Annotated in this window: 52 protein-coding genes (2 of these 52 only partly in view); 15 read left to right on the top strand and 37 right to left on the bottom strand. The window is 44.2% G+C overall.

The genetic code is table 11. From position 1 onward, the window contains the following. Positions 1–1,293 carry the 5' portion of an MATE family efflux transporter gene (locus BLHYD_RS02745; RefSeq protein WP_005947446.1) on the bottom strand. Its footprint begins 84 nt before the window's first position, so the window shows 1,293 of its 1,377 coding nt (coding positions 1–1,293); its start codon is at positions 1,291–1,293; the stop codon falls past the left edge of the window. 277 nt (positions 1,294–1,570) lie between these two features. Here BLHYD_RS02745 and BLHYD_RS02740 point away from each other — a divergent pair, with 277 nt between their 5' ends. The 6 genes from BLHYD_RS02740 to BLHYD_RS02715 all read left to right on the top strand — a co-directional run bounded on the left by BLHYD_RS02740 (position 1,571) and on the right by BLHYD_RS02715 (position 5,004). After that, complete coding sequence (locus BLHYD_RS02740) at positions 1,571–2,218, top strand: flavin reductase family protein (RefSeq protein ID WP_005947442.1); 648 nt, start codon at positions 1,571–1,573, stop codon at positions 2,216–2,218. An 82-nt stretch (positions 2,219–2,300) separates the two neighbouring features. Next, a complete protein-coding gene (locus tag BLHYD_RS02735) occupies positions 2,301–2,978 on the top strand; it encodes a transglutaminase-like domain-containing protein (RefSeq protein WP_005947441.1) in 678 nt (225 codons plus the stop codon). A gap of 59 nt (positions 2,979–3,037) precedes the next feature. Then, positions 3,038–3,412 carry a hypothetical protein gene (locus BLHYD_RS02730; RefSeq protein WP_005947439.1) on the top strand — a complete coding sequence of 125 codons (375 nt, stop codon included), beginning with the start codon at positions 3,038–3,040 and terminating at the stop codon, positions 3,410–3,412. Between the two features lie 58 nt (positions 3,413–3,470). Continuing rightward, positions 3,471–3,845: a hypothetical protein gene (locus tag BLHYD_RS02725; protein WP_005947437.1), complete on the top strand. Its 375-nt coding sequence runs from the start codon at positions 3,471–3,473 to the stop codon at positions 3,843–3,845. A 48-nt stretch (positions 3,846–3,893) separates the two neighbouring features. Continuing rightward, entirely contained in the window at positions 3,894–4,424 is a 531-nt protein-coding gene (locus tag BLHYD_RS02720) for a GNAT family N-acetyltransferase (protein ID WP_040350449.1), read from the top strand. Between the two features lie 28 nt (positions 4,425–4,452). Further along, the gene (locus BLHYD_RS02715) at positions 4,453–5,004 is read left to right on the top strand and encodes a PadR family transcriptional regulator (protein ID WP_005947433.1); all 552 of its coding nucleotides are present in this window, start codon (positions 4,453–4,455) and stop codon (positions 5,002–5,004) included. Positions 5,005–5,032: 28 nt separating this feature from the next. Here BLHYD_RS02715 and BLHYD_RS02710 read toward each other — a convergent pair whose 3' ends face one another. The 15 genes from BLHYD_RS02710 to BLHYD_RS02640 form a co-directional block, all read right to left on the bottom strand. Beyond that, entirely contained in the window at positions 5,033–5,746 is a 714-nt protein-coding gene (locus tag BLHYD_RS02710; protein WP_040350513.1) for an alpha/beta hydrolase, read from the bottom strand. Positions 5,747–5,808: 62 nt separating this feature from the next. After that, the gene (locus tag BLHYD_RS02705) at positions 5,809–6,702 is read right to left on the bottom strand and encodes a DUF5655 domain-containing protein (RefSeq protein WP_005947429.1); all 894 of its coding nucleotides are present in this window, start codon (positions 6,700–6,702) and stop codon (positions 5,809–5,811) included. Between the two features lie 182 nt (positions 6,703–6,884). Further along, a complete protein-coding gene (locus tag BLHYD_RS02700; protein ID WP_005947428.1) occupies positions 6,885–7,286 on the bottom strand; it encodes an SdpI family protein in 402 nt (133 codons plus the stop codon). Positions 7,287–7,384: 98 nt separating this feature from the next. Beyond that, positions 7,385–7,864, bottom strand: a complete 480-nt coding sequence (locus BLHYD_RS02695) for an MGMT family protein (RefSeq protein ID WP_005947426.1) — start codon at positions 7,862–7,864, stop codon at positions 7,385–7,387. 31 nt (positions 7,865–7,895) lie between these two features. Beyond that, positions 7,896–8,321, bottom strand: coding sequence for a DUF3795 domain-containing protein (locus BLHYD_RS02690; protein ID WP_021844264.1), 426 nt, complete (start codon positions 8,319–8,321; stop codon positions 7,896–7,898). Between the two features lie 114 nt (positions 8,322–8,435). Continuing rightward, the gene (locus BLHYD_RS02685) at positions 8,436–9,044 is read right to left on the bottom strand and encodes a hypothetical protein (RefSeq protein WP_040350448.1); all 609 of its coding nucleotides are present in this window, start codon (positions 9,042–9,044) and stop codon (positions 8,436–8,438) included. 58 nt (positions 9,045–9,102) lie between these two features. Then, the gene (locus tag BLHYD_RS02680; RefSeq protein WP_005947420.1) at positions 9,103–9,687 is read right to left on the bottom strand and encodes a GNAT family N-acetyltransferase; all 585 of its coding nucleotides are present in this window, start codon (positions 9,685–9,687) and stop codon (positions 9,103–9,105) included. Positions 9,688–11,216: 1,529 nt separating this feature from the next. Further along, positions 11,217–12,257 (bottom strand): SIS domain-containing protein, encoded by a 1,041-nt coding sequence (locus BLHYD_RS02675; RefSeq protein WP_005947412.1) that lies wholly within the window; start codon positions 12,255–12,257, stop codon positions 11,217–11,219. After that, positions 12,217–14,319, bottom strand: coding sequence for a DUF5107 domain-containing protein (locus BLHYD_RS02670; RefSeq protein ID WP_005947411.1), 2,103 nt, complete (start codon positions 14,317–14,319; stop codon positions 12,217–12,219). Before BLHYD_RS02670 ends, BLHYD_RS02675 begins: the two co-directional genes overlap by 41 nt. Positions 14,320–14,330: 11 nt before the next feature. Beyond that, on the bottom strand, positions 14,331–15,035 hold the full coding sequence (locus tag BLHYD_RS02665) for an N-acetylmannosamine-6-phosphate 2-epimerase (RefSeq protein ID WP_005947409.1): 705 nt from the start codon (positions 15,033–15,035) through the stop codon (positions 14,331–14,333). Further along, positions 15,032–15,937: an ROK family protein gene (locus BLHYD_RS02660; RefSeq protein ID WP_005947407.1), complete on the bottom strand. Its 906-nt coding sequence runs from the start codon at positions 15,935–15,937 to the stop codon at positions 15,032–15,034. The genes BLHYD_RS02665 and BLHYD_RS02660 overlap by 4 nt, the downstream gene beginning before the upstream one ends. A 14-nt stretch (positions 15,938–15,951) precedes the next feature. Continuing rightward, the gene (locus BLHYD_RS02655) at positions 15,952–18,495 is read right to left on the bottom strand and encodes an ATP-binding cassette domain-containing protein (RefSeq protein ID WP_260784477.1); all 2,544 of its coding nucleotides are present in this window, start codon (positions 18,493–18,495) and stop codon (positions 15,952–15,954) included. Positions 18,496–18,566: 71 nt separating this feature from the next. Continuing rightward, entirely contained in the window at positions 18,567–19,667 is a 1,101-nt protein-coding gene (locus tag BLHYD_RS02650; RefSeq protein ID WP_005947402.1) for a sugar ABC transporter substrate-binding protein, read from the bottom strand. A 16-nt stretch (positions 19,668–19,683) separates the two neighbouring features. Then, positions 19,684–20,661 (bottom strand): ABC transporter permease, encoded by a 978-nt coding sequence (locus tag BLHYD_RS02645; protein ID WP_005947400.1) that lies wholly within the window; start codon positions 20,659–20,661, stop codon positions 19,684–19,686. A gap of 15 nt (positions 20,662–20,676) precedes the next feature. Beyond that, positions 20,677–21,693: a Gfo/Idh/MocA family protein gene (locus tag BLHYD_RS02640; RefSeq protein WP_021844271.1), complete on the bottom strand. Its 1,017-nt coding sequence runs from the start codon at positions 21,691–21,693 to the stop codon at positions 20,677–20,679. Between the two features lie 318 nt (positions 21,694–22,011). Here BLHYD_RS02640 and BLHYD_RS02635 point away from each other — a divergent pair, with 318 nt between their 5' ends. Then, the gene (locus BLHYD_RS02635) at positions 22,012–23,178 is read left to right on the top strand and encodes a helix-turn-helix domain-containing protein (RefSeq protein ID WP_005947395.1); all 1,167 of its coding nucleotides are present in this window, start codon (positions 22,012–22,014) and stop codon (positions 23,176–23,178) included. Positions 23,179–23,393: 215 nt separating this feature from the next. Here the strand turns inward: BLHYD_RS02635 and BLHYD_RS02630 are convergent, their stop codons facing one another. Beyond that, the gene (locus tag BLHYD_RS02630; protein ID WP_021844272.1) at positions 23,394–23,843 is read right to left on the bottom strand and encodes an Hsp20/alpha crystallin family protein; all 450 of its coding nucleotides are present in this window, start codon (positions 23,841–23,843) and stop codon (positions 23,394–23,396) included. Positions 23,844–24,028: 185 nt separating this feature from the next. Further along, complete coding sequence (locus BLHYD_RS02625; RefSeq protein WP_005947389.1) at positions 24,029–24,733, bottom strand: 3'-5' exonuclease; 705 nt, start codon at positions 24,731–24,733, stop codon at positions 24,029–24,031. Between the two features lie 184 nt (positions 24,734–24,917). Between BLHYD_RS02625 and BLHYD_RS02620 the strand changes: the two genes are divergently transcribed. The 3 genes from BLHYD_RS02620 to BLHYD_RS02610 all read left to right on the top strand — a co-directional run bounded on the left by BLHYD_RS02620 (position 24,918) and on the right by BLHYD_RS02610 (position 28,239). Next, positions 24,918–26,297, top strand: coding sequence for a PhoH family protein (locus BLHYD_RS02620; RefSeq protein ID WP_005947386.1), 1,380 nt, complete (start codon positions 24,918–24,920; stop codon positions 26,295–26,297). Positions 26,298–26,343: 46 nt separating this feature from the next. Further along, complete coding sequence (locus BLHYD_RS02615) at positions 26,344–27,018, top strand: HD domain-containing protein (RefSeq protein WP_005947384.1); 675 nt, start codon at positions 26,344–26,346, stop codon at positions 27,016–27,018. 195 nt (positions 27,019–27,213) lie between these two features. Further along, complete coding sequence (locus BLHYD_RS02610; RefSeq protein ID WP_005947382.1) at positions 27,214–28,239, top strand: branched-chain amino acid aminotransferase; 1,026 nt, start codon at positions 27,214–27,216, stop codon at positions 28,237–28,239. Positions 28,240–28,368: 129 nt separating this feature from the next. Here BLHYD_RS02610 and greA read toward each other — a convergent pair whose 3' ends face one another. Next, positions 28,369–28,872, bottom strand: coding sequence for a transcription elongation factor GreA (gene greA / locus BLHYD_RS02605; RefSeq protein WP_005947380.1), 504 nt, complete (start codon positions 28,870–28,872; stop codon positions 28,369–28,371). Positions 28,873–29,381: 509 nt separating this feature from the next. Here greA and BLHYD_RS02600 point away from each other — a divergent pair. Further along, entirely contained in the window at positions 29,382–29,726 is a 345-nt protein-coding gene (locus BLHYD_RS02600; protein ID WP_021844387.1) for a cupin domain-containing protein, read from the top strand. 57 nt (positions 29,727–29,783) lie between these two features. On the opposite strand, the gene BLHYD_RS02595 is transcribed toward BLHYD_RS02600, so the two are convergent. The 7 genes from BLHYD_RS02595 to BLHYD_RS02565 form a co-directional block, all read right to left on the bottom strand. After that, the gene (locus BLHYD_RS02595) at positions 29,784–30,479 is read right to left on the bottom strand and encodes a DUF1847 domain-containing protein (RefSeq protein WP_005947376.1); all 696 of its coding nucleotides are present in this window, start codon (positions 30,477–30,479) and stop codon (positions 29,784–29,786) included. A 155-nt stretch (positions 30,480–30,634) separates the two neighbouring features. Further along, positions 30,635–31,873: a D-alanyl-D-alanine carboxypeptidase family protein gene (locus BLHYD_RS02590; RefSeq protein WP_005947374.1), complete on the bottom strand. Its 1,239-nt coding sequence runs from the start codon at positions 31,871–31,873 to the stop codon at positions 30,635–30,637. Between the two features lie 185 nt (positions 31,874–32,058). Further along, positions 32,059–33,483, bottom strand: coding sequence for a sensor histidine kinase (locus tag BLHYD_RS02585; RefSeq protein ID WP_021844386.1), 1,425 nt, complete (start codon positions 33,481–33,483; stop codon positions 32,059–32,061). Position 33,484: 1 nt separating this feature from the next. Then, positions 33,485–34,156, bottom strand: coding sequence for a response regulator transcription factor (locus BLHYD_RS02580; RefSeq protein WP_005947371.1), 672 nt, complete (start codon positions 34,154–34,156; stop codon positions 33,485–33,487). 331 nt (positions 34,157–34,487) lie between these two features. Continuing rightward, positions 34,488–37,013: an FAD-dependent oxidoreductase gene (locus tag BLHYD_RS02575; protein ID WP_040350506.1), complete on the bottom strand. Its 2,526-nt coding sequence runs from the start codon at positions 37,011–37,013 to the stop codon at positions 34,488–34,490. A 386-nt stretch (positions 37,014–37,399) separates the two neighbouring features. Beyond that, entirely contained in the window at positions 37,400–38,767 is a 1,368-nt protein-coding gene (locus BLHYD_RS02570; protein ID WP_005947368.1) for an MATE family efflux transporter, read from the bottom strand. Positions 38,768–38,843: 76 nt separating this feature from the next. Then, the gene (locus BLHYD_RS02565; RefSeq protein ID WP_005947366.1) at positions 38,844–40,160 is read right to left on the bottom strand and encodes an MATE family efflux transporter; all 1,317 of its coding nucleotides are present in this window, start codon (positions 40,158–40,160) and stop codon (positions 38,844–38,846) included. A gap of 541 nt (positions 40,161–40,701) precedes the next feature. Here BLHYD_RS02565 and BLHYD_RS02560 point away from each other — a divergent pair. Genes BLHYD_RS02560 through asrC form a run of 4 tightly spaced genes read left to right on the top strand, consistent with a single transcriptional unit; the run spans position 40,702 to position 44,184 of the window. Beyond that, complete coding sequence (locus BLHYD_RS02560; RefSeq protein ID WP_005947361.1) at positions 40,702–41,394, top strand: Crp/Fnr family transcriptional regulator; 693 nt, start codon at positions 40,702–40,704, stop codon at positions 41,392–41,394. A gap of 16 nt (positions 41,395–41,410) precedes the next feature. Next, entirely contained in the window at positions 41,411–42,421 is a 1,011-nt protein-coding gene (asrA, locus tag BLHYD_RS02555; protein WP_005947359.1) for an anaerobic sulfite reductase subunit AsrA, read from the top strand. Further along, positions 42,411–43,199: an anaerobic sulfite reductase subunit AsrB gene (asrB, locus tag BLHYD_RS02550; RefSeq protein WP_005947357.1), complete on the top strand. Its 789-nt coding sequence runs from the start codon at positions 42,411–42,413 to the stop codon at positions 43,197–43,199. The genes asrA and asrB overlap by 11 nt, the downstream gene beginning before the upstream one ends. A 13-nt stretch (positions 43,200–43,212) precedes the next feature. Then, on the top strand, positions 43,213–44,184 hold the full coding sequence (gene asrC, locus BLHYD_RS02545; protein WP_005947355.1) for a sulfite reductase subunit C: 972 nt from the start codon (positions 43,213–43,215) through the stop codon (positions 44,182–44,184). Between the two features lie 71 nt (positions 44,185–44,255). On the opposite strand, the gene BLHYD_RS02540 is transcribed toward asrC, so the two are convergent. The 11 genes from BLHYD_RS02540 to BLHYD_RS02490 all read right to left on the bottom strand — a co-directional run. Continuing rightward, positions 44,256–46,085: a glycoside hydrolase family 2 protein gene (locus tag BLHYD_RS02540; RefSeq protein WP_005947353.1), complete on the bottom strand. Its 1,830-nt coding sequence runs from the start codon at positions 46,083–46,085 to the stop codon at positions 44,256–44,258. Positions 46,086–46,262: 177 nt separating this feature from the next. Further along, positions 46,263–47,444, bottom strand: coding sequence for a pyridoxal phosphate-dependent aminotransferase (locus BLHYD_RS02535; RefSeq protein ID WP_040350447.1), 1,182 nt, complete (start codon positions 47,442–47,444; stop codon positions 46,263–46,265). A gap of 12 nt (positions 47,445–47,456) precedes the next feature. Then, entirely contained in the window at positions 47,457–50,156 is a 2,700-nt protein-coding gene (locus tag BLHYD_RS02530; protein ID WP_005947350.1) for a translation factor GTPase family protein, read from the bottom strand. Positions 50,157–50,871: 715 nt separating this feature from the next. Further along, positions 50,872–51,048 (bottom strand): type II toxin-antitoxin system antitoxin, encoded by a 177-nt coding sequence (locus BLHYD_RS02525; protein WP_196795167.1) that lies wholly within the window; start codon positions 51,046–51,048, stop codon positions 50,872–50,874. A gap of 192 nt (positions 51,049–51,240) precedes the next feature. After that, complete coding sequence (locus BLHYD_RS02520) at positions 51,241–52,215, bottom strand: SPFH domain-containing protein (RefSeq protein ID WP_005947342.1); 975 nt, start codon at positions 52,213–52,215, stop codon at positions 51,241–51,243. 304 nt (positions 52,216–52,519) lie between these two features. Next, positions 52,520–52,846, bottom strand: coding sequence for a branched-chain amino acid transporter permease (locus tag BLHYD_RS02515; protein WP_005947339.1), 327 nt, complete (start codon positions 52,844–52,846; stop codon positions 52,520–52,522). Beyond that, positions 52,843–53,553 carry an AzlC family ABC transporter permease gene (locus BLHYD_RS02510; protein WP_005947337.1) on the bottom strand — a complete coding sequence of 237 codons (711 nt, stop codon included), beginning with the start codon at positions 53,551–53,553 and terminating at the stop codon, positions 52,843–52,845. Before BLHYD_RS02510 ends, BLHYD_RS02515 begins: the two co-directional genes overlap by 4 nt. A gap of 242 nt (positions 53,554–53,795) precedes the next feature. Beyond that, the gene (locus BLHYD_RS02505; RefSeq protein ID WP_005947333.1) at positions 53,796–54,974 is read right to left on the bottom strand and encodes a cation diffusion facilitator family transporter; all 1,179 of its coding nucleotides are present in this window, start codon (positions 54,972–54,974) and stop codon (positions 53,796–53,798) included. A 139-nt stretch (positions 54,975–55,113) separates the two neighbouring features. Beyond that, entirely contained in the window at positions 55,114–56,298 is a 1,185-nt protein-coding gene (locus BLHYD_RS02500) for an MFS transporter (RefSeq protein WP_322141405.1), read from the bottom strand. Positions 56,299–56,355: 57 nt separating this feature from the next. Then, positions 56,356–57,063, bottom strand: a complete 708-nt coding sequence (locus tag BLHYD_RS02495) for a hypothetical protein (protein WP_005947308.1) — start codon at positions 57,061–57,063, stop codon at positions 56,356–56,358. Next, positions 57,060–57,671: the 3' portion of an ABC transporter ATP-binding protein gene (locus BLHYD_RS02490; protein ID WP_040350446.1), read on the bottom strand. The gene runs 99 nt beyond the window's last position; 612 of the gene's 711 nt are visible here — the last part of the coding sequence; its start codon lies off the right edge, out of view — the gene reads right to left on this strand; the stop codon is at positions 57,060–57,062. Before BLHYD_RS02490 ends, BLHYD_RS02495 begins: the two co-directional genes overlap by 4 nt.

Genomic DNA, 57,671 nt, shown 5'->3' with positions numbered 1-57,671 from the left:
TGCCGCGAGCACATCCGCCACAGGCTGTGCATACAGAATTCCATTTTCCCCCATAAACACCGGGAGTACAAAAATCAAAGGAATGAAACAAATCCCCTGCCTGCACGCCCCCAACACAAACCCTTTCCCAGCTCTCCCCAGTGCTAAATAAAGTGAGGAATACACCGTATAAAAACCAAACAGCAAGAACGAAATACCATTTGCCCGGAGTGCACAGCTTCCCACGTGAATCATTTCCATATCCCCTGCTGTAAAGCAGGAGACAATCACTGCCGGAAAAATCACCAATAATGCCCCGAAAGCCACGCAAAACACCGTTGACCACAAAATCGCTGTTCTCACAGCTTCCCTCAGCCGAGAATAGTCTCCTGCCCCATAACTGTATCCTGCGATTGGTTGGAACCCTTTCATAAAACCAAACACCATCAAACTCCCCATGGAAATGATTCTAGTGGCTGCGCCCATACCAGCGATCACAGAATCACCAAATTCCCGGGACTGCATATTAATCAGTACAGAAGCCAAGCTTGTCAGTAACTGAAAGACCATAGTCGGAACCCCTATTTTAAAGATTTCTGCCGCAATTTTCTTTGAGAAATCACACTCTTTAATGCTGAAAGTGAAGAGACTCTTCTTTTGGAGTATATAATTCACATAGATCAAAGAAGTGAAAATCTGTGAAATCCCAGTGGCCACGGCAGCTCCGGTTACCCCCAGATGAAAAGAATAAATAAAAATTGGATCTAAAACTACGTTGAATACTGCCCCAGCCAGCAGCGCGAACATAGTCATCTTCGCAGAACCTTCACTGGTCACAATACTGTTCATCATGACATTAAACACATTAAACACTGACATTGCCACATAAATCCTAGAATAGTCCACCGCATACGGGAGTATTGTCTCCGTCGCACCCAAGCATTTCAATACAGAAGGCAAAAAGGCCAAAACACTCGCTATTACTAGGATTCCTACAAAAATGCTTCCATACAGAGCGGTGCTGGCGACTCTTCCTGCCTTCTCCCTCTCCCCGTTTCCCAATAGCCTGGAAATATAGGAAGCCGCTCCGCTCCCGAACAACAATCCCAGCCCCACAATCGCCTGTCCCAGTGGAAATGCAATCGAAATTGCCCCCATCTGCTCGGTGCCGAGATTCCCGACAAAATACGCATCTGCTAAATTATACAGAACGTTAATTAGCATACCGACCATTGTCGGCACTCCCATGGCTAAAAGTGCCATCTTGATCGGCACCACTCCCAATAAATCTGTTTTTTTAGTTTTTCTACTCATCTACCTCTCTCCCTTCCTTTAGTAATTACTCTTTTTTATAATACTATAAATTATAGTATTATAGTGCATTGTCTATACTACTATAATTTATAGTAATTGTCAAGAAAAGGAATATCTACGTATGGCTTCCCACGGACTTGGTGTACAAGCAATGCAGAACACCTTCTTTTACAAAGCTAGTCTCCAAGTTTTCAAAAACATAAAAGAAATGACGCTGATACAAGATCATGATATAATGTGATAAAGATAAATTGAAATTCTTGCGGGAGATGTGATAATGAAAATAGAGATAGGAAAAGATTTCCCACAGTGTTTTATACCCTCATATCCGGAAGAATTTAAACTATTCTCTCATTTTGAAACGACAGCAAGAATACCGACCGTTTTACTTGCAATTATCACATGGAAAGAGAACGGAAAGCCTAACGTATGCTTTCACGCATGGAGTTGTTTTCATGGCGATAAGATAGCTTTCTTTGCTGTTATGGGAAACCTTTATCAGCACACCCATACTTATGCAAATATCCAAAGGGAAAAGTGCTTTTGTATCAATTTTCTTCCTATAAGTTATTATGATAAGTTGATTGATACCATTAACCATAACAACTACGAAGCTGACGAATTTTCTGTAGGGAAATTTGCACTTATAAATGCCAAGACCATTCATGCTCCAATGATACAAGAAGCGTTTATAAATATGGAGTGTACTTTGAAAGAAACGCTGGATTTAAGCGGCGCAGGTATTACCGCAATGATGATCGGACAAGTACCGCACATTTCCGTTGAGGAAGAATATGCACAAGGTTATGAAAAACGATATGGGAAAGACGGATTTATGATGTTAGTCCCTGGCCCACAAGACTTAAAAACAGGAGAACCTAATCAATCAGCGATTGCTACAATAAATATTGAAAAATATGATTGACAAATTTCAGTTTGTAGAACTAAGAAAATCGTAATTTGAGAGGTCGTAAAGATCTCTGAAGCAATATTTGAGAGAAACGCCTATGTTGGATTTTTCAACACCAAATATACAAAAGTTGATAAGTAATAGACACTGGAAAGGTGTTGAAGTATATAATCGCATTAAACAAATATACAATTTTGTTCGTGATGAAATTTTATTTGGTTATAATGTTGATGATAGTATTCCAGCATCAAGAGTTTTGGCTGAGGGATATAGACAATGTAATACCAAAGGCACCCTGTTTATGGCGTTGCTCCGTGGTGTAGATGTTCCTTGTCGTATGCATGGGTTTACGATTGATAAAAAGTTACAAAAAGGTACAATGACTGATATCGTATATAAAAAAGCACCTAAAAATATTTTTCACAGTTGGGTAGAAGTTTATTTGGACGGGGTTTGGTATGAGCTTGAAGCATTTATTTTGGACAAAAAATATCTTTCACAGATACAAAACATAAATTCTACTCGTAAGGGTACTTTTTGGGGATATGGTGTCGCTGTTAAAGATTTGCGTAATCCAGTAATTGATTTTTCTATAAATAATACCTATATTCAAAGCGAAGGCATTAACCACGACTTTGGAATTTATGATTGCCCAGATGATTTACTTCAAGAACATCATCAAGAAATATCAATTTTTGAAGCCTTTCTGTATAGAAATTTAGGCAGGCACTTGATGAATTACAATATCAAAAAAATAAGAAATGCTAAACGATAAATCCTAGTTTTAAAATCGAAATTTAATGAGCAAAAACTTAATTATAAGGAGTATATGAAATGTGGATTTTAGGGAGTATTCTTATAGTCACATCGTTATTAGTTCTATATCTAAAATACAGGGTTGTTCTCGCTGGTGAAAAATGCAAAGGAAAAATAGTCGGCATTGTAGATCAATATGCAGGTTATTCAGTGGGTGGTGTTAATGTGAAAAAGCATGCTTATATAGTAAAGATTAAGAATAAAAAATATTATACTGCACATGGTTGTTTATTTTTATCATTGGGAAAGAAGAAGATTGGAAAAGAAATCTTTGTGTTTAAGAATGAAAAATATGGAAATGAGGTTTTTAAATGCTTTGATTTTCGTATAGAAATTGTTGCTTTCTTGGTATTTTTATCAGGTGTTTTTATAATTTATACAGGCTTACGATAATACCAAACAAATCCCATTTTCGCAGAACACGGAAATTGGAGATTTAAGAGGAAAAATCATGAAAAAAGTTATAGACATTTTTAGTGTTCTGTTTCTTATCACATCACTAACGGCTTGTTCACCAGACTTCAATGGAAGCAGAACAGGAAACAACAATCAACTAATTATGGAATATACCGCGTTTAATACTACTGATACTCAAGATTTCGTTGTTGAAGCCGGAGATATTATTCATGTAGAAATTGTAATTGAGGATGGACTTTTATCATATAAAATTCAGAAAGATGATGATGAACCTGTCGCTGAAAGTGAAAGTATTTTCTATTCATCAGAATTTGATGTTGAGGCAGAAGAAAGTGGAACATATACAGTAACTGTAACAGGAGAAAAAGCAAAAGGAAGTATAAAATTTGTAGTAGAAAGTGCAAAGTGATTTATTGGAAAAAATCAGCAAATTCAGAATTTAAAGGAGAAGATAAAAGTGCATTTTACGCGTATCACAGATCTATCACACACTATGTATGACACGGCATTAAAATTGTACCAAATTAGTTTTCCGCATCATGAGCAGAGAGAAAAAGGTTCGCAAGAAAAAATTTTAAGTGATAGCGAATACCATTTTTGTTTGATATATGATAAAGCGGTTTTTGTTGGCTTGATTTTATATTGGGAGAGCACAGATTTTATTTATGTTGAACATTTTTGTATTTTACCGGAAATGAGAAACAAACAATATGGACAGAAAGCATTAACTCTCTTAATGGAACAAAACAAAATATTGCTTCTTGAGATTGACCCGCCTGTTGATGATATTTCTAAGCATAGGAAAAAATTTTATGAAAGATGCGGTTTTGTACAAAATTCCTTTAGCCACATTCACCCGCCATATCATAAAGAAAATGGCGGGCACAGCCTCCTTATAATGAGCTGTCCCAAGCAAATTTCACAAAGTATATTTGATGCTTTCAACCAGTATTTAAAAAATAAAGTTATGAAAAACGTATTTATGTAACTCCCAATTTGTAAAAAAGGAGAATCTTATGGCCACAATTGATTTAATTGTACTTGGAATGTTAAAAAAAGAATCTTTAAGCGCTTATGATATCCAAAAATTAGTGGAATATCGCAATATATCCAAATGGGTAAAGATCAGTACCCCCTCTATTTATAAAAAGGTCATTCAGCTAGAAAAAAAAGGATATGTCAAAAGCTGCCTTGTTAAAGAAGGAAAAATGCCGGAAAAAGCGGTCTATTCTCTGACCCTGAGCGGAGAAGAGCAGTTTGAAAAGCTTATGCTGGAAACTGCCGGAAGGCCCATACGTATTTTTTTGGATTTCAACGCCGTCATTGTGAACCTGTCCAGCCTACCTCCCCAAAAACAGCAACTTTGTCTGGAAGAAATAGAAAAGAATGTTTTGTCATTAAAGGCTTATCTAGAGGAAAATCTCAACGCCAAAGAGAGCATTGAAGCGATTCCAGCCACTGGATTAGCCGTCCTTCAGCAGCAATATATTCTGGTTCAAACGATTGAGACGTGGCTTTCCTCACTCAGAGAACAGGCCCCTAATGTGCAAGAGGATACACAGTCATAAGGTCCTACGCTGAAATGCGAGGCTGTTTTTATATTTCATTTACTTCTTGCTGAATACATTCCGCGATCCACTTTTTCACTATCGTATTATCGGCAGCCTCCATAAATGCGTGCTCGCTGTTCGGAGATACCGTCAGCTTCGAATGACTGAGGTCGGCAAATGTTTTTATCACTTCCAGGGACTGCAAATTGTCTCTTCCGCCATATAGAATATGTGTAGAAGAATTCCACCTCACTATAGGATTCCTCTTTACATACTGATAGTAATCCCAAGAAAGAGTCTCAATCGGAGTAGAGATATCTCCCCTGTTTCTGAGCATATCTTCCGTCACATGAAACCATGAAAACATATTTTGAATCAAGTATTCCATATCCACAATTGGAGATAGAAAAAGACAATTTTCAAATGTTCTGCCCCCGTACGCATGAAGACAGAAATATGCTCCTATGCTGCACGCATACAGAGAGACTCTGCTCCAAGAAGAAAAAACATAGCCTTCCAGTTGACACAAGTCCGAAATTCCATTCCATATATTACATGGGTAAGCCTCATCTTTTCTCTCTCCATGGGCCGGCAGATCAAAGCTAACTGTCTGCCATCCGCTGCTCTTAGCTATCTCGGCAAACTCCGCTGCTTCCTCTTTCCTTGCCATTTTTCCGTGGACGTACAGATATACTTTTTCTGACCACTCTCCCCAGACAATGACTGGAATATTCCCAATATAAAATTTCTCCGTTTTCATTCTCGTCTCCCCTTCGGCTTCCCGTTTCTGGCTCATAAACCGTCTCAGCTATTCTAACCCCTTCAAGCTTCGCTGTATGCCCGCTCAATTAACTTCTTCGCTTTCTCAAAATCCCCAGAGCTTTTGACAATCACCTGCAAGTCCCCAGTCCCATAGTGGCCGATGTTTCTCATGTCCCGGGTAAAACCTTCCTCCAAATTGACTGTGTCCGGATTCAGTTTTAGGTAGAGAATCAACTGTCTGCTGTAGATTTCTATGCAGACCAGATTTTGAACTTTCTTGTAGGCCAGATACAATTTCAACTGATTAGAGACAATATCATCCCCCAGAGACTCAATATAATTGCAAATATCCTCGTATAAGGTTCTGAGTGGCGCCGGAGCTGCGGCCAGTTTTTCTATATGAGTCTTTTGTCCATTGCCTCTTCTTTGTTCTTCTGCATCTGCTCTATTCATCGGCTGCACCACCGGAGTATTCAAATATTCAAACAGAATCAGCTCATTGTCATATTTTCTGTATTTCACAAGTTTTATGTTTCGCTGCATCTGGTTTACCGCATGAACATCGTATTTCGTAAAATCATTGGCCACACAGATCACGCAGGGAACAGACCAGTCTATCAGCTCGGCAGCCTCCCTTCCCATCTTCTCAATTACCAGCAATTTGAAATCTGCCTTATGGTCCAGCAGCCAGTCCAGATAAAACAGTCCTTGATTAATCACATTTTCATTGCTGCTTCGTTTATATTCAAAAATAACAGGACAGTTATTCTCATCAATCCCAATACTGTCCATGCGTCCATTGGTAATCGAATATTCGCTCTTTAAAAATCGGACTCCGAAAAGCGTCTCCATATTCTTCTCAATCAAGGTCTGCAACTCTCTCTCCAATAAGACCTCCGATGATACCAGTTGCCTTACCCCATCTTTAATATCAAACAATTTTATCTCCGACATGTCTCCTCCGTTCCTTCAAACACTGCTGCTGTATCTCTTCCCTGCCCCTTTACACAGCACACTTCAGGTAATTTGAACTTCTTTCACTACTCATAAGAAAACATCAAATTACTACAAATAAGCCCATTAAAATCCATAGAAATGCTGCTCCCATTTCAGTTGTATGACTTTTATCAGTATGGTCAAATAATATTTCCCGATCTTCCATTCTTTCTTTTCCCATTTTTGTCAAAATTTTTTCTCAGTGCAATCTCGGTTGGAAAAATAGAACCAATTAAAAAGACTAGCTGTACTCCCGTGATAATCGCTCCTACAGTTCCTACAACCTCCATATTTTTTCCGATTACCAAAAGCATAAGTATCACTGTTGTCGGCAATGAGATCACCCCACAGAAATACCATATCTTTCCGCAATATTTGTGAGCAAACTCCCATGTGTCCTTATTTTTCATGGACATGGGAGTCCGATATCCAAATACTTCATTGATCTCCTTTGGCGCTTTCCTCATGAAATGTTTTCCAAAACCAATCAGTGTAAACGTATTAAGTAAATTCATAAGCAACATATAAATCCAAAATCCCATAAGAACCTCCCTTTCCGGAAAATCCAAATTTTCGCATTCTTCGTCTTTTTGAATTATCGTTTAAGAAGTATCTCCTACTTTCAGATCGGTTGATTTTATTATTTCAAATCGAAAAGAGAGTTTTCATAGTCCTTAACATAATATCGTATATTTTTACGACCTTTTTGAATAATGGTATGCCCTTCAGCTTCTAATTTCTCCTTTTGTACTTTAATACCTTCTGGATATTTAGCATTAAGTTCTCCATTTGCTTTTAATGTTCTCCAATAAGGTGTTTTATTTTCAGAACGCTGATCACTCGCCCAGGCTACGATAGAAACGAAAATTCCCGCTGTAATCGGTTCTGTAAAATCTGCACCGTTCAATTTTGCAAAGTATTCTCGTATTTTCCCAACAGTAATCACTTTACCGTACGGGATTTTTTTCATTACTTGGTCATAGTCGATTGGCGGGGCAAAAAACATTTTATTTCCCCCATATTTCTCGATACTTTTCTGATCTGTGATAGTTTGAAATTTTGGCATATCCTTATTATCGTGCAGCATAGCATTAAAATCTTTTTTATCTTCATTTGCCATTTTTGACACCTCCTATGTTAAGGATAATCTGCTAATCATTCCTATGCAATGAGGCTGTTTGAAAATCTCGACAATTTTTAAGTGAACTATCCCCAGTCTTTATGTATTCTATCAACGTTTCTATGTCATCAAACTCGTCATAGTCTCCATGTATTCCTTCACGGTGATAAATTATTCCATTTTTCTCATTTCTCTCAAGACAGTCCAAAAGACAATTTATACCATATCTTTTAACAAATTCCGTGAAAGCATACGGTTTTATTTTACTTAATAGTCCTTTTCTGCAATGTTCATTGCACTCATAACAATACTCAACATTTTTAGAAATTGAACATTTCCTGTTTTCACACCACTCCTTATCTGGACATTGACCTGAATCGCAGCCAGTGCAAGTTTCATTTTCAGAGCATAAACAACAAGCAAGCCCACAGCGGGCAATTCCTAATTCACGTTTCATAAAAGCACTCCCTGATCTCAAGTGATTGAGTTTCTTTTTTTTGAACTTTTTTATAAGAAGTATCTCTTGCTGTATTCGTTCGATTTAAATTTTCTTAAATAAAAATTAAAATTGTTATTTATCAGAAGATGACACTTCTTCTGGATAAAGAATAACTTTCTCTATTTTTTCTGATTCAAGAAAAGTTATTTTAAGTGCCATACAATATGGAAATGTCTGGTCTTTACCATTCAAATAAAATATGTTTTCTCCTTTCTTCAGAAACAAACCTGTAGTTAGCCATGTGTCCTTATAGTGTTCTTCTGAAAATTGTGATAAATATGTAGAAAATAAGGGCTCTAATTTTGTTTCCATTTCATTATTCTCTTTTAAGTCACAACATAGCAGTGCGCCTTCTTTACCATAAGTGTTATATGTGTATTGTACAGAAATATCTGTATCTTCCTTTGCCAAGACAGAAAGAAAAGAAGATTTCTCTTCTGGCAGAGTATGATCTGGTTTTGCAAGATTTTCTACTTCTAGTGTAACAATTCCATCTGTAGACATTTCTAATTCCATCGGTTCTTTTAAATTGTTTTGCGTATATACAAATTCACTATTTATATCATTATCCGCAGCTCTTTTTGGGTTAATCTTTGAATTTCTATTTTGACATCCTACAAAAGCCAAGGTTAAAATAAGAATAGCGGCATATACACCTGTTTTAACCATTTTTTTAATCATTATACATGCACTTCCTATTCCATAAATGTCAATTTTCTTAGTTCTATAAACTGGAATTTTATAACTCCTCAATAAAATGATTATCAGACTCATTCCAATATTTAAGATATACAAAATTTGTATTGCCATCAAAATTGAGCTGATACATTCTGAATATAACAGGAAAATTTTTCGGTTTCCACTGTTCTTCAAAGGAATAGCAGTACTTCATACCTACTTTTTTCATTACATTTCCACTTCTCGGATTATTTTTGTCATGGGTTGCCGTAATATACGGAACCCCATCTTTTTTTACCTGTTCTACAACGATTTTTCCTGCTTCTGTAACTATTCCCCTGTGCCAGAACTCCCTACGCAGACCATAACCAAAGTCATGGTGTTCTTCCATATCAACTTTGATATAACCTATTGGAAAGTTATCTTCTTTTAAACAGATAGCATATGCATAACTTTGTGGCTGTGCATATTTTGCAGCATATCGTTTCTCATAAAACTTCCTTGTTTCCTCTATATTTTCCATAGGATACCAAGGTAAAAATTTATTGACTTCTTCATCTTTAAGAATGAGAAAAAGTGCTTCCATATCTTGTTCCGTAAATTTCCTTAAAATCAGTCTTTCTGTTTTTAATGTGGGGGTATTCATTTTTCCTCCTGAATTTACATTTACTTTCTTCTGTACAGACAAGAAATTTCAAAAAGAACATTCATACAAGAACATCTGTCTGATTGTTTTTTGCAGTTTCCTTGGCATAAGAAGAATATACCTATATTTTTATAAAGCCTATATTATGCCAAATATCTTCCATATCTCCTAGTTTGTAGAGGTGTTTGAAAGTCCATTGTTTCTTATTGCAATAGCATTGTTCCGTCATACAATTCATAGGTACTGGTCAAAAATTGGGTCTGTGTATCTTCGTCGTAATAATTTTTGTTTTTTAGAATTAAATCGTATCCCTCTTTTGTTTTTACAGAGCTAGAAACTTTATAGTCAGAGTCATTTGTGGTGCTATTAGCAACAGTATCTACCACAAAAACAAATCTACAACCTTTTTTAAGCAAGGATTTCATTTTTTCAAAATCATCTTGCAGATTTCCATATCGGTGAACAAAGACATGGAACCAGAAGTTTAACTCTGCAAGCATCTCTTTTGAAAGATCAATGCCTTGAATATCGTAACCTCTTTAAAAAAAGGAATAAAAATCTTCCGCTCCCGCATAAAGGTTCTAAAATTGACATACTTTTTTCAGCGTAGGAAAGATAAAAGGATAATTCCTTTTGTGGAGCGTTTTTGTGTAAAATATCATACATATCTGTACATAAATTTCCATAATAATTCATCATAATGCTATGCCCCTTACAACTTTCAATTTATCTTCCTCTGCATTATATCATTCTGTTATAAACTTTGTCATTTCTTTTCCACTTTTAAAAAGTTAATTATCAGTCCATGGTTTATAAAGAGTGCTATAGCATTGCTTGCACAACAATCTCTTTGCAAACCATAAACTAAGAAGTTCTTGAGGTAATCAAAAAAAATAGATTCGTATGCTGTTATACTGCATAGAAAAAGACACTCTGTTTCAAGTGTCTTCTCCTATCACTTTGATACTTCTCTATGAGTCGTTATATAAGGCTCTTTCGCTTGTTGTAATTTCGCTATAATTTTCCTTTAACTGTATTTATGTGGATTTGAGAAATTTAACCGCCTGCTAACAAAGGTCATAAAATACAAAACCTTTTTTCGTTCTGATGAGAGTCTCCTAAAAATCCTGTATCTGACCATGAAGAATATCACAAAAAAATGGCTCGGCCACCGACAAGATTGGGGCAGGACCTCAAAAATTCGGCCCTGCCCAGAGTAACTAATAGTATATCTTACATCAGACTTTTCGGTCTACACAAAAGGGAATATCCTGCTGAATGAATACATAAAACTTCTCTCTTACTATTTATATAATACAGACTTCCTCTACCAAGTATACCTGCGCTAAGTGCAGAAATTGCAGGCACCTGCACTCAGCAAGCAAAGCTCCAAGATCGCTATGCGATGAACTACCTTATTGCAGTGCGCGCATTTTTAGCGGTACGTTTATGTTCTAGGAAAGAGCTCTCGTGCATTGGTGTGACAAGGTCTTTCCTAGAACAAGACAAAGATACCGTTCTTTGCTGTCTCAAAGTAGAATATACGCATCCAGTCCTTCCGGCTGGTCCGGGTTCATCCCCAACTTTACAGCCTTTTCATAGGCCAGTATCTGTATGGTATAGAGAAAGGGAATTCCCGCCGCACAGGTATTCCATTCTTTCCCCGCATCAATCAGGGCATCAACGCCCCAGAATTCTTTTGTTCCCTGGCCGACGGCCAGCACAAAGCCGCCCCTTTTCTTTAAATCTGCCAACAGGCCTCTTTGCAGTTCTTTTTCTTTCTGCTGCAGCAAAACGACCGTCAAAGTCCTCCTGTCATTGAGCACAATCGGCCCATGGCGATAATCCAGCATGGAATAGCTGCATCCCGGAACCATCGCGATCTCTGTGAACGCCAGTGCTCCTTCCTGAGCAATTCCATTGAAAAGGCCGTTTGCCAGAACCACAACCCGATTCCAGTCCATCTCTGCGATCTTACAGAGATGCTCTCGATTCTGCTCCTGGAACTTCTCATTTTCTCTCACGGCTGTCCTCAACGCCTCCAATGTGCAGGTGTCCTGTCTGTAAAAGCAAAAGAGCATACTCAAAGCCAGATAGAAATTCGTGACCGTCCTAGTTTGACACACACTCAAATCACAACACCAATCCATGGTCAGCTCCAAATCTGCGTACTTTGAAAAGTCATTCGGTTGTGCCGCGGTTATAGAGAGCACGATACAGTTCTCATGCTCTTTCAGTATCTCCAAAGCCCGAACCATCTCTGAAGTTTTTCCTGAGCGGGATAAAACCACAACTAGACTGTCCTTCACACACTCCTGGTAAAAGTTGGGGCACATCAAATAATCTCCTCCGGCTATTGCTACCGAGCTCACGCCTTTCGCCGCGCCAAACATTCTCTGTCCCGATTTCGCCAGCATATAGCTGGAGCCGCAGCCCATGAAGACTATTTTTTTACAACCACATCCGTTAAAAAAGTTTTTGATTTCTTCTTCGTGTTCCATCAGATAGGCGTAAGTCTTCCTCAGTGCCTCATGTTGCTGGAAAATTTCTCTCTCTGTATTTGTTTTCATCTGTCCTCTCCCTTTTTACAAACATCCGGAAATCAATCTCCTCCGGAGGATTCAGATTTTCCTCCACATATCTGGCTGCTTCCTGCTCGTCACAATCCTTTATCTCCTGCATCCTCTTTTTCGCCTGATATCGGAAATACAAATCCGTCAGACTAGTATCCCCCTCGCGAATGCAAGAGAACTCTCTATGCAGCACCGCTTCCACAAACGCTTCCTGTCCGATCTCGACTCCCGCCAATCCAGCTTGCAGGGTCAGGCGGTCAGATTCCTGCCGTTTCATCGGCAGAGAACAATAGTAATCCCATGCATTCTCATATCTTTTTGCTTCCAGCAAAAGTGCCATATATTCTTCTGAAAATACTTTGTCAATCTTATTGTCTTCCAATTCCACCGCCTTTTTCATATATTCAATCGCCTGATTTTGGTTTCCCTGCATCTTCTCGTCGTAGGCCAAATTCCGATAAGCAATTGGAGAGGCTTTCTGTTCCAGCGACTTTCTCCACTCGTTTATACCTGCTGTCCGATTTCCATTTTCATACTCCATGACTCCCATATGCAGATGTGCCAAATAGTGATCTCCTTTTTGGTCGGCGAGGCTGTGACGGAGAAGATGTTCAAACTTCGCATCAACCATCCAGCTCTTCGGAGCTTCCATCACATCTAGCTCAGGCAGAAACCCGTTTTCCAGCAGAAACATCCACGGGTATTGAGGCGCCCCCAGGGCAGAGTCCTCAAATTCCAGCCAAGATGGGAATCCTTCTCCTTCTTTTTCACATCTTTGGCGCTCCAAGGTTCCCCAGCCTGTGCCAGCAGACAGAATTCGTTCTGCCTTTTTCACGGACATTTCCTTAAAATATGCCTCCCAACATGCTAGCTCTTCCTCCCCCAAGGCCTGGTGTACCTGTTGTTCCACAGACTTTCGCGCCCTCCCATAGTCTTTCTGATATGGGGCCTGAATGTCCTCCATCCTCGTCTCACCGATCGCCTGTGTGAACTCCCAGACAGTCTTACCCGGAATCTCTATACCATTCAGTTGGGTCGGCGTCAATCCCGCCTGAAGCTCCACATAGTTTCCTTCCGTCTCCGTGGCCAAATAGGAGCACCAACGTCTGCCGCCCGGATGTCTACCCCAGCAGAACATTTTTCGGTACCGCAGCGGCAGCGTGGACTCTTCAAAAAACACTCTGCCATCTCCATAAGCCGCCGCGCTCCAGCAAGCCTCCGGCTTCTCTGGATTTTGGAAGAAAAACTCATTGGAATAATCCGCATTGGACGGATAAGAAGAATCCTTTCCCGGCAGTGTCGGCAAATCAGGCAGTCTCGTATGTCCGAACACACGGACCGGATTTACATTGTCGCTGATGCTCTCAGGATGAAGGTACATGACTTCGTCCGTCCCAGAAAAGACTCTCAGCTTCTCTTCTGCCTGTATCGCTATATTCGTCCACCAATACATGGATTTTTTTTCATCGTCCAAATTTTGTATTTTCACATGTAAGAACAGGGTTTCCGCCCCTTTCGGCAGATGAAAATCAATCTGAATGTACAGCCTTTTCATTCTCTCGAATTCATACATCCGCACAAATTCTTCCCCGTCCTTACCTATACACTTTGCAAAGTACACCGGTGAACTGCTGTACACCGTGTGTCCATACTGCGCTGCATTCCATTCCACTCCCCCAGAAAACCAGGCGTTTCGGATTCCCAGATTCGCTGGCTGAAACACCGGATTCCTATACAGAATCTCTTTTCCAGTCTCCTTATTTACAAAAGACTGAAGCCTCCCGCCGTATTCCGGCAGAAAAACTGCCCGGCGCTTCTCATTTTCCAGGACAACCGTCTTTAGAAAAATTGGTTTCTTCTCTCTGCTGTATTTATCCTGCATCCGGTAGGGAAGAACCCGGAATCCCGTGTGCTCACCCAATTGTTTTTCTTCTTCCGCCGCCAGCGTACCGTCCCCTCTCGACGGCTTATTTTCTTCCATATCTCTGAAAATCGGCAGCGGATGTTCCCCCTCAATATAACATCCCTGAATTTTTTCCACCTCTATGTATGCTCTCATTCTCTTACTCCTTAACAATACTTCTCCAAAGCGTCCACGATTTTCTTTGTGATAATCTGAGGTCTTGTAATTCCAGCCCCGATCACTACATTGTGTGCTCCTGCCTCCATGGCTTTTGCCGCCAGAACCTCATTCCAATACCTTCCTTCCGCAATCACCGGAACGCTAACCCGTGCAGCCAGCTTCTGTACCAGCTCCAGTGCCGGAGGCTGAAGCTCCACAATCAGACTGCTATCCTGTCTTGTGTATTCGGTATATCCTGCTAGAGTCGAGGAAATCAAGTCTGCTCCCGCTTGTTCTGCCACTTCTCCTTCTTCAATGGTGGAAATATCTGCCACCAGCAGTAAATCTGGAAAACGCTTTTTGATTTCTCTGATATATGACTCTGGACTCATCCCAGACGGACTTTCCTGATTGGTCGCATCCACCGCAGCCATCTCACAGCCTGCAAGATAGACCGCCTCCACCTCTCTCAGAGTCGGTGTGATATAGGGCCAGTAGCCAGCGTAATGCCTCTTAATTAAACCAATCACGGGAATATCTATTAACTGTCTTGCTGCCAAAATATCAGCGACACCATTCATTCTCACGGCTGCTGCCCCGCCAATCTGCGCCGCCAGTGCAAACCTTCCCATCGTCTCACTTCCCCTCATGGGTTCCTCGGCTGTAGCCTGGCAGGACACAATCAGCCCTTTTTTCAATTCTTCTCGTCTCACAACATAGCCTCCAATTTCTCAAATCCCAGTCTAGCCGCCCCCAGTAGAGCCGCCTGGTTTCCATTTCTGGCAGGTAAAATCTCAAGCTTCGGAAGAACATGGCTGCTTTTTTGAACCAGTTGGCATTCTGTTTCTCTCCACCAAAACTGTCTCGTATCCGCCAGTCCACCGCCAATGACCACAGCCTCCACGTCATAGAGATTTTGAATGGAAATCAGACAGATTGCCAGATCTTTTACAAATTCATGCAAGATCTCCTGAGCAGTCTTATCTTTTGCCTTCACCTGGTTAAAAAATTCATATCCGGAACGTATCTTCGCCCTTCCTGTCAGTTGGTTATACCGGTTCCACAAAGAAGTCCCCGACAGATACTGCTCCGCGCAGCCTCGCTGACCGCACAGGCATTTTCTCCCGCTTGGATGCAAAATGAAATGTCCGAACTCTGCCTGCTGTATCTGGTACTGCCCATTCTTCCTGACCGCAACACCTCCGCCCACGCCGGTGCCCAAAATTAATCCGGCAACTCTCTGATAATCCTTCAAGCCACCTTTCCACAGCTCTCCCCGCAGCGCCATGCAGCAGTCATTGTCAATCACCACGGGAAGATGGCAGTTCGTTTCTAAGATCTCTTTGATGTTCAGTCCCACATAACCGGTATACAGATCTACCGCTCTCCTGACGATACCGGCCTCTGTGTCCAGCCTGCCGCCGGTTCCCACTGCCAGAGCTTTTATTTCATGCTGCCTGGACAGCCTGTGAAAGATATCCACACAGGTTTCCACTATAAATTCACCGGATAATCCTGTATTCTCCACCCGAATCGGAGTCTTGATCTCTCCTTTTCTGTCCACCGCAGCTCCCACTATTTTTGTTCCTCCTACGTCTATCGCTGCTACGTACATCGTTCTCTCCACCTTCAGACTTCAAAGCTCATCGCCCTCTCCATGATCGCTTCCTGACCTGCTTCATCGGCAGTAAATTCTCCTGTCTTTCTGCCTTCCGCCAACACGATGATTCTGTCGCTGGCACCAATCACCTCCGGCAGTTCCGAAGAAATCAGGATCACTGCAATCTTCTGTTTCACCAAGTCACTAATCAGCCGGTGAATCTCTGCTTTAGCCCCCACATCAATGCCACGGGTGGGCTCATCCAAAATAATCAAAGAAGGACCACAGGCCAACATTTTTGCCAGGCAGCATTTCTGCTGGTTTCCGCCGCTCAAATTGCCAATCGGCTGCTGCTGCGAGGCAGCTTTAATTCTGAACTTCTCCATATACTCCTGCCCCAACCGTCTCTCTTGGTCCTTTTTCCGGTATCCATGACTGCACATCTGGTCCATTGCTGACAGGCAGATGTTCTCCCTCACACCGCGCAGGGGAATAATTCCTTCCCCTCTTCTGTCCTCGGACACATAACAGATTCCTTTTTTTAGAGCTTCCCTCGGAGAATGTATTTGAACCTGCTCACCGTTCAACCAGATTTCTCCGCCATCCCAGGCATCCATACCAAACAGACAGCGGGCAATCTCCGTTCTCCCGGCTCCCATCAGGCCGGAAAGCCCCAGCACCTCACCTTGACGTACCTGAAAACTGATCGGTTCAAAAACACCGTTTCTCTTCAAATTCTTCACCTCCAGGACGACCTTTCCCGGTTCCAGGTGCTCCCTGTTGAAGATATCTTTGACTTCCCTGCCTACCATCAGTTTCGTCAGCTCGTTCTCATCGGTCTCACAAATCGGCAGTGTCTTTACCTGTTCACCATCCCGAAGCACTGTGACCTCATCCGCAATCTCAAAAATCTCGGACATTCTGTGGGAAATGTAGACCACAGCCAGCCCCTGTTTTTTCATCTCTCGAATGATCTGAAACAATTTTTCTTTATCTGCCTCTGTGATGGCAGAAGTGGGCTCATCCATGACCACCAGCCAGGAATTTGACGAAAATGCCTTCGCGATCTCCACCATCTGCTGTTGGCTGACACTCAAATTTCGTACCTTTTTGTTCACGTCGTATTGAAAATGCAGACGCTCCACTACCTTCCTCGTACTCTGTGCCATCTCCCGCATAGCGAGGAAAATTCCTCCCTTTCTCAGTTCCTTTCCCAAAAAGATATTCTGGACAATGCTCAGTTCAGGCACCAGAGCAAATTCCTGGTAGATGACAGAGATTCCCAGTTTCCTGGAATCTGCCGTAGAGTGAATCGAGACAGGCAGTCCGTCGATCTCGATCTGTCCCTCATCCTTTTGGTAAACGCCTGACAGAATCTTAATCAGTGTGGATTTTCCTGCACCGTTCTCACCAAGCAGGGCATGTACCTTTCCGCTCTGAATTTTCAGTGATACTCCTTTCAGCGCCGGTACCCCGGAAAAACTCTTTTTGATCTTCTGAAGCTCCAAAGTATGCGCGGTGCCCTTTTTCATCTTCTCCAAAACCTTGTCGTTGTCAGAGACTGCCCTGATATCCTTTCCAGCCTGAACCGCCTCCTTGACTATCTCTGTGACCTCATTGGACAAGACTGCTACTAGAACGAAAATTCCTTTTATCACATAGTTGGAATAGGACGGGATATCCAGCATATTGATTCCCAGAGTCAGCACACCCAAAAGCAGCGCTCCCAGAAAAATTCCTGCCATGGTTCCCACACCACCCAACAGGCTGACGCCGCCCATGACGACCGCCGTAATCACGTCGAATTCCAAACCGTTTCCTGCCAGCGGCTGTGCGGAGCCGGACCTACCAATCGTGATAATCGCAGCTAGGCCGCATAAAAGCCCCGAGATGAAGTATGTCTGAAACACCTGGAATTTCACAGGGATTCCCGACGCATAGGCCGCTGTCTTGTTGCCTCCCACCGCATAGAGCTTTATCCCCATGGAGAAATTTCTCATCCAGAACAGTGCAGCTGCCACTACGATCACCAACACCAAACTCACATGGGGGACAATGAATCCTCCTAAGTTCCACTGGCCTCCTCCCAGCCAGTTAAATGCCTGATTTTTCACGACGATTCTGGAACCATCGGTAATCATCATCGTCAAACCTCTGGTCAACGTCTGCATTGCCAAAGTCACCATAAACGGGCTGATCTCCAAATACCCGCACAGATAACCGTTAACGGCTCCCACCAAGGCGCCCACCAGCAAAGCTGCGGCCATACCTGCCGCTGCCCCTGCCACACTCTGCTCTCCCACTGTCTGAATCGTCACAGCCGCAGCTGCACCGCTCAGGGCCATTGTCGCCCCCACAGACAGATCAATTCCCCCGGTCAGAATCACTAACATCATTCCAATCGACAAAATCAGTATCACCGCCGATTGCCTGACTAAGTTTGTAATCGTGACCAACTGAAAAAAATTGGGAATTCGAATGGAGAATAAGATAAAAAAGGCCAAGATGATCGCTCCCAGAAACAGATATCTCTTCTGCTCCTTACTCAGCCTTTTTTTTACCGCTTTGTCCAACTGCCTCACCTCTTTTCTGTTTTACAAAAGGCGCGCCCAAAGATTCTTCTTTATCGCACGCCTTTCTCTGCCTACTTCGTCGGAACAAAGTCCTCGTTAAACTCCTCTTTGTATCCTTCCGGAGAGCCGATCTTTTTCGCCTCTTCCACAGTCACAATCTGATACTGTGTTCCGTCCTCTCCCTTTTCCAGTCCTGCTTCTTCAACGACTGGCTTCATTTTCTCACCGGGTACTTTATAAGTAGGAAGGTACTGATCCTTCGCCATCTCTTCTCCTTTTGACAGACGATCAGCGATCACCATTCCCCAATAACCCAGTCTTCCGTTTCCAACCAAATTCTCCAGCAGATATTCCCCGCTTTCTGTGTACGCAAGAGCATCCGCCTCACCGTCGTTGGAAGAAATCGTAATCTCCTTCCCTGAGTTTTGGATAGCACGGTATACACCGTAACTCATTCCGTCTGCAATCACATGAATGTGCAGCAGATCGTCATTTGCCCGAATCATATCTTCCGCCTTCTGCATGGAAGTGGTCGCATCCCACATGCCCTGCTCCGTCACAAGCTTCAGATTCGAGTACCCCTCGATTCCTTTCTCAAATCCCTCCTGGCGCTTTTCTGACACCAGATTTCCCGCAGACCCTACGATCAGGCCAACCGTCCCGGTCTCGTCCTTGTAATACTCACCGATGGCCTTAGCTGCGAACTGGGCGTCCACCAGATCTGGGTATACCAGATTGTAATTGTCCTCTCCTTCTACGCGGCTGCCAGCTGTCAGCACAGTCACGCCTGCCTCCGTGGCCTCGTTCACCACTGAGACAATTCCGTCCACGTCTACAGAGTCAATCCAAATTGCATCGACTCCCTGCTGTACAAATCCCCGGATAATATCAATCTGTTTGTCCAAATCCCCATCACAGGCTTTCCAGATCAGATTCATTCCCAGATCTTCCGCTGCGGTATCAGCGCCTTCCTTGATTGCTGCCAGTCCTGCATCCGTCAGATTGATGCACGACATCCCCACAGTCAGACCCTCATTATCTTCCACAGTCGTCTCTTCCACAGCCGCCGTCTCTTCTGCGTTCTGTGTCTCGCCTTCTCCTGAGCCGCATCCTGCAAGCCCTGCGGATGCCATCACTGCCACCATCACCCACGCGAATAACTTTCTTTTCATAAAAAACCCTCCTTCTTTATTCTTTTACCCTTCTCGCCCGGTTGCCCAGCGCATCAAAAATAACCGCAAAGATAATAATCAATCCCTTGGCCGCATCCTGCGCAATCACCGGCACATTCAAAAATGTGAGCGCATTGATAATCACGCCGATGATGCAGACACCGACCACAGTTCCTCCGATGCTGCCTCTTCCTCCCAGCGTACTGGTCCCTCCGATCACTGCGGCCGCAATCGCATCCATCCCGGCGCCTTCTCCCAGATTCGGAGAGATCTGTCCTACCCGGCACACTGTAACCAATGCCGCCACAGCCACACAGATTCCATCAAAAATATAGACCTTCGTCTCCTCCCTCTTAACCTGAATACCCGAGTATTCTGCCGCCTCTTTGTTTCCACCCAGCGCATAAACCGCCGTTCCCATCTTGGTCTTATTCAAAAGTATGTAAGCCACGACACACATTCCCGCAAATATCACCACGGGCATGGGAATGATATGAAACAATTTACCACTTCCGATAAACACCGTCACCGGGTGATTCAAAAACATGATTTTACCCTCAGAGGCAAAAAGTGTAATTCCCTGCGCGATGGACATCATTGCCAGCGTCGCCACAAAAGGTAGCAATCTCAGCCTGGTAATCAAAAGTCCATTGACACACCCCAGAGCAGCTCCCAGTATCAGACAGCCTCCAAACAGTACCAACAGATTTTCTCCTGTCATAATGTGGCTCACACTCGCCACCACCGCAATCATTGTCAGCCCATTCTCCGCCGCCAGATCAATGCCGCCCGTCATTAAGACAAAGGTCGCTCCCAGAGCCAGAATACCCCTGGCGGAGTTCTGGGCCAGAATACCCAGCAAATTGTCCGCGGTGAGAAAAGCAGGATTCATGACAGTCGCCGCCACCATTAAAAGCACCAGGATTCCAAGACTGATCAGACGGTTCCTGGGAATTTTCCGGCATAAAACACGAAGCCCTTCTTTTTTGTCCATACTTCTCATCCTTTTCTATCTCTCAATAGTCACCGGCATTCCTGTCTTCAAAGACTCAAAACATGCGTCAATAGTCCGCACTGCCTCCACTGCCCGCTCCGTACTCACCGCATAAGGTTCACCGCTCAGGGTATTTTTCACAAAATGACTGATTTCTTCTCTCAGCTTGCCATGTACATGTCCGTAGTATTCCGGCCAGTAGGTGAGCTCTGGATATTCCACTGGAGCCTCTTCTCTGTAAATCGAGAGTCCCTGGTCTTTGACGTCGATGTAGCTAGCTCCTTTCGTTCCGACAACTTCCGCACAGGCCACAAAATCCAGGGATCCCTCTGGCAGCGCCCAGCAAAGCTGAATACAGGCCACGATTCCATTGTCAAAGGTAATCGTGTTAAATACCGTGTCTTTCCCGTTATAAGGCACATTCTTCTTCCCCACCCACTGTGCATACGCCTTCACCGGTCTTGCAGGTTCTGCAAAAGTGAGCATCGCCTCAAAGTCGTGTACTCCCATGTAATGGAACATAGAGATTTTTCCATGTAATCTTTTTACTGTTCCGTTCGTGGACGAACGTTTCAGGTACATGGAAATCACCTCACCTAAGTCTCCTCTCGCGATTGCTTCCGCAGTGTACTGGTATCTCCCGTCCCATTTCAGTACATGTCCTACCATCAGGCGGATTTGGTTCTCTTCAGCCAGCCTAACAATCTCCAGCGCTTCTTCTGTGTTCCTTGCGATGGGCTTCTCCAATAAAATGTGTTTCCCAGCTTTCGCCACAGGACGAACTGCGTCCAAGTGAAAAGTTTCTGACACCGCAATAGAAACCGCATCTAGCTGTTCTTTCGCAAGCATTTCCTCGATATCCTCATAGGCCTTGCAGCTCGTCCTCTGCGCTAGACGTTTTGCTGCCTCCCAGTTTTTGTCACACACCGCCACCAACTCTGCATTTGACAGTTGCCCGATGATATCTGCGTGTTTCTCCCCAAAGTAGCCGCATCCCACAACAGCCATTCTCAACACCCCAGAATTGTTCATAGGTACCCTCTCCTTTCTTTTTCGAATTTCTCTGTTTGGTAATCTAATCTTATTAGAATTCAGATAATTTGTATTTGCATATTTTTAATAGAAACTTGCAGTTATTTACTTATTATTCATTTTAATACCCACATATTTTTGAATATTTTCTCCGTTTTATCCAAATAAACCTTATTTATCTTGTGCACTCTCCACTATATTTGTTTATTTTCACAATTTCTTCCAATATTTTCCGTCTATTGAAACATATATATTTTTTTGTTACAATTTGCATATTTTAACGATTGAATTGCTTTACATCGTGAAAGGCAACCTGACATGATAAAAAATTTAAATCCCCTCACTTTTTCTGAATACGGGTCGGTTTACACGTCCGCTGAATACGCCTGCTTAAAAAAAGAGACTCCCAAAACTATTACATTTACGGAAGCTTCTCCTCTCTTCTACACGGGCGAGTATCAGCTCTATCTGGATGTAGTGGAGTATCCTACCCTCTTAGAAATCATGTACGAACAGGACTGCCTCTCCGCCCAAAACTATGATATCTATCTGTTGGACAAGCCGGTATCTTTGAACTCAAAAGTCTATTTCCGGATCGTCCCCATGCATACCAAATGTACCGTGGAATTTTATCCGGGCCATCTCTCCCTGAATCAATATTTTTATTCCATTTCTTCGCAAAAAGACAGGCATTATGTACTGAACATTCCTAAAATCTACGTCGCTTTCTACCAGGAAAAAGAAAAAGGATTCTATTTTAAAGGGGAACATCACCCCTGTTGGGAATTGACTTATGTAGACACCGGGGAAATGTTCAGCGTCGTGGAAAAACAAAAGTTTCTGCTCCGTCAAGGTGATCTGGCCTTTTACGGGCCAAACCAGCACCACATACAGTACGCCGCAAAAAATTCTTCGGTGAATTTTTTCTCCATCGCCTTTGACATGGAATTAAAAAAACCTAGTCTTTTACAAAACCAGGTTTTCCATATTTCACACGCCCACGCTGCCTTACTAAACAGAATCATCTCCGAGTCCACAGTCTCCCAACTCTACTCTGAGGAGTTGATGATCTGTTACCTAAAAGAATTTTTGATTCTGCTGTTCCGCACCCTGCACAGCCAGTCCCAAACAAAGCCTCCTGACTCCCATTTAAAACAGAATCTTGAAAAAAACATCATCTGCGAGGTATGCAATTACGTAGAAGAAAACATTTTCTCCCCGGTTACAGTCTCTGACATCGCCCACCACGTCAATCTCAGTATGCCGTATCTCTCCGCCCTCTTCCATAAAAAAGAAGGTATCCGCCTAATTGAATACATTAACAACAAAAAACTTGAAAAAAGCAAAGAGATGATTCGAAGTGGCCAGTACACCATCACTCAAATCTCAGAGATGCTAGGCTATTCCTCCATCCACTACTTCTCCAGACTTTTTAAGTCTACCTATAGCATCTCCCCTTCCGAGTATGCCAAAGCGCTGCGCTGATGCCATTTGCTCTCATAGGCAAGAACATCCTGCTCCTCACATGTCTGCCATTGTCATCACAGTCTACTTAACCATTGCACCGCAGCATATCCTTTAACAGAAAAAGGGCTTATGCCGCGGCCACCTGCCGGGTTTATCGCCCAAAAAGCGCCTGACAAGGAAAATTCACTCCCTGTCAGGCGCTTTCTTCATCCTGTTATTCAATTCTGCCGCTATCATCCTTCAATGGCAATATAATTTTTCTTCTCCACTTCTTTTGCATCTTTCTTTGGAACGCTCAGGCGAAGAATTCCGTCTTCAAATTTCGCACGGATATCTTCCTGGTGAACCTGCTCGCCCACATAAAAGCTTCTGCTCATAGCGCCTGCATAACGCTCCCTGCGGATATACTTGCCCTCCTTATCTTTCTCATCCTTATCCAGCCCTTTTGAAGCTGAGATGGTGAGATATCCATTTTCCAATTTTGCGTTTATCTCGTCTTTCTTAAAGCCTGGCAAATCAATATCCACTTCATATCCGCTGTCTGTCTCTTTGACATCCGTTTTCATCATATTCTTTGCGTGCTTTCCATACAATGGGTTTTTCCCACCGAAAAAGTCTCTCTCAAACGGAAAATCCATCCAGTCATCAAATAAGTTCTCTCCAAAAATACTAGGCATCAACATAAGTCATATCTCCTTTCATATAACACATGAGTTTTATATTAGCACTGTCGGAGAAATCCGAGGTGTTGTTTCCGGAACTACCGGAAGATCTTTTTACTCTCTTCCTTTGTTCTATGTGTAATATAACACCTATTATTAGCACTGTCAATAGGCGAGTGCTAATTTCACAAATTATTCACATTTTACTAAAATATTCTTCCATTTAATATCCCATCGATCAGCCTAGACGCCTCATTTTTGGTGATACTATCCGGGTCAAAGGACAGACTTAGCCGTTTCTGCCGAATTAGTTTCGTCAAAAACTCCACCTGACGCTTGCTAGCAGGCAGGATTTTCTTCTGTTTATAGTATAATTCCATCGGCTGAAAAACCGCCGGCTCTTTTTCCTCAAAATAATGTGCCAGTGTCTGATACAGCTTTGCAGTAGCCAAGGCATCATGATAGGCTCTGTGAGCCGCTTTGTTCTCAATCTGATAATAGGCGCAGAGCCGTTCTAAGCTCTTGGATTCCAAATCACCGTGCACCTTTCTGGCAATCTTCAGCGTATCGATTCCCTGGCTGACGAAGTCCAGGCCGACCGCGAGAGCTCCCATCTTCATAAAACTATAGTCAAAAGCGACGTTGTGCCCTATCAAGATATCTTCCCGACAGAAATCCAGAAACTCCGGTATCACCTGCTCCCTGGACTGAGCATTTACCACCATCTCGTTTGTGATTCCCGTCAAGTCTGTAATTGTCTGGGATATTTCTTCCGTGGGCCTGATGAATTTCATAAACCTTTCCACCACTTTACCATTTCGTACTTTCAGTGCCCCAATCTCGATAATCTCGTTTTGTTCCGGGTCCAGACCCGTAGTCTCCACATCAAACGCCACATAAGATTTTAGCATACATTCGCTCCTTTACCTAACGACAAAATTTTCCATAATTTTCTAATCCTATAATAACCACTCGCCTTTCTCTGTGTAAAGAATAATTTTTCCAATAACTTACATTTCTTTTACCCTCACATGGTTTCCCCTTTACATCCAGAGTGTAAACTAAGTACAGAAACTGCACAAAGGAGGAACCAAAATGATAAAAACTTATGTCATAGACACCAGCGTCATCATCCAGTCTCCCGATGCGCTCACACGTTTCCAAGACAACGTCGTAGTCGTTCCCTTCGTCGTCCTTGAAAAGCTGGGCGCTCTGTCAGCAGTCACCAGCGAGCAGGGTATCAATGCCCGAAAGGCAATCCAAATGCTTGAGGCTTTCAGGTTGAGAGGTGATCTTCTCCAAGGGGTAAGCTTGGAAAGCGGTGGTATTCTCCGAGTCGAAAAAAACTATATCGACGTTGCTTTGCCAAAGGAACTTCCCGCAGAAAGTTCCGACAACCGAATCTTAAAGGTGTGCAAAGGATACCAGGAAGTGCCTGACTCCCAGAAACCTGTAATTTTAGTGACAAAAAGTATTACTCTTCGCCTCAAAGCTCAGATGCTGGGGATCCTCGCCGAAGACTACACCGCGGAACAGGTCACCGACTGGGCCAGTCCCTACACGGGACGCATGGAGGTCTACGTGCCCGAAGAGCAGTTCAAAGATTTCAAAAAGAAAGGAATCCCATTGAAGACTGTCTACACAGTCGATGGAAATGGAATCGTTCAAAAGCCTGAATTATTTGAGAATCAATTCGTAATTCTGAGAGCAGACCAATCCGCAAAAAAGACACTGCTGGGTCGGGTGGAAAAAGATAAAATCCTCCCGCTGAAATACAAAAAAATCCGCCCCTACGGTGTAAATCCTCAGAATGTGGGACAGTATTTTTTGCAGGAGGCTCTGATGCAGCCTGCCTCCAAAGCTCCTCTCGTAATTGTAAAGGGGATGGCTGGAACTGCTAAGACCTTTTATTCACTGGCTGTAGGACTGGAAAAACTCATCAACAATCCTTCCGGGGAATACCGAAAGATGATCGTCTGCCGCCCAAACTCCCAGTTTGACTCCGATATCGGTTTTCTCCCAGGAGATGAGCAGGATAAAATTTATCCACTTATGAGACCCATCGTCGACAACCTGGAACAGCTGATCGACTCAAACATCGAAAAACGATATGAGAATGAACAGGAGTTGAACGACAAAATAGAAGAAATTTTTGACCGTGGACTGATACAGACGGAAGCTTTAAACTTTATCCGCGGCCGCTCCATAGTCAAAACTTATCTAATCATAGATGAAGCACAAAATATGACACCAAACCAAATGAAAGGAATTATCACGAGAGCCGGAGAGGGGACAAAAATTATCCTATTAGGCGACCCTGCCCAGATAGACCGCCCATTGCTGGATGAAAAAACCAATGGTCTGTCCTATGCCTCCCAGTACATGAAAGGAAGTCCACTGTGCTGGCAAATTACTTTGACCGCTGAAGAATGTGAGAGGTCTGCCTTAGCCATGGATGCCTTAAAACGCCTCTAATTCTAGATTCCTCAATTCTTCCTTTTCTCGTGAGTAGAAATGAAATATGAAAAATGATCAAACAATCTCCTACAAAGAGATACAAAAAAATGAGGAAATCAATCTCTTAATCACTCAGGGAAACGCTATCCTAGAAATTCTAGGCTATACCGAGCATTCCAAGCACCACGCCTTAAAGGTAGCCAACACTGCCGGAGAAATTTTAAAAGATCTCGGATACAGCAAACACAAAATTGAGCTTGCTAGAATAGCAGGGTATTTGCATGATATTGGCAATAGCATCAATCGAAATGATCATGCACACAGCGGCGCTATTCTGGCCTACGAACTTCTCAAAGGTCTGGGAATGCCTTTAAAAGACGCCATCACAGTAGCCAGTGCAATCGGTCATCACGATGAAGAGACCGGAACTGCTATTGATGAAATAAGCGCTGCTTTGATTCTCGCAGACAAAACGGATGTGCGGCGTAACCGTGTCCGAAATCCTATCATTGCCAACTTTGACTCCCATGACCGAGTCAATTACTCTGTACTATCAGCAAAAATAAAAGTATGCACTGACAAAAAAGTCATTCAGATGGACTTAGAACTAGATGACTCCATCAGCACTGTCATGGATTATTTTGAAATTTTTTTAAAGCGAATGGCCATGTGTCAAAAAGCGGCTCAGGTGTTAGGACTCAAATTCAAGTTAATCGCAAATGGAAGCAAAATGTGCTGAAAGTCCAAGAACTATTTGCACTCTCTGAAAAAAAGTTTTATAATGTGAGAATAGCAGTGGATTGACGTGTTACTTTTTCAGATTAAGACAATACATTTCTTTGTCCCAATTGTCCGCGCACGTCTGTGCTAAATATGATTGAAAAAACTTTATTAAAAATGCCGTGTTTTCTCAAACGGCAGATGGGAGGATATTATGGAGAAAAAAAACATCGACTGGAGTAACCTTGACTTCGCTTACATGCCGACAGACAAACGTTACGTATCCAATTACAAGGACAGCGCTTGGGATGAAGGCACACTCACCGAAGACTCTACAGTACACATCAATGAATGCGCCGGTGTTCTGCAGTACGCTCAGACAGTTTTTGAAGGTCTGAAAGCTTACACCACAGAAGACGGACATATCGTAACTTTCCGTCCCGATTTAAATGCGGAACGTCTGGAGAATTCTGCTCTCCGACTGGAAATTCCTCCATTTCCAAAAGATCGTTTTATTGACGCAGTGACTCAAGTGGTATCTGCCAACGCAGCTTACGTGCCTCCTTATGGTTCCGGTGCCTCCTTATATCTGCGTCCCTATATATTTGGAAGCAACGCTGTAATCGGCGTAAAACCTGCGGATGAATACCAGTTCCGCCTGTTCTGTACTCCTGTAGGCCCTTATTTCAAGGGTGGCGTAAAACCGATTACCATTCGTGTCTGCGATTTTGACCGTGCAGCGCCACATGGAACTGGACACATCAAAGCCGGACTGAACTATGCAATGAGCCTCTATGCAATTATGGATGCTCACCGCCAAGGTTTTGACGAGAACATGTATCTGGACTCTGCTACAAGAACAAAAGTAGAGGAAACCGGCGGAGCAAACTTCCTGTTCGTGACTAAAGATAACAAAGTCGTAACCCCGAAATCTGATACGATTCTGCCATCTATCACCCGCCGTTCTTTGATCTACGTAGCAAAAGAATATCTGGGCCTGGAAGTGGAAGAACGTGAAGTCCTCTTTGAAGAGGTAAAAGATTTTGCAGAGTGCGGTCTTTGCGGTACCGCCGCTGTCATCTCCCCAGTGGGAAAAATTGTAGACCATGGCAAAGAAATCTGCCTGCCAAGTGGAATGAGCGAGATGGGGCCAGTGACTAAAAAACTGTACGAGACACTGACCGGAATTCAGCAGGGTCGGATTCAAGCTCCAGAAGGATGGATTCATGTAATCCAATAATTCTGTTTTCCAAAAAACTTTGCGCATCCGCGCGATAAGCTATTTTCTATCACATAAAAAAGGCTGCCTCACAATTTGGTCAACGAAATCTGCACCGAAAACCAAACTGCACGGCAGCCTTTTTTGTCATCAATATTTCCGAATCTGGTCGCTCCCGTCATCATGGGTATTCTCAATGGATTTAATCACGACATAATAGCTGTAGCTATCGCTGACTTTAATCTCTACCCGATCTCCAGTCTTCTTTCCCATAATCGCTTTTCCGAGCGGAGATTCCGTGCTAATTAACCCCTTCAAAGAATTTCCTCTCACAGATGTCACCACCTTGAACTTCTCCGTCTCATCGTCTTCTTCAAAATACAGCTCCACCGTATTGAACAGGCCCACCTCGTCGTCCTTCGACTCATCAGAAACAATCTCAGAAGTCTTCAGCATTCTTTCTAAATAACGAATTCTGCTCTCATTACGGTTCTTATCTTTTTTCGCCGCATGATACTCAAAATTCTCACTGAGATCCCCATGGGCTCTTGCCTCCTTGACCGCCTCTAGCGCTTCTTTACGAACCACCAGTTTGCGGTACTCAATCTCTTCTTTTATCTTTTCCACGTCATTTTTCGTCAATTGATTACGCATAGTCCTTTATTTTTCGGCACCTGCCTTTCACATGGCGCCATCCTTTCTTCGAAATCATGACCCTCATTATATACCTATGTAACATCCAAAGTCAACGCTCATTGACTTGCACCACATCTACCCGAATGATATAATAATCCGAAAAGATTACTCGTAACCATTCAGCCATGCGACTGATCAGAACAAAAATTCAGAGCAAGCTTGCTTGCAGAGAAGTTTTGCACTGATCAGGCATATGGCGCTTAGCCATAAGCGAGGATTTAGCCGCATACGCGGCGATATAAGCTGCGCAGCAGCGAATCCGAGCTGTTATGGCTGAACTGTTACGATCACTTGTAACAGTTTTCAGCCTTTCGGCTTCACTGTCACAAATGCATGCACACAGACTGCGATTCTCTCCGTCTGGCGCCTGCAATCCTCGGGATCCCGCTGCAAATGCAGCGTGACGCCTCGCGGGACAGTGTCAGGCTGAACTGTTACGATCACTTACCAAGAAGGAGGACTTACCATTGACAAAAGCAACTGAACGCACGACACTCGATGTTCCCTTACAAGCTCCTGGAAAAGGGCATCTGTTAAAAGAAGGATTATTAACTGAAAAGGAACTAGGCCAACACTGCCGCATGTTCTCAAGAGTCACTCTCGAACCAGGAAGCGCTCTGGGCTACCATGAACACCATGGAGAAACCGAGACCTATTACTTGTTGGAAGGAAAAGGAGTCTACAATGACGACGGCTCTCTCATTCCTGTGGAAGCTGGCGATGTGACTTTCTGTGAAGATGGTCACGGCCATGGCGTGGAAAATACTGGGGATACTGACCTAGTATTTATCGCGTTGATTTTAAAAAATTAAAAACTTTCCTCCAAACCGTCCCGACCTGGAAGCGGTTTGGAGGAATCAAGCTTCTCTTTATAATTTTTCTCTGTAATAGCTTTCTGCACAGTACAGTGCTCCCACCGGATTGTGCGCCAACACTCTATCTTTCGTAATTACTGTCGTCACCATAGCCCTTGAATACTTATAAAAAAGTGAATCGTGGCCTACACACAGCCCAACCGCAAGATTAAAATCTGTCTCCTGTTCATTTAACAGTGTCGCTTGAAAAATTGGGTTGCACATAGCCTCAAATTCTCCTGGATGAAGCTTCATCTCCTCCTCAACTCCAGTCTGGGCTTTGTCAACACCTCCCGATTTACACATAACCGCCACAACATGAAAACCATGTCTGCGAAATATTTTCACCAGCACCTTGGCCTCTTCCCTCAGACCTTTACAAAAAGCAATTCCTATCTTTTTATAGTTCATACGTTTACAGAATTCTATGGTCTCCCGGATTCTGGTCCACTGTCCATATCCCATCTTCTCAATTTCAGAAGAAGTCACAAAAAATCGATGATTCTCCGATTTTTGGTACTCCTTTAGAGAATATTCCAAAAGTTCTTTTTTGCGCCCCGGGCAGTTCCCGGGAAGCTTTTTAGGTTTTTCCTCCCAACAGCCGTGAATTCTGCAATCCGCACATGTACTAGCTCCTATCTTCTCTTCCTGCTGTACAGCGTATGTCTTTGACCCCTTATTCTCATCGTGTCCGTGCGATATCATATGCATTTGCTTTCCTCCTCAATTTCTCAACTTCCCCCTGTTCTCTTCAGTACCTTCCCTGAATTTCTGATGTTCTTACTCATTATAAAAATTTTTTACTTTTTTTTCAATTCGCATTTCATCGCAACTTCCGGCAAAATCCGTCTAAAAAGGCCAGGAATCTATCTCCCTGACCTTTCGTAAACCCGTAGCATTTGGTAGTCCTGCTGCCGGCGCATCTGCATCTCTCTTGCCCGCTTTCTTCTCTTGCGCATCAGCATTTCTCTTCTTCTGCGCTCCCTCTCTTTTTTCTTCATATGACTGATAAACAAAAGAATGAGGATGACAAGCACAACGCCCGCTGCCACTGCAAACTTTAAAATCAGCGCCGTGTCCAAAGACTTCTCAGCCGTTTGAGTAACCTGTGATGTCTTCTCTCCGGTATCTGTAGGAGCCGCAGCAGCAGCAATTGCCGCAGCCTGGATCTCCGCCTGTTTCTCCCGTTCTGCCACAACCAACCGTTCGTAGTTATCAAATCCGTAGTTTAATAAATTGTTCGTATCCTCATAGTGCGTCTGTTCACTCTGCATCACCACTGAGACCAGTTGTTTGTCATCCTCCTCGGCATACGTCACTAAGGTATTCCCTGCCATCGTAGTATAGCCGGTCTTTCCTGCCACTAAATCCCATCGGTCATCTTTTTGTTCCTCACCATTTACCAGTCTATGCTCCATGTGCAGAAGATATCCCTCTGTCTGATTTAAAGTCGGCGGAAGCTGATAAGTTTCAGCGGAGCATATTTCCTTCAAAGTGTCATTCTTAAATACTTCACTGGAAATCAACCCCATATCATACGCTGTGGTCTTCTGGGCCTCATCGTTCAGCCCCGAGGGATTTTCGAAATTGCTGTTTTCACAGCCCAGCTCCTCCGCCTTTTGGTTCATCTCGTTGACAAAAGCCTCTAGACTTCCGCTCGTGTGTTCCGCAAGCGCATTAGCTGCTGGATTAGAGGACTCTAAAATCATTGCATAGAGACAGTCTTCCACCGTAAGCTTGTCTCCTGCTTCAAATCCTTGATTGTTTCCGCTACCCGACTCCACTTCATAAACCGCATCGTGAGAAAAAATCACAGTCTCATCCAGCTCACAACGTTCCATCACTACCAAAGCTGTCAAAAGTTTTGTGATACTGGCCGGATAGTGTAATTCTTCTCCGTTCTTCTCATACAAAACTGTCTGTGTTCCCACATCCATTACCAGTCCACATTCCGAAGAAACCTTTACCCTCTGTGAATTCTCTGCCGGCTCGTCCATCTCCCCTTTTGTGGACACCGGCTCCTCCACCTGCGCAAATACTGTCTGCCCCATCAAGCTCACAAACACAGCAAAAGCGACAAGTGCTCTTTTCCATTTTTGTCTCATTTTACTCCCTCACCAGTCATTTCATAATAAGCACGCTTCACAGAGAGACTTTTACTCCTTCCAAAGACTCTCTGTGAAATCAGATCTATATCCATATATAGCATCACACTGTGTAATGTATGTGAAATATTTTCATAATATTTATTTAAAACTTATTTCACACTTATTCTCACTATAAAAAATTGTCAGCCTCCCTTTTTGTCCACGCTACTTGAGGGGATTGACAGATAAAACTCAACTCCGTCTGTCATGTTTTTAGCCCAGGTCCTGCCTCGATGTGCATGGGCCACTTCTTTTGCAATAGCCAAGCCAATCCCACAGCTCGTCCGCTCCCTCGTTCTGGCCTGGTCAGATTTATAGAACACCTCCCAAATTTTCTCCAACTCTGCCTCGTCTATATGACTCCCACTATTATAAACAGAAAAAATCCAATTCTGCCCCTCGTTTCTGGCCGTCAGGCGAATAATACCCGCGTCCCTGCTATGAAAGACAGCATTTTTAATGTAATTGTACACCGCTCTTTGAAGCATTTGATAATCGCCGGCTATATATCCATCAATCTCATCTAAAATCTCCACTGTTCTGGAAAACTCTTCCCAGGTCTGCTGTGCCAATTCTCTCAGAAAAATCCCTGACGAAAATGCTGTGACTTGAACAATATTTTCCCGGTTCTCGTATGCGCACAACTCCAAAATCTCGCGAATCATCTGGTCCATTCTGACACATTCTTTCGCAATTACATCCACATACTTTTGCAATTTCTGCGGTTGACTTTCCGCGATGTATGGCATATGCTCCGTATATCCCTCGATTACAGCAATCGGAGTCTTCAACTCATGGGCAAGACTTCGCAGCATTCCTTTTCGAAATTCCAACTCTTTTTGCAGTTCTTCCATATTGAATTTTAACTGATCTGACATGGAGTTGATCGAAGCTGCCAAAGTCCCCAGCTCGTCTTTGGATTTTACCTGAACGCTCTCCTCAAAATCAAGCTGCGCAATTCTCCGTGTGACCTGATTCATATTCTCCAATGGCCGTACCATTTTACCTGCCAGCCACACAATAATCACACTGCCTGCTGCCAAAGTAACTAAGCTAGAAAGCACATAAAATAAATCCATCAGCATCATATTCTTTTGAATACCCGGGATGGACTTCCTCACAACCACATATCCAAGACTTCCTGCCTTTTCCACCTGTACCAGATATGAAAGATCTTTTCGACCTTTCCGCTCATCTTTCCGAAAATAAACCCCTTCTTTGTCCAGAATATCCCGAATAGCCTTTAATTTTTTCACCAGCTTCTCTTTTACGCTCTTTTCCCGCTCACCTCGTAACTGGGTCGTTGCCAATATCTGATAGTCTTCACCAAAAATACTAATTTTCACATTTTCCTGAAACCCAAGTTCTTCAATATTCTTCTGTAATCCTTCTCGGTCTTCTCTCATCCACCTTTGAATCTGGTCACAGATAGCCTCCATTTTGCGGTGATTTTCCCAGATTAAAAACGGTTCTTTCAGCAGCCCATTCAGCAGCAAAGAAACCAATAGAAAGGCCAGGATTAAACCTACTCCCGTCAACGCATATTTTTTTCTCAAAGAATTAAACAATTTATCCCTCCGAACTCAGAGTATACCCCATTCCTCGAATTGTGCGTATGTAACTGCCGCAGCTTTTCAAGTCCATTCTAAGCATTTTAATGTGAGTGTCAATCGTACGTATGTCCCCCTCATAATCAAATCCCCACACTTTTTCCAAAATTTGGTCCCTTGTCAACACGATATCCCTATTCTGCATCAGATAGACCAACAGCTGATATTCCTTATGTGTCAGGCTGATTTCTTTTCCCCTCACATAAACGCGGCATTTTTTTTCGTCTACCACGACCTCTCCAACCTGTAAATGGCTATCTGACTTATTCCTCACCATCCGCATTAAATTTTCTGCTCTGGCCAGCAACACTTCTGGATGAAAAGGCTTCGCCATATAATCATTTGCCCCACTGCGAAGGCTACTCAGCTCATTCTGCGTATCTCCTAACGCTGTCAGTATCAAAACCGGCACATTGGATTGCAGCCGGATTCTCCTCAGAACTTCCATGCCATCGTATTGAGGCATCATGACATCAAGTATCACCAGTGAGATTTCAGGATTCTGATTAAAAATCTCAACAGCCTCCTGCCCATTTTTAGCCTCTAACACCTCATAATTTTTCTCTTCCAGTATATCTTTTATTAAGTCTCTTAACAAATAATCGTCATCAGCTACCAAGATTTTTTTCATAGCTCTCACACACTTTCTTTTTTCTCATTTCTAATTATAACAAAAGAATGAAAAATATTAAAGTTCTTTTACATTTCTCCAACAAAAGAACAAAGTGAGCAAACCCACTTCCGCTTCCCATCCCCTCAATCTTTGAGATGCAAAGCTCTCTTTGTATGCCGCCACAACACTGCTCTGCGCTGCACTACCTTATTACTGCGTGCGTATCTATAGCGAAGCGTTTAAGTAATTGGAGAGAACTTTCGCGCATTAGCGTGACCACGTCTTTGCTATTACATAAAAAGACCTGTGCCGGTCTCCGGCACAGGTCTCGCAGATAAAAGTTATTTTATTATCTCATCACTTTCTGATAAGGAGCATGTTCTTCCAACGCTTGAGACAATTCTGCCATTTTGCTCACATCCCCGATCAGAATTACTCCACACAGACGATTGTTCAGAAAATACAGCTTCTGATACTGCTTCTTAGCCATATCTTTATACTCCACAGTTTTATAGACCAAATTGGAATTCTTGCCATTGTCCCCCGCTGCATACAAGGCCGTATTCATACCATGAAAATTCAAAGCTGCTGGAACTGGATTGTAGCTCAGATCATCTCCCGCCGCATTTGCACCGGCCACCTTGCCCTGTTCAGAGGCTTCAGGCCAGATCGCATAGTTGATACCTTGGTATTCTGCACAGTCTCCACAGGCATAGATTCCCGAAATATTAGTCTCCATTTTATCATTCACCAGGACGGCTCGGTCTGTCTGAATCCCAGTTTTCTGGGCAATTCCTACATTTGCTCTTACACCACAGGATACAATTACTAGATCCGCAGGCAGTACCTTTTGATCTCCCAGACACACTCCGGTAACTTTATCGTCCCCTTGAATTTCTACAATCTGGACACCAGTCAAAATCTCAATTCCCTGGCTCTCACTGGCTAACCTGAGCATCTCGCTGGCAGGTTCATCCAGCTGCCGTCCCATAAGCTGCGGGGACAGCTCCAGCACCGTCACCTTACACTTTGCCTTTCTCAGCTCCCAAGCTGCTTCCAGCCCCAAAACGCCGCCGCCAATCACGACCACATTCTTTACTCCCGGCAAAAGGGCTGCGATCTTCTGTGTATCGCTCAGTCTTCGGATGGCCACCACCTGCTTCTTATCCGTTCCAGGAATAGGCGGAATGAAACACTCAGAGCCCAACGCATAGATCAGCTTACTGTATCTGAGCCTGGTGCCGTCTTCCAATTCCACCTCCTGACTCTGTGTGTCAATAGCGATAACTTCTCTTCCGAGAACCTGAATGATATTATTCTCTTCATACCACTGCTGGTTCTCGATGGCGATCTGATCAGCCTGCAGATCGGCCATAATTGATTTCGTCAGCATGGGACGATTGTAAGCAGAGTAAGGTTCATTGGAAATCATCAAGATAGAACCTGTACGGTCCCTCTCTCTGATCGCCTTAGCTGCCTGAAAACCTGCCGCTCCGTTTCCCAAAATCACATAAAAATCCTTCGTATCTCTGTGATAGGCCGTCTCCTCTGCCTCAACCGGCACAAAATGTTCTCTGCCTGCACCGCACACCGGACAGACCTCTACCGACGAGTCAAAAATCTCCCCACAGATCACGCATTTTACCAGGGTTTTTCTGGCCGATCTTTTCTTAGGATTTTCTTTATTTTGAAGTGTGCAGCCAAACTGATAGCCATATTCATACGCATCTACCAGATCGGCCTCACTCGGTTTAAACCGCACTCTAAGTCCATCAACAACCTTCATACGAAGCTGTTTTAGCCTCTCAATGATATGGGGAACTCCCTCTCCACTCCAGCCGTAGCTGCCAAAAGCACTGGCCAGCTTTCCGCCGTGGGTCCCGGCAAAAATAGACGTCACGAGCTCCCAGATAGGTTTCAGAGCCTCTCCCACAATCGTCGGCGTTCCAAAGAGTATTCCGTCAGCAAATCCCAACTCTTCCAGGACTTTCTCCTGATCTGCCTCTACCATATCATAGCAACGCACATCTACATCTCCACTGTCTCGAATTCCCTTTGCAATTTCCTGAGCAAGCATTCCCGTGTATCCATAGGCAGTTACATACGGGACGATAACCGTTTTTCTCGGATTCGGATTGACAACGGTACACCACTCTCGATAAGTCTGTATGATAAAATCAATCTTTGTATCCAGAACTGGCCCATGTCCTGTACAGATCATGGAGATATCCAACTCCTGAATACGATCCAATGCTTTTTTCATATAGGCTTTAAAAGGCCCGATGATATTATCAAAATAATATTTCGTCGCCCTCATGTAGCCTTCTTGGTCTGTCACCTTGCTCATCAATGTCTCACAGCCATAATGAGAACCAAAAGAGTCGCAAGTCACTAAAATCTGTTCTTCCTCGATATACGTATACATGGTATCCGGCCAATGAAGGTTCGGCACAATCAAAAACCGCAGGGTCTTATCCCCGATCTGCATTCTTTGTCCGTCTTTTACAGGTATCGCTGTAAACTCTCCGTTCACGATTTCCTTTAAGAACCCAACCGCACAACCGGTCGCAATAATCTTCAGTCCCGGATTCAGCTCCAACAGACGCTCTACACTACCCGCATGGTCTGGCTCTGTATGATTGACTACCAGATAGTCAATCTTCGTCACTTCAGTGATCTCTTCCAATTTTTCCAGATAATCATCAAAAAACTTCTCCTTCGCGGTTTCAAAGAGAATTGTCTTATCCCCCGCTTTCATCACATACGAGTTGTATGTAGTACCAAACTCCGTATACATGATGATGTCAAATACTCGCAAATCCTTGTCCACAATCCCAGTCCAATAAAAATTATCTCTCAGTTTCAAAGACTTCATAATTGCCTCCATTCTTCTCTCAGTATCCGCCGAAGATTTCAAGGTCCTGTCAGATTTCCCTGTACCTTTCATCTTTTGCATTTCCAAGTTATTATATACCCATCTTACACTTATTGCCGCCAAATTTCCAATATTTTCCGATAATTTAAGAAAGTTTTACATTCCGTTCATAACGTACTGAGTTTCCTCTGCAGTGCGATCTTTCGTTTTGTATGATAGGAAGGCATCTTCATACATTAGCGTGACAAGTTCTTTCCTATCATGCAAAAAAATCAGCCATGAAACTGAACCCAATAAAATTCCGACACACAGCCATTGGCCCTAAAATTTACCAGATTCAGATACATGACTGAACAAAGTGAACACTTCTAAAGATGCTAGACCTCTCAGTGATTTTGTCCCAGAGGATCAATTTTCGTCCTTTTAATTTTTCTCAAAAAGGCCGCACAGAGCGCAAACGCGACAAGCTCTGCGATCGGAAAACTCCACCAGATCGCCTGCAATCCCGCCGTCCGCGAAAATAAAAATGCCACAGGCAGTAGCACAAAAAGCTGCCTTACCACCGACACGATCAGACTCAGCACACCGTGACCCAGAGCCTGAAATATGGAAGAACTCACAATATTAAAACCAGCTAGGAGAAAGCTCACACTGATGATGCGTAAAGCTGGCTCTCCTATGGACATCATTTCCTCGGAGGCATTAAAAATTCCTAGGAGTTTATCTGGCATCAGCTGAAAAACTGCCAATCCAGCCAGCATAATCGCCACTGCCACAAACACGCTGTCCCGTATGGTCTCCATAATGCGCTTATTTTTTCTGGCGCCATAATTATAGGCAATGATCGGCACCATTCCATTGTTCAGTCCAAAAACCGGCATAAAGACAAAACTCTGAATCTTAAAATACACTCCAAATACTGCTGTCGCCGTGGAAGTAAATGCGATCAATATCTTATTCATTCCAAAAGTCATCACCGAACCAATCGACGCCATAATGATAGAAGGAATTCCCACCGAATAGATCTCCCGAATGATCCTACCTGATACAGAAAAATCCCGGAACGAAAATCTGAGCTCATGGTTTCTTTTGATATTAAACGTCAAAGCCAATATCGCTGCCACTGTCTGCCCGGTCACTGTGGCAAGAGCCGCGCCTGCGACTTCCAACCTCGGAAAACCAAATAGTCCAAAAATCATAATTGGGTCCAGGACAATATTGGTCAGCGCTCCTACACTTTGAGTGACCATAGAATACATCGTGCGTCCTGTGGACTGAAGTAACCTTTCTAGAATTACCTGGAACGAAATTCCAAAACCACAGATACAGATAATCCTCATATAGTCAGTACCATACCCCAAAATCTGAGCATCCTGAGTCTGCACCGCAAAAAATGCATGAGAGCCAAAAATTCCCAGTATCAAAAAAATCAAATAACTGCATCCTGCCAGCAATAGGCCATGCATCGCTACTTGATTGGCCTTGTCAAACTTTTTCTCTCCCAGACTTCTTGACAAGAGTGCGTTAATACCCACACCTGTTCCTGTCAAAATTGAGATCATCAGATTCTGAATAGGAAACGCCAGCGAGACCGCCGTCAGAGCATTCTCATTCAGCTGTGCAACGAACATGCTGTCGACTACATTATACAAGGCCTGTACCAACATAGAAATAACCATCGGCAGAGACATTGTCATCAACAGTTTGGGAATCGGCATGACCCCCATTTTATTTTCTTTTGCTATTTCTTTCACCTGTTATGTTACTCCCCCTTTAAATTCATTGTCTGCATCACTCTCGTATCACACACTGATATCCAGTATAGAGGAATCAAAATGGATTGTCAATTCTTTGAAAATTCCCTCTTCCAACGGTCAAAATCCCCAGGAAAGTGACTCCCTCCGTAACTGGATAAGACAGCCAGATTCCCTTCATTCCAAAGCAGAGTCCCAACACAACCGCAAAGATGAGAATCCCCAGCGTTCCTCGAAAAGCTGCCACAAAAAAAGCCGCCCTCGCATTCTCCACAGCTCCCAAGTACGCTGCCGTGACGATGTTGATACCTGCAAAGAAAAATCCCAGGAAGTAAAATCTTAGCCCTTCCGAGGCCAGAACTGCCAGCTTTTCGTCCTGCTCACTGTTAAAGACCTCCACAAAGTTCGAAGTATTCATGTATACCACCAGGATCATAAAAGCTCCCAAAACAAATGCTGTGGCAGCCGCATACCGGTAAAACGCACGAACTTGAATTTTTTCTCCCTTTCCGTAGCTTTTACTGATGAGTGGTTGGCTACCCTGAGCCGTTCCGGTAAAGACAGCCACAGCCACCAAAGCTAAATTAGCCACAACTCCATAAGCCGCCACCCCCACATTTCCAGAGATGCGTAAAATTAAGAGATTAAACACAATCAGAACCACTGCTGAGGAGACTTCATTGATAAAAGCAGAGTTGCCCAGGCCGCACAAATCTCTGACTGTCCCAAACCTTACCCTGTGGATTATTAGATGGAAGTGATTTCTCTTTTTGATAAAGAACGTCGACAATATGCTAAGGCTGATGACAGGCGCAAGTCCTGTAGCAAACGCAGCGCCAAACATTCCCCATCCCAGAGGATACATAAATATATAATCCAGTACAATATTTCCCAGGCTTCCACATATCATCCCCGTCATGGACAATCTTGGCGAGCCATCGTTTCGGACAAATGCCAGTACGATATTATTCAATATGAAACATGGTGAAAAACACAAAATCGTCCTGAGGTAGACCGCTGTCAACGGCAAAATCTCTTCATTCGCCCCCAAAAGCTTCGCGAAAAACTCCGCACCAAAGACGCCTGCTGCCATAAAAAAAGCTGCTGCTGCCATTCCCAGCACCAAGCTGTCCCAGAACGCTTCTGATGCCCGGCGCGTTTTCCCCTGAGACCTGCTGATCGTATATCTGGTCGCACCACCAATGCCGATCATCAGCCCCGTGCCGTGAATCAGGCTGTATACTGCTATAGCCAGATTCAAAGCTGCCAGCCCATTTGTTCCCATCCGATTGGAGACAAAATAGGTATCCGCCAAAATGTAACAAGACAATCCCAGCATTCCCATAATATTCAAAGATATATATTTGAAGTATTCTCTCTTTAACCCGTTCATTTTTCCTCCCCTTTCTCAGATCAGCCGCACGGCAGCGGTCCGCCGTTGCCCACAATGACACAGTGCCTCGGAACACCCGGATGTATTCTTCAGACAGAAAAAGCCTGATTGTCCGGCTTCTAAGACCTACCGCCAGACAATCAGGCATTCCTTCCCCCTACCCGGTGGCAGGAGGTATGCTTATCCATGAATTTTTGTTTTTTATTATAGCATCTGTAAATTGGGAAGACAACCATTTTTTCAGTTTTGGAGGCTGCAACTTGGTTCCCTTTTGGGAACTGACGAAAAAAATTCAACTTTATCTGCACTCCTACTTCCTTGACTCTATTTTCTTTCATACCATATAATGAACGTATTAATAAATATCTATATTGAAAGAAAACTTTCATACACTGTGCGGCAGAACTTTTTCTATGAAATTGTGACAAATATCACAGCGAAATGTTTTTCTTTTTATTACCCTCAGTGTACAGGGGTGCCATGCCCTTTTATAGCTCTGGGAAATCAGATCGTCTGCCGCACTTTCACATAGGAGGATTTCATGAACACATCAAGCATTCAGCAGCTGCAAACTTCGGCTTTCTTCAAAGATCTCCCGCAGGATATCATTCAGACCCTCCTAAATCTAGGACGTCTCTGTGAATATTCCAAAAGAGAAATCATCTTTCACGCCGGAATCTATGAGGAACAGGTCTATCTTCTGTTGGAAGGCGAGGTCATGGTCTATAATTTAACCAAACATGGAAACAAAAAGATTTTGTTTATCTTGGGAAAAGGCCATCTTCTGAACCACAATATTGTCAGCCAAAGACCTGTCTCCGTCTTCTGCGAAGCAGTTCAGTCTGCACAAATTCTGGAAATTCCGCTCAGAAATTTCCAGAAACTGATGATCTGTCATCCCTGTCTGACCCAAGCGGTCATGACAGAGTATGAAAGGTATATCTGGCGCCTCAGCCATCAGCTGAAAAACACCAGCGGCAGCCTTCTCCTGGAGAGAAAAATTGCCGCAAAGCTCTGGAAACTGGGGCGCGACTTTGGAGTGAGAAAAAAAGACGGCGTACATATCCAGGTAAAACTAACCATGACCCTGCTGGCAGATTTTGTCGGAGCACCCAGGGAGAATGTCTCCCGTGCCTGCAAAAGTCTCTCCCAAAGGGACCTGCTGTACTATCAAAACCAACAGTTCATCCTCCCGAATATGGACGGACTGTCAGATTTCTACAAACAAAAATAAGAAAAGGAGAACGCATATGGGAAATCTTTTCAACATAAAAACAGCTTCCTGTCTTCTCGAGAAACTGCAAAAAGAGTATGACGTCTATGGACCTAAACGGTTCCCCGGGGACGGCTGTTTCTCAGACACCGTCACCGTCCGCTATGGAATCCTGAATTCCCTGGAGGAGCTCGTGTGGGACAAGAAATCAGACTACAGCTTCAAAGAGACGCTGTTGCCCATCTCTGACACCATCATGTATTTCACAGAAAGCAGCACAAAACTGCCGGAACCTAAGAAAAAACGGTTAATTTTTCTGCGTTCCTGCGAGCTCCATGCGCTGAAGAGGCTGGATGAAATCTATCTTCGCAATGGCGCCGTGGACTATTACTATCAGGAAGCCCGTAAAAATGCGAAATTCATTCTCATGGGTTGTGAGCATTCTTTTGAGTCCTGCTTCTGTGTGAGTATGGGAACAAATCAGTCTGACGGTTACGATGCTTACATCCACCCCGAAAAGGACGGGTTTTACCTGGAATTCAAAGATGATGAACTAAAAAAATCTGCCCAAGGACTGAGTGCCCCTCAAAAAGACAGCAAAATTCAGTATGTCTCCGAGAATGAAGAGAAAGTCTGTCTCCCAGTACACCTCCCAGAAGATATCGGACTTCACGAAATGTGGCAGGAATATGCCGGGCGCTGCATCGGCTGTGGGCGCTGTAATTTTGTCTGTCCCACCTGTACCTGCTTCACAATGCAGGACATCTTCTATCGAGACAACGAAAATGCCGGGGAACGCCGCCGTGTGTGGGCATCCTGCCAGGTGGACGGTTACTCAGATATCGCCGGCGGCATCCGTTTCCGCAAGGACCAGGGAGAGCGGATGCGCTTCAAAGTGCTGCACAAGGTCTACAACTATAAAAACCGCTTTGGCTATCATATGTGCGTGGGCTGCGGACGCTGCGAGAATGTCTGTCCGGAATATATCTCCTATATCCACTGCCTGCACAAACTCTCAGAGATAGGAGGACAAAAAAATGAGCAATGAATACATGCCTTTCTTATCACAGATCAAAGAAATTATCCGGCACACGGATATTGAATATACATTCCGTATGAGCTTTGTGGGAACTGTGAAGCCCGGCCAGTTTTTTGAAGTGTCCATTCCAAAATATGGCGAAGCTCCGATCTCTGTCAGCGGTATCGGTGAAGATTACGTGGATTTAACCATCCGAAAAGTAGGAAAGGTCACCAATGAAATCTTTGAAAACAAAGTGGGAAAAACTCTTTTCATGCGCGGCCCCTACGGAAACGGTTTTGACGTGTCCGACTATCAGGGAAAAGAACTGGTTGTCATTGCAGGGGGCACCGGCGTCTCACCAGTCAAAGCTGTCGTCGACTACTTTGGAAACCATCCCCAGGAGGTACTTTCCTTGACCACAATCGTAGGCTTTAAAGCCCCAGAATATATTCTGTTCCACGAAGATTTAAAGCGCTGGGAATCCCAGATGAACCTCACCGTCACTGTGGACTCTGCGAAAGAACCTGGCTATCAGGTGGGTCTGGTGACAAAATACATCCCCGATTTAAAATTCCGAAAACTTCAAAATGCGGCCGCCATCGTGGTAGGACCTCCTGTGATGATGAAATTCGCTGTGGCAGAACTGGAAAAGCTTGGAATCAAGGACGAACAGATCTGGATTTCTCAGGAAAGAAAGATGTGCTGCGGTCTGGGAAAATGTGGTCACTGCCGGATGGGCGACGCCTACATCTGCCTGGACGGACCTGTATTTAACTACACCGAAGGAAAAAAATTAATGGATTAGGAGGAGATGGCATATGTATCTAGATATCAATACCAAAAAATTGAAAAAAAATGCTTTTCGTGTCTCCAAGCACCGTGGGGAGACAGCCTCCAGAGTCCGTGTACCTGGCGGCAAATGCAACGCTGAGGTCTTATCCAAAGTAGCTGAAATTGCCCGTAAATACGGAAACGGCAGCGTACATCTGACCACCCGTCAAGGATTTGAGATTGAGGGAATTTCCTTAACCGACATAGAAAAAGTAAACCAGGAGCTTCAGCCGATCATTGAAAATCTCGGAATCAACCAGACCATTCCCGGAACCGGCTATCCCGCCTCAGGGACCAGAAATGTCAGCGCCTGTATCGGAAACCGTGTCTGTCCCTTTGCCAACTATGACACAGCGGCCTTCGCAAAGAGAATCGAAGACGCAATTTTCCCCAACGATCTGCATTTTAAGATCGCTTTGACTGGCTGTGCCAACGACTGCATCAAGGCCAGAATGCACGATTTCGGTATCATCGGAATGACCATTCCCCAGTATGAACCGTCCCGCTGCGTATCTTGCAGCGCTTGTATCAAAGGCTGTGACAAATTATCCGTGAATGTGCTTCGCATGGAAAACTATAAAATCGAACGAAATGCCGAAAAATGTGTAGGTTGCGGCGTCTGCGTCACAAAATGTCCCACTCGTGCCTGGACCAGAAGTCAGCAGAAATATTATCGTCTGACGATTATGGGCCGAACTGGAAAGCGCAATCCCCGCCTAGGCGAAGATTTTCTGGTATGGGTAGATGAGGACACGATCATAAAAGTAATCTTAAATACCTACAAATTTGTAGAAAAATACATCGACCGTTCTGCGCCAGGCGGCAAGGAGCACGTAGGCTATATCATCGACCGGACTGGCTTCACAGAATTCAAAAAATGGGCATTGGACGGCGTAGAACTTCTGCCTGAAACCATTGTCAAAGATCCCGTATACTGGAACGGAATCCATTACCGCTAATCTACTGCGAAAGCTGAATAGCCCGCCAAAGCTGGATTTTTCTCCTGCTTTTGGCGGGCATTTTTCATAAACTACTGCAATTTACATACTTTCCGATCATAAGTATAGATACCGTTGATCTCATCTTCAATATCCGATACCTGAGTATAGATCGCTGCCGAAAGTCCTTCTCTCTGTAACTTTTTCAATTGACTTTGAAACTGCTCATATCTTCTTTGAAATTCCTCTCCCGTCTTCAGCTTCCTATAGCCATATACACGGTCGCTGGACAGATGACCTTCTATAGCCAGCGCAAGCCCTCCGTACTCTGAAATCACGCAGGCTCTCGCCTCTTCTATTTTTCCTGTTCTTCTGTCTTTCGGACAGATTAACGTCTCAAAATAGTTGTGGACGCTTTTTATATCGCCGCATCCACAGTCAAACCATCCACTGGCTGAGTCCACTGGCCTGGACGGGTCAGCCTTTTTCACCATCCTTGTGACAGGCTCCGTGGCAAATTGCCCCCATCCTTCATTGAAAATCACCCAAGCCCCCACGCACGGGCTGTTATAGAGTGTCCGTATAGTTTCCCGGCACTCTGCCAGCCATTCCTGGCAACCCTTCATATTTTTACGCCCCGCAGCAGCCGCAGACCACGATTTTCCCTCCGTCAGCTTCGGCAAAACCGTTGGAAGATAACAGAGACGTTTCATGTCATAGCTCTCCCCGCCGTTGACCATATCCTGCCAGACCACCATTCCCAGGCGGTCACAGTGATAGTACCACCGCAACGGCTCTATTTTGCAGTGCTTACGCATCAGCCGGAAACCTAATCTTTTCATCCTTATGATATCCGCTCTCAGCGCGTCGTCTGTGGGCGCTGTGCACAGACCATCCGGCCAATACCCTTGGTCCAACACGCCGTTGAAAAAGTATGGTCGATGATTCAGACAAAGGCGCGGCACTCCCTGCGTATCCGGCTCCTTCGTGAAGACTCTCATGGCGAAATAGCTCTCCACCACATCTTCTCCCAGACCTACTCTAAGACCATAGAGGAACGGGTCTTCCGGACTCCACTTGTGAAAATTCGGAATCTTCAGATGAACCGTGACGGATTCCTTCTGCATCTGTGCCTCATGACGATAAACCAGTCCGTCTCCCTCATAGACTTCCACCCAAAGAGAGCTGACTTCTCCTGGTTTGCTGCCTCCCGGATATATCCCGAGATCCAGAGCTTCCGAATCATAATCCGGGGATATCTTCAATCTGCGAACATAGACATCTGGAACCCACTCCAACCATACCGTCTGCCAGATTCCGCTCTGAGCAGTATAAAACATTCCGCCTGCCTCTAGCTTCTGCTTACCCCGGGTTCTCCATCCGGTGTCGCTCTCATCCCGACAAGCCACCTGAATTTTGTTCTTTCCTTCCCGGACGTAACCAGTGATATCCATAGAAAAAGGAAGATATCCTCCCAAATGCTCTCCCACCAACGTTCCGTTCCAAAAAACCTTGCATTCCTGATCTACAGCTCCAAAATGAAGGAGGAGCCGTCTGCCCTGATTCTCTTCCGGCTTTAGATCAACCTCCCGTTCATACCAGAGAGTCTCGCCCGGCAAAAGCTGAAAATCTGCACCCGACAATAGGCTTTCCGGTGAAAACGGAACCAGAATTTTTCCCTGGAATTTTCGGCCTCTGGGAATTTCCCAACTCTTTTCTTTGACAACCATGTATCGCCACCAACCGTTGAGAATCTGATACTGTTTTCTTCTCATCTGTGGTCTCGGATACTCCTTCAGTGGGACATAATCAGACTTCTTGGATTCCTGAGCCACACACTCTCCCCATTGTGTATACATAACATTCAGCTTTCCCCTCTTTTGTCCGAATGATAAAGTAGAAATCGCATCTTTCAGTCTCATCGTTTTTTCCCCCTTTTTTAATTCCTTCCGGCAGGATTCCCCGCCTGCGGCTGACCGCTTCAGCAGCGCCTTATGTTTCGCCGCGACTCAATCCCGCGGAATGTTTTCAGTTTCCTCCCCTCAATTCCTATGTACCCTTAAATTTTCTTTCTCTCCTTGTTCAAAAGAGCACATTTTTTAATGCTCCAGCATGGCGGCCATCTTTTCCAGCCGATTCAGCGCCTCATCCAATGTCTCCTTACTTCTGGCAAAATGAAGACGTATCAGATGGTTCACCGGTTCCCGAAAGAAGCTGGACCCTGGCACCGCTGCCACCTTGATCTCCCGTGTCATCCACTCGCAAAACTGCAAATCTGTAAAGCCTTCAAACTTTTCCATAGCCAGGAAATCTGAAATGTCCAAAAGCACAAAATAGGTACCTTGTGGCAGCGTGTGTTTCAGGCCCATCTCATCCAGCCTCCGACAGAAGTAGTCCCTCTTTTCTCTATACATCTCGCTGAAATCCCTATAGTACTCATCTGGAAAATTCACACCGACACAGGCAGCCTCCTGCAATGGAGAGGGCGCCCCCACGGTCAGAAAATCGTGAACCTTTTTCGCATTTTCAATCACTCTTTTGGGACCAATCAGATATCCCAGCCTCCATCCAGTGATCGAGTAAGTCTTAGACAGAGAACTGCAACTGACTGTCCGCTCATACATATCTGGCAGGCTCGCCATATAGATGTGCCGGTTAGGCGGATATACCATATGCTCATAGACCTCGTCTGTGATAATGAAAGCGTCGTATTTCTTGGCAAGCCGTCCGATCAAATTCAGCTCTTCCAGCGTGAATACTTTTCCTGTAGGATTGGAGGGATTACACAGAATCAACGCTTTTGCATTCTGGCAAAAAGCCTCTTCCAGCGCTTGAGGTTCAAAATGAAAATCCGGCGGTATCAAAGGCACATAGATCGGTTCTGCTCCGGAAAGGATGGCATCTGCTCCGTAATTCTCATAGAAAGGACTAAACACGATCACCTTATCTTTGGGGTTGCAGACCGTCATCATCGCGGACATCATCGCCTCCGTTCCGCCGCAGGTCACCAACACCTCCTCCTTGGGATCGATCTCTCTTTGAATTGCCTTTCCGAATTTATTCGCCAGCGCGGCTCTTAAATTTTCAGCTCCAAAAGTCACCGAATACTGGTGAGGCCCTTCCATAGCTACCTCTTTTAGCCGTTCTAGCATTGGTCTCGGCGGCGCAAAATCAGGATAGCCCTGAGACAGGTTAATCGCTCCGTATTCGTCACTGATTCTGGTCATACGCCGAATCACAGAATCTGTAAATAAATTCACTCGATTGCTCAACTCTGGCATTTTTTTACACCTCTACTCTATCTCTTTTTTCCCCAGACGAACCTCTTCCATATAATCCACCAGCTCCTCGGAGAGATGATCGAAAAGGTAGTTTTTTCCTCTTTGCCTTCTTTGGTCACACTCCTGGCGAATCTGCTCATTTACCAGGGAAATCTCTTCTCTTAGTTCTCTGGCTGACAGCAGGCTGGCCCCCTGCCCCCGTATAATCACTTGTTCCAGGCCATCAGAGGTAGCTACCGTCACCTGGTATTTTCTCCCGATCTCATGAACCACTTTCTCTATATATTGATCTGCGGTCTCTGCCTCTTTTGTGTAGACCACATGGATGTTATGATAATCCGTCACTTCACATTCATGTCCCTCTACTTTGTAAGCGTCAAAGACAAGAATCAAAACACATTTTTTATAACCTTGGTAATTGCAGAGAATGTCCATCAGCTTCGTCCTGGCCCCGTCAATATTAACTTCCGCCAGCTCTTTTAAATCCTCCCAGGCAAAGATAATATTGTAGCCGTCCACCAGAAGATACTCCTTTTCTGGAACCATTCTGTGCCTCCTGATGGGTCTCTCAGAATATGTCCGAGTTACTCTGCCACTCAGCACCTCCTTGGGCCGTTTTGCCGAACCGTAGGTCCTCTCAAAAATTTCTCTCAGCTCTTTCTCTTCTTGTTCAAAGCTTTTTCTGTCCTCATAAGCGGGAACACTGTAAACCTGCGCGGCTACGTCCGGCCGCTCCTGTTTCGCCTCCTCCCAGATGCTCTCCACATGCATGTACTCTTCCACCTGGTTCCAAGGAACCACGAAGCCTGCCCCGTGGGCACAGAAAACGGAACTCGTGGGATTTTCCAAATCACTCTCCGGGTCATAGCCGATCTCTCCCACTATCTCATCCTGTTCCTGGCATGGCTGATATCCGCTCAAAGCACAGAACAGTCGCCCCCTGCCCTTGGTATAGGAAACTACCTCCGTCTGATAGTCCCGCATTGCGGATACCGGCGCCTCCCCAGTAAGCAAAGTCATATCCTCCTCTGTCACCGGAGGCTGAAAACTTCCGTTCATACGCTGAATATCAGACAGCGCTCTACCCACATTCTCCGTCGGTATTTCCAGACGAAACTCATAATACGGTTCCAGCAGCACGCTTTTTGCTTTTCTCAGCCCCTGTCGGACTGCCCTGTATGTAGCCTGCCGAAAATCGCCGCCTTCTGTGTGCTTTGCATGAGCCCTCCCACCGATCAGGGTAATCTTCATGTCTGTGACTGGAGAACCCGTCAGAACCCCTAAATGTTCCTTCTCCGCCAAATGTGTCAGCACCAGACGCTGCCAATTCCTATCCAACTCATCTTCACTGCAACTGGTGCTGAAGACCAAACCGCTGCCTCTTTCCTGAGGTTCCAACAACAAATGAACCTCGGCATAGTGCCGGAGAGGCTCAAAATGGCCGACGCCCTCCACCGTGTTCTCTATTGTCTCCTTGTACACAATATTTCCGACGCCAAACTCCACAGGAATCTTGTATCTGTCCCAGATCAGGCTTTTCAGAATCTCAATCTGTACTCTCCCCATCACCTGAGCATGAATCTCTCCCAGCTTTTCATTCCAGACCAGATGAAGCTGTGGGTCCTCTTCTTCCAACTCCCTTAACTTGCCCAGCGTCTGATAAGGGTCACAGTCCGGAGGAAGGATGATCTGATAATTCAGTACAGACTGAAGCATTGGAGGCCCAGAATCCACCTCAGCCCCCAGCCCCTGACCGGGATAGGTGTGATTCAGTCCCGTCACTGCACACACCATCCCGGCACAAGCCTCCGGCACTGTCTCATATTTTGCACCAGAATAGATACGAATCTGATCTACTTTTTCCTCCCAGCGCTGCTCGCTATGCTCCTGTCCTTCTTTTCGGTTCGTGAGCGGCATCTTGACTCGAAGACATCCACCAGTCACTTTCAGATAAGTAAGCCGGCTGCCATCTCTGGCGATTTTATAGACTTTTGCTCCGAATACCTCCGGATAGGAGGAAGCGGCCGTATATTTTTCCAGACCTTCCAGAAATTCCCTCACTCCGTCAAGCTTCAGCGCCGACCCAAAATAGCAGGGAAAGACCTGTCTATTTTTGACCAGCCCCGGAATTTCTTTGACAGGAAGTCTGCCGTTCTCCAAATACTCTTCTAGCAGTCTCTCATCGCACATCGCTAGTTCTTCCATCCACTCCTCTGTCTCCTGGCTAAAGTCGACGCAGCCTTCGTCTAACTTTCTTTTCAGCTCTTCCATCAACTTTTCTCGGTCTGTGCCGTCCTGGTCCATTTTATTAACAAACAAAAATACAGGAATTTTATATCTTTGCAGAAGCCGCCACAGCGTCTGCGTATGTCCTTGGACTCCATCCGCCCCGCTGATGACCAAAATCGCGTAGTCCAACACTTGTAGCGTTCGCTCCATCTCCGCGCAAAAATCAACATGTCCCGGGGTATCCAGCAGGGTAATCCGGCAGTCTTTCAAAGAGAACACCGCTTGTTTTGAAAAAATTGTGATTCCCCTGCTTCTCTCCAAATCATAAGTATCTAAAAAGGCGTCCTGGTGATCCACACGGCCTAATTTTCGGATGCTTCCGCTTAAATACAGCATACTCTCCGAAAGAGTCGTCTTTCCCGCGTCCACATGAGCCAGGATTCCCACTACTAAATTTTTCATTCCTCTCATCCCTCGTTCCATCACGGATTCTCCTGTAATTCGATAACCAATCGGCCAATTTTTTGCAGCACCATGGTTCTTGTTGCTTTATCATCACATAGTGCTATATTCGCACCCTTTATTTTTCTCTGTTGCTTATATCTTTTCCAATTTCGCAAGTTCGTTGACCAAGACTCGCACTCTTGACTCTTACTCCAATAATTTCTTCTATATTCACTTGTTTTTTATTCTCTGCCAGGAACCATATATTCCAGAATACGTTCAAGCTACAGTACTGTCTTTTTCGATAGTTTTTTTATCTCCATTTTTTCACAACCGTAATTTCAAAATCGTTCTGTCAGGTCCATATTCTTCTCCATGTATAACAAGCCCGGCAGCCGTAGGATGCAAAATATGATCTTTAGCAGCCTATTCTCTCAAAGTATTCTGCATCACTCAGTCTCTCCCATACGAATTCCGTTCTATACACGCGGCTTCGCTGGATTTTCCAGTCCGCTCATCCTTCACTCCTCTTCGGGTCCCTTTGTGACTCTCTTCGTTCGTCACAAAGTAGCGGATAGTTACTCCACTTTCGTTCCGTAACTATCTTTCATTATAACATGGTTTTTGTGTCTAAAAAATGTTCTTTTCTTATCTTATATAATATGGACAGAAAAAGAGAGTAATCGCATCTTATTTTCGACACAATTCCTCTCTTTTCTGAAATTTCTATAAATTTTTGTGTTTTATTCCACTTTCATTCTTTATCCTTTTTTTTCCGATATTTTACACATTCCGTCAGCAGAAATTCAATCTGCCCATTGATAGACCGGAAATCGTCTTCCGCCCACTGCGCAATTTCAGCGTAAAGGCTGGCTGATACCCTCAAAGGAATCTGCTTCTTTGCTTTTTCTTTCGCCTTTTCATCGGACATCTGCCGCCCTCCTTTCCGCAACTGTTTTATCGTTTTCTCCACCTTCTTGAACTAGCATTCAAGAAGTATCCCTCGCTCTGCTCAGTCAATTCTCGTTTTCTCCCCTTTCTTGAACTAGCGTTCAAGAAGTATCCCTCGCTTTGCTCGGTCATTTTTCATATCTCTCAGCACACAAAGGCATTTTCCCATATTTTAATAGATAGAACCGCTGTTTACAATAGGCTGAGCATCTTTATTTCCGCAGAGAACTACCAACAGATTGCTGACCATGGCAGCCTTTCGCTCCTCATCCAATTCCACAATCTCATTCTCACTTAACTGGTTCAACGCCATTTCCACCATACCCACTGCTCCTTCCACGATCTTCTGGCGGGCATCAATAATCGCCGTGGCCTGCTGACGCTGTAACATTGCAGAAGCAATCTCAGGAGCATAAGCCAGATGGGTAATCCTCACATCTATTACCTCAATTCCTGCATCTACCACCTTCATCTGCAGTTCATCCTGCATGATATCTGCAATCTCCTGACTGCTCCCCCGCAGAGTCTTCTCCTCAGCCTCCTCAGCTGTATCATAAGGATAATTCCGAGCTGCATTTCTAGTAACCGCGTCGCATTGAATAGAAAGATATTCCTTGTAATTTTCCACATTCAATACCGACCAAGTTGCATTTTTAACCTTCCAGATTACTATGATTCCAATCTCTACAGGATTTCCCAGTGCATCATTAACTTTTTGCTTTTTGTTGTCCAGAGTCATCGTCTTCAGTGAGACTTTTTTAGATACACTTATAGATATTTCACTCTTTCCAAGCTGACTGTTTTTTTCTTTCTCCTGAACAATTTTAGACTGTGCCGTCGGATTAATTGCACTACAAAATGGATTAATCCAATAAAATCCTGCATCGTACAATGTGCCGTAATAATTGCCGAACAGAGTCAACACCAACGCCTCATTGGGATGAATGATATGCAGCCCACCCAACAAAATAAATCCTGTCAACACAAGAATTACCCCCAGCACAATCCCCAAGCCAACCAGACGAATTTTCACTCCGACGACTATGACCGGCGCACATAGCAGGATCAGCAAAATACTAAAAATCAGCATACCCATGCCTGATTTTGCCTTCAGCACTCTCTCCTCCACGTTTTTCTTCGTCTCCATATCTTTTCCTCCTCATATATAAATGATATTAATTTGATATCATCATAATACCATCCCTTTTACCCTGTGTCAAGCAAATTTCTTTTCCTCACCAGTAGAATAAAAAAGAATCCTGCAAGCAGGATTCTCCACCTGCGTCGGAGCGCAAAGAGCTCTCCTCCACTCCGCCGCAACACCACCTCGCAGTACACTACCTTATTGCGGCGTACACATCCTTATCAGCGCGTTTTTGTAATAGGAAATTCCTTTCACACCTTATCGTGATAATGTCTTTCCTATACCACTAAAAAAGACTGCTTTCCTCTCAGAAAACAGTCTGTACTAAAACCATATAACAAATCGTCCCTCCGGCTATGGAGAGCAACATCTGTCGTTTCCAAAAATGCAGAACCACAATTAAAATTACTGAAATCAGCTCCGGTATCCCATGGCTTCCCTGAAAAACAGATACATCTTTCAAGCAATACACCACCAAAAGCCCCAAGGCTGCCGCTGGGAGCACCTTCCCGAGATACTGTATGTATTTCGGAGTAGGCTTATCCGCCGGAAAAATCAAGAATGGAAGAAACCTAGTCAGCATCGTCCCCAGTACCACCATCAAAATTGTTATCACCTGCTGTTGAACCGTCATTCTCCTATCCTCCTCTCCAGTCTTCCTCTCATCAGAGTCAATACTCCAAGAATTCCAAGCATGGAAGGAATAATAAAATTCTTGTTCCCGAAAACCACCAAACAGATTACAGTCAGTACAATTCCAATCACTCCACTGGTATGATCTTTTTCCTTCATCCATTGTTCCAGAAAAATCACCACCAAAAGAGCCGTCATCACAAAATCCAACCCTTCCGTCTCAAAGCTAATCAAAGAGCCACAGATTCCTCCAATAGCCGCCCCACATACCCAATAGCATTGGTTCAATAAAGTCACAAAAAAGTAAAACCAACCTCTATCTACCCCTGCTGGTACCTCCGTGGTACAGTTAATGGAAAATGACTCGTCACACATGCCAAAAATCAGATACCATCGCTTCTTTCCTACATTCTTATATTTGTCCAGCATGGATATCCCATAGAACAGATGGCGGGCATTGACCATGAGCGCCAGTATCAGCGCGCTCATCGGATGAAACATCCCCAACAGCAAATCCACAGTCACAAACTCCATGGAACCCGCAAAAATTGCCATGCTCATTAAAATTGGATAAATGGGCGAAAATCCTGACACATTCATATAAATTCCATAAGCAATTCCCAAAAATAAAAAACCGGTCAAGATCGGAATTGTATAGGGAAAGGCCGCCAAAAACGCCTTCCTACACACACCACTATGTCCCCTCATCTGTATTTCTCCTCTTCGTTATTCTTTTTGCCTGATATTCCCCAAACCATAGAAACTCTTTCATCTACCATTGAATCGTCAGGCCTCGCACATCTATATGCGGTATGTACATATATATTATCATATAAGGAAAAATCGTGAGTTGTCAATACAAACACATCAAACAAGGCGTGCAGTCTTCCACTGCACGCCCGCTCCAAAACTAAAACTTACTGAAATCGCCAAAAGCACGACAATCCCCTTCACTCCTCCTGTATATAACTATGTTCCACCGTAATCACACACAGGTAGCGCTGGTCCACTTCCCTTATTTTTTCATTAAATGTTCTGACCAGCTCCGCTTTCTTATCCTCCTTGTACTCAAAAGGAACTACCATATCGAAGATCAAGTTAATCTGTCCGCTTCCATTCACCACCCGAAAATCATGAATACTGCATTTCTCGTCGATCTGACACAAAATCTCTTCTGCCTGAGCCCTTATCCTCAGAACCTGCGCATTCTTCATCTCTATAGGGTCCATATGAATTACCAAAAGCATTCCCAACTTCTCGGCCGCATCCCTCTCAATCCGATCAATCAGCTCATGAGCCTGCTCAATCCCAGCGTCATTTGGCACTTCTGCATGGATAGACGCCATGCTCTGATTCGGTCCATAGTTGTGGATGATTAGATCATGGGTTCCCTCGATCCCTTCATACGCTTCCACAAAATCTTTTACTTTTTTACAGGTTTTGGGGTCAATCGCCTCGCCAATCAGAGGTTCCAGCGTATCTTTGGCGATGCCGACACCTGCCCAAAGTACTACTAAAGCCACACAGACTCCCACAAAGCCATCTATGTTAATTCCTGTGACACCGAAAAAAATTAGCGACACAATGGTAGCGCTTGTCGTAACTACATCTCCCATAGAATCTGTAAATACTGCCATCATAACTTTGGAGTCAATCTTTCTGCCCAGCTTTCGGTTGAAAATCCCCAGCCACAGCTTCACTGCAATAGACAGCGTCAAAATGCAGACGGATAGTATCTGAAAATTCAACGCCTCTGGATTTCGTATCTTTCCAATGGAATCTTTTAAAAAGGTAAGCCCTACCTCCAAAACCAGAAACGACACCACCAAAGCCGCAATGTATTCCAGACGGCCGTGGCCGAATGGGTGCTCCTTATCTGCTGGCTTACCCGCCATCTTTACTCCCACAAAACTGATGATGGATGACGCTGCATCTGAAAGATTGTTAAATGCATCCGCAGTCACCGATACACTGTTTAAGAAAATTCCCAGCAGAAATTTCACAAGGAATAAAAAAGTATTGCAGATAATACCCACGACACTGGCAAATATACCGTAAGCAGTCCTGACTGCTGCCTTTTCCACAGACTGATAATCTCTGATAAAATGTCTGACTAAAAAATCTGTCATTGTCTCCCCCTGTGCAGACCGCCATCTCTTTTTCGGCTTCTGCCCTAAAACGAACTCTTAAAATACCTTATTTTATGTTTGACTTCCATATTACCAGAACCCCAAAAACAAGTCCAGCCTAACCTTCCCATAACAACACTCACAGATGTGACACGACTCTTCTGCTTTGCCAGACAATCCCCAGCGTCAGCAAAGCTGCCGCCAAAAAGATCACTGCTAGTGCCTCAGCTAACTGTTCAAAAAGTATCCCATACACGACCTGCCCCACGGGCAACGCACAGGTAGTAAGTGCTATAATCCACGCAATCACCTTTCCAACCATATCTGCCGGCACGCTCACCTGAATATAAGACATAACTTGAATTGTATAGACCGAAGTCGTAGCCATAATGAGCATCCCTGTCACAGCCAAGACTCCATAGGCTGCCAAAGAAGGTACATCCAAAGCCAGCACTGCTCCCATTGGCATCAAAAGTATTGCAGCTACCGCCAACAGTTTCCAGCTCTTCTCTATTGCCAATTTTTTACTGAACACCCCCGCACTCATACCGCCAGACAGCCCGCCTACAGCAATCAAAGCTTGAAGACAACCATACAATCTAGATGCCTCCTTTGGGGCAAAATCCAATGCCTGAACCACTACGACCGGAAGGCCAATAATCATCAAAGCCGATAAAACCAGATTCACTCCTGCACAGCAAATCGTAAGTTTTCCTATCGCTGCTCTCTTTTTTGTTATATAGATAATGCTCTTTGACAAATCAGCCCTGCATTCCTTCCATATAGACTCTTGCCTGGGTCTACAGGAGACTGGCATCTTAATAAAAATCTCCATGACTGCCGAGGCGAAGAAGCATACGGCTGCCCCTGTCAAAATCGGATAAATTCCCCAGACACTGTAGGCCACTCCGCCCAGAGCTGGGCCCAGCAGTCCAGACAAAGATGATATCATGTTGATAATGGCATTCGCAGGCATCACCCTTTCCTTCTCCACCAAAACTGGAATACTAGACTGTACCGATGGCTGATAAGTCCCAGAAATACCATACAATAAAAACAACATTACGGATATAATTCCCGTCAAATTTACTCTCTGATACAAAATCAAAAATAGAACAGTCAACCCTGAAGTCAAAAAATCCAAAGATACCATAATATTTCTCTTATTCACACGGTCTGCGATCAATCCGCCGATGGGCGACATAATCACCATTGGAACAAACGCAAACCCTGTCACAAGCCCCAAAACTGCCGCTGAACCTGTCACAGTCAAAAGGTGAAGCGGAAGCGCAAACCTGACAACCGAATTGCCAAATAGGGAAATAATCTGACCAACGACTACCAGCCAGAAATCTCTTGAAAAGCCTTTTCTAGTTTCTATTTAAACCACCTCCATATTTCTTATCTTTCTCTCCAAGCTGCAAAAACTTCCTGCGCCAAAAACAACCACAATAGCAATAAGCAGCAGCATTCCCATATTCCACACCAGATTCATCGCAAATACCTGGGTAATCAATATTGCCAAAATTAGTGCCGCGATGATTCCTGCTGTCAAAGACTGCCGTAAAAATCCAAACCACAGGCTAATTAAACTGATCGCCTCAACACCCACAGCAACGAACAGACTATAAAGAATTCCCTGTATAATCTCAAATATCCCAAAAAATTCCGGCATAACCAAGCCTATGTCAGATACCAATCCCACCGTCAGCACAGCCACCAGATTCGCAGCCACAGTTATAGCTGCGGTAAACCCGCCAGAAACCGCTATCTTTACCCAAAACAGTACCTCTCTCCTCACTGGATATGAAAACAATAACAGCACTTTCCTTCCCATATACTCATCTAGCACTCCTTTTCCATGGACGACTGCCCCCATAACCGAAAACTCAAACATTGAAATACTAGATACCATCACGATCAAGCCTCCCCAACTAGTGGAAAACACAACATCTTCACTATCCATTTCAGCCGCTGGCAGGAATAAAAATAGCAACCCAATGAACAAGCTAAAAACAAACAGTCCCGCTGCAACACAAAGATAGAATTTTATAGGAAGTTTTTTCCATTCTAGTCTCAAATATCTCATGACACTCCACCTCTCATCCAATGTAATACTTCTTTCTCGAAAACCAACAGATTTTTCTCATTGTACTCCTCCATATAGAATTCTTTTTCCACTTTTCCCCTGGTCAAAACTCCCACCTCATCAGCCAGAGAATACACATCCTGCAAAATATGACTAGAAATCAAAATTGTCGTTCCTTTATCCGCCTGACTCCTCAAAAATCCTTTCATTTTCTCAGAGCCTAAAGGATCCATCCCATTTAAGGGTTCATCTAAAATCAATAGCTCCGGCCTATGTATCATCGCTCTAGCGATGGCCAGACGTTGTCTCATTCCGACGGAAAACGCCATCACAGGCTTCTCTCCTACCGCTCCTAATCCCACTTCTCTAAGTATAGAGTCAATCTTCCCTTCTGCTCCCATATAAGCCAGATGAAGAGCCAGATTTTCTCTGGCAGATAAAGATTCGTAAAAGACAGGGACTTCAATCATACTACCCAAGTCTCTTTGTATCCCTTCTCGATTCTCCCAGACATTCCTACCGCTTATCAATATTTCTCCGTCCTCGGGTTCCAAAAATCCTGCGATAAGCTTCATCAAAGTGCTCTTTCCTGCGCCATTGACTCCCAC

Origin of the sequence: Blautia hydrogenotrophica DSM 10507 (assembly GCF_034356035.1) — a bacterium.
GTDB lineage: Bacteria > Bacillota > Clostridia > Lachnospirales > Lachnospiraceae > Blautia_A > Blautia_A hydrogenotrophica.
The sequence above is the reverse complement of the archived record's forward strand: the minus strand, read 5'-3'. Positions and strand labels throughout refer to the sequence as shown.

Excerpts from the sequence above, each read along its gene's own strand:
- BLHYD_RS02740 (WP_005947442.1), top strand. The coding sequence starts at position 1,571 with ATGAAAATAGAGATAGGAAAAGATTTCCCACAGTGTTTTATACCCTCA.
- BLHYD_RS02735 (WP_005947441.1), top strand. The coding sequence starts at position 2,301 with ATGTTGGATTTTTCAACACCAAATATACAAAAGTTGATAAGTAATAGA.
- BLHYD_RS02730 (WP_005947439.1), top strand. The coding sequence starts at position 3,038 with ATGTGGATTTTAGGGAGTATTCTTATAGTCACATCGTTATTAGTTCTA.
- BLHYD_RS02725 (WP_005947437.1), top strand. The coding sequence starts at position 3,471 with ATGAAAAAAGTTATAGACATTTTTAGTGTTCTGTTTCTTATCACATCA.
- BLHYD_RS02715 (WP_005947433.1), top strand. The coding sequence starts at position 4,453 with ATGGCCACAATTGATTTAATTGTACTTGGAATGTTAAAAAAAGAATCT.
- BLHYD_RS02710 (WP_040350513.1), bottom strand. The coding sequence starts at position 5,746 with ATGAAAACGGAGAAATTTTATATTGGGAATATTCCAGTCATTGTCTGG.
- BLHYD_RS02705 (WP_005947429.1), bottom strand. The coding sequence starts at position 6,702 with ATGTCGGAGATAAAATTGTTTGATATTAAAGATGGGGTAAGGCAACTG.
- BLHYD_RS02700 (WP_005947428.1), bottom strand. The coding sequence starts at position 7,286 with ATGGGATTTTGGATTTATATGTTGCTTATGAATTTACTTAATACGTTT.
- BLHYD_RS02695 (WP_005947426.1), bottom strand. The coding sequence starts at position 7,864 with ATGGCAAATGAAGATAAAAAAGATTTTAATGCTATGCTGCACGATAAT.
- BLHYD_RS02690 (WP_021844264.1), bottom strand. The coding sequence starts at position 8,321 with ATGAAACGTGAATTAGGAATTGCCCGCTGTGGGCTTGCTTGTTGTTTA.
- BLHYD_RS02685 (WP_040350448.1), bottom strand. The coding sequence starts at position 9,044 with ATGATTAAAAAAATGGTTAAAACAGGTGTATATGCCGCTATTCTTATT.
- BLHYD_RS02680 (WP_005947420.1), bottom strand. The coding sequence starts at position 9,687 with ATGAATACCCCCACATTAAAAACAGAAAGACTGATTTTAAGGAAATTT.
- BLHYD_RS02675 (WP_005947412.1), bottom strand. The coding sequence starts at position 12,257 with ATGAAAACAAATACAGAGAGAGAAATTTTCCAGCAACATGAGGCACTG.
- BLHYD_RS02670 (WP_005947411.1), bottom strand. The coding sequence starts at position 14,319 with ATGAGAGCATACATAGAGGTGGAAAAAATTCAGGGATGTTATATTGAG.
- BLHYD_RS02660 (WP_005947407.1), bottom strand. The coding sequence starts at position 15,937 with ATGTACGTAGCAGCGATAGACGTAGGAGGAACAAAAATAGTGGGAGCT.
- BLHYD_RS02650 (WP_005947402.1), bottom strand. The coding sequence starts at position 19,667 with ATGAAAAGAAAGTTATTCGCGTGGGTGATGGTGGCAGTGATGGCATCC.
- BLHYD_RS02645 (WP_005947400.1), bottom strand. The coding sequence starts at position 20,661 with ATGGACAAAAAAGAAGGGCTTCGTGTTTTATGCCGGAAAATTCCCAGG.
- BLHYD_RS02640 (WP_021844271.1), bottom strand. The coding sequence starts at position 21,693 with ATGAACAATTCTGGGGTGTTGAGAATGGCTGTTGTGGGATGCGGCTAC.
- BLHYD_RS02635 (WP_005947395.1), top strand. The coding sequence starts at position 22,012 with ATGATAAAAAATTTAAATCCCCTCACTTTTTCTGAATACGGGTCGGTT.
- BLHYD_RS02630 (WP_021844272.1), bottom strand. The coding sequence starts at position 23,843 with ATGTTGATGCCTAGTATTTTTGGAGAGAACTTATTTGATGACTGGATG.
- BLHYD_RS02625 (WP_005947389.1), bottom strand. The coding sequence starts at position 24,733 with ATGCTAAAATCTTATGTGGCGTTTGATGTGGAGACTACGGGTCTGGAC.
- BLHYD_RS02620 (WP_005947386.1), top strand. The coding sequence starts at position 24,918 with ATGATAAAAACTTATGTCATAGACACCAGCGTCATCATCCAGTCTCCC.
- BLHYD_RS02615 (WP_005947384.1), top strand. The coding sequence starts at position 26,344 with ATGAAAAATGATCAAACAATCTCCTACAAAGAGATACAAAAAAATGAG.
- BLHYD_RS02610 (WP_005947382.1), top strand. The coding sequence starts at position 27,214 with ATGGAGAAAAAAAACATCGACTGGAGTAACCTTGACTTCGCTTACATG.
- greA (WP_005947380.1), bottom strand. The coding sequence starts at position 28,872 with ATGCGTAATCAATTGACGAAAAATGACGTGGAAAAGATAAAAGAAGAG.
- BLHYD_RS02595 (WP_005947376.1), bottom strand. The coding sequence starts at position 30,479 with ATGCATATGATATCGCACGGACACGATGAGAATAAGGGGTCAAAGACA.
- BLHYD_RS02590 (WP_005947374.1), bottom strand. The coding sequence starts at position 31,873 with ATGAGACAAAAATGGAAAAGAGCACTTGTCGCTTTTGCTGTGTTTGTG.
- BLHYD_RS02580 (WP_005947371.1), bottom strand. The coding sequence starts at position 34,156 with ATGAAAAAAATCTTGGTAGCTGATGACGATTATTTGTTAAGAGACTTA.
- BLHYD_RS02575 (WP_040350506.1), bottom strand. The coding sequence starts at position 37,013 with ATGAAGTCTTTGAAACTGAGAGATAATTTTTATTGGACTGGGATTGTG.
- BLHYD_RS02565 (WP_005947366.1), bottom strand. The coding sequence starts at position 40,160 with ATGAACGGGTTAAAGAGAGAATACTTCAAATATATATCTTTGAATATT.
- BLHYD_RS02560 (WP_005947361.1), top strand. The coding sequence starts at position 40,702 with ATGAACACATCAAGCATTCAGCAGCTGCAAACTTCGGCTTTCTTCAAA.
- asrA (WP_005947359.1), top strand. The coding sequence starts at position 41,411 with ATGGGAAATCTTTTCAACATAAAAACAGCTTCCTGTCTTCTCGAGAAA.
- asrB (WP_005947357.1), top strand. The coding sequence starts at position 42,411 with ATGAGCAATGAATACATGCCTTTCTTATCACAGATCAAAGAAATTATC.
- asrC (WP_005947355.1), top strand. The coding sequence starts at position 43,213 with ATGTATCTAGATATCAATACCAAAAAATTGAAAAAAAATGCTTTTCGT.
- BLHYD_RS02540 (WP_005947353.1), bottom strand. The coding sequence starts at position 46,085 with ATGAGACTGAAAGATGCGATTTCTACTTTATCATTCGGACAAAAGAGG.
- BLHYD_RS02535 (WP_040350447.1), bottom strand. The coding sequence starts at position 47,444 with ATGCCAGAGTTGAGCAATCGAGTGAATTTATTTACAGATTCTGTGATT.
- BLHYD_RS02530 (WP_005947350.1), bottom strand. The coding sequence starts at position 50,156 with ATGGAACGAGGGATGAGAGGAATGAAAAATTTAGTAGTGGGAATCCTG.
- BLHYD_RS02525 (WP_196795167.1), bottom strand. The coding sequence starts at position 51,048 with ATGTCCGATGAAAAGGCGAAAGAAAAAGCAAAGAAGCAGATTCCTTTG.
- BLHYD_RS02520 (WP_005947342.1), bottom strand. The coding sequence starts at position 52,215 with ATGGAGACGAAGAAAAACGTGGAGGAGAGAGTGCTGAAGGCAAAATCA.
- BLHYD_RS02515 (WP_005947339.1), bottom strand. The coding sequence starts at position 52,846 with ATGACGGTTCAACAGCAGGTGATAACAATTTTGATGGTGGTACTGGGG.
- BLHYD_RS02510 (WP_005947337.1), bottom strand. The coding sequence starts at position 53,553 with ATGAGGGGACATAGTGGTGTGTGTAGGAAGGCGTTTTTGGCGGCCTTT.
- BLHYD_RS02505 (WP_005947333.1), bottom strand. The coding sequence starts at position 54,974 with ATGACAGATTTTTTAGTCAGACATTTTATCAGAGATTATCAGTCTGTG.
- BLHYD_RS02495 (WP_005947308.1), bottom strand. The coding sequence starts at position 57,063 with ATGAGATATTTGAGACTAGAATGGAAAAAACTTCCTATAAAATTCTAT.